The organism is Streptosporangium sp. CA-135522, assembly GCF_050949235.1.
Lineage (GTDB): Bacteria > Actinomycetota > Actinomycetes > Streptosporangiales > Streptosporangiaceae > Streptosporangium.
In genome coordinates this window covers 1,518,305-1,575,414 of the sequence record NZ_CP192026.1, presented here as the reverse complement: position 1 = coordinate 1,575,414, position 57,110 = coordinate 1,518,305, and the positions used below count along the sequence as shown (strand labels likewise).

Genomic DNA, 57,110 nt, shown 5'->3' with positions numbered 1-57,110 from the left:
GGCGGGACCAGCGACAGCGGCGATCCCCGCAGTGGCGCCCCCGCCATCCGGGGCAGCGAGAGCCGGAACTGCGACCCCTCCCCCTGCGCCCCCCAGGCCTGGAGCCAGCCGCCGTGCAGCATCGCGTCCTCGCGGGAGATCGCCAGGCCCAGGCCGGTGCCGCCGATCGTGCGCGCGCGAGAGGGGTCGGCCCGCCAGAACCGGTCGAAGACCATGTTCTCCTCGCCCGGTTTGAGGCCCACCCCGTGATCCCGTACCGCCACCGCCACCGCGTCCCGGTCCGCGCCGACCGAGACGATGATGTCGCGGCCCTCGCCGTGCTCGATCGCGTTGAACAGCAGGTTGCGCAGGATTCGCTCGACCCGCCGGCTGTCCATCTCGGCCATGCAGGGCTCGCCCGGCAGGCGCAGGTCGAACCGGGTGGAGTGGCGCTCGGCCAGCGCCTCGGAGTCGGCGACCGCCCGCAGCACCACGTCCCTGACGTCCACCGGCTCGACGTCCAGCTCGGCCGCGCCCGCGTCGTAGCGGCTGATCTCCAGCAGGTCGGCGAGCATCGACTCGAACCGGTTGAGCTGGTTCTGCATCAGCTCGGCCGAGCGGGCGGCCATCGGGTCGAAGTCCTCGCGGGCGTCGTAGAGCAGGTCGGCGGCCATCCGCACGGTGGTCAGCGGGGTGCGCAGCTCGTGTGAGACGTCGGAGACGAACTGCCGCTGGACGTGCGAGAGCTCCTCAAGCTGGTGGATCTTCAACGCCAGGTTGGCGGCCATCTCGTTGAAGGAGGTGGCCAGGCGGGCCAGGTCGTCCTCGCCGCGAACCTTCAACCGCTCGTCCAGGCGGCCTGCGGCCAGCCGCTCGGCGGCCTGCCGCGCCAGCCGTACCGGCGTGACCACCTGCCGGGTGACCAGTGAGGCGACGGCGGCCAGCAGCAGCACCAGGGCGACCCCGACGGCGACGAGCATCCGCAGGACCGAGTTGAGGGTCTGCTCCTCCTTGTCCAGCGGGATCATGTGGTAGATCTCGTATCCGCTCATGGACCCGGAGGTGTCGAGGCGGGTGCCGATCACCATGCCCCGAACCGGCTCGCGTCTGCCCTCGTAGTAGAGGTCCCCGTAGTGGATGCTGTCCTCGCCGGCCTCCTTCTTGGCCACCTCGTCCCGCAACCCCGCAGGAACGCTGCTCTCGTCGATGTTCGTGGTGGCGAGGAACTCCCCGGGCCGGCTGTCGTTACGGATGATCACCGAGTAGCGGGCCGCGGGCTCGGCGCGCTCCGCGAGAGCGTTCATCGCCCGGCTGAGCGGGCTGTCCCCGCCGCGCTGGAGCCCGTCGCCCGAATCGACGGACGGCTTGGCGGAGTCGCCGGGCGGCTGGTTGAGGTAGCCCAGCACCGCGATCCGGTCGGCCAGCGCCTCGCTCTTGGCCGCGCGCTCGCGGGCCTCCAGCGTGGTCGCGATGATCTGCTGCATGAGGAAGACGCCGAGCACGGCCACCACCGCGATGGAGATGACCATCGTGCTGGTGACCACGCGCAGCTGAAGGGAGCGCCGCCAGGCACGGCGCACGCTTCCGGCGGCACGGCGGGCCCGGCGGCGGACACCCCGCATCACCTGGCGCAGGGTGCGGCGGTGCCTTTTCTGGGAGGAAGGCATGTCGGGCTCCCGGGAGGATCCGCGCAGGCTAGGCCGGGCCGGCCTTGTAGCCCACGCCGCGGACCGTCACCACGATCTCGGGGTGCTCGGGGTCTTTCTCGATCTTGGCGCGGAGCCGCTGGACGTGCACGTTGACCAGGCGGGTGTCGGCCGCGTGCCGGTATCCCCAGACCTGCTCCAGCAGGACCTCGCGGGTGAAGACCTGGCGCGGCTTGCGGGCCAGCGCGACCAGCAGGTCGAACTCCAGCGGGGTGAGGTTGATGGTCTCCTCGTCGCGCTTGACCGAGTGCCCCGCGACGTCGATGGTGATGTCGCCGATCTGCAGGATCTCCGGCGTGGGCTCGTCGGTGCGGCGCAGCCGCGCACGCACGCGGGCCACCAGCTCCTTGGGCTTGAACGGCTTGACGATGTAGTCGTCGGCCCCGGACTCCAGGCCGAGCACCACGTCGATGGTGTCGCTCTTGGCGGTCAGCATGACGATCGGCACACCGGACTCGGCGCGGATGCGGCGGCACACGTCGATGCCGTCGGCGCCGGGCAGCATCAGGTCGAGCAAGACCAGATCCGGCCGGGTGTCGCGGAACGCGTCGAGTGCCTTGTCCCCGTCGGAGACGAAGGAAGGCTCGAAACCCTCCCCGCGCAGCACGATGCCGAGCATCTCGGCGAGAGCGGCGTCGTCGTCGACGACCAGCACGCGTCCTTTCATGGCCCCTCATTCGTTTTACGCAGTTTGGGAGTCTTTGGGATAAACGGCACAGTCGTCGAAGATTACCCTTGTCCGGTCACTGGATGACACCGGCCGACGACCAGCCATCCAAATGCCGAATTTTAGGCGCACACAACGTAAAGTGCGCACTAGTCCCCCCCTGTACCACGGCCACCTCCGGTCTTGGCGACTGCGAACGCCAAGCGGAGGTGGTCACGTTCCCAGTCTGCGGTAAACGACGGTGTCTCGGCCATCCCTCCGGCATCTCCGCCGATCTCATGACGGTGAAACCCCGGTGTGATCTCCCGAGCACCACAATCGGTGTGGCCACATGTCAGGATTGGGATATGTCAGACGGTCACGGCTCCACTCCCGACACGCCACCCGGCTGGGCGCCCGATCAACCTCCGCCGTACGGCGACGTCCCGGGATCGCCGTGGACCGCGCCCGGATCCGCTCCCGGCGCGCCGCCATCGCCGCAGTCCCCGCCGCAGCCCCCGCAGCCGCCCAACGGCTCGGCCGGGCCGTACGGACACGGCCCCTACGGCCCGCCGGCACCGCCCTACCCGCCCGGCCCTTACGGCCCGCCCAGCCCCTACGGCCCGCCCGGCCCTTACGGCTTCGCCCCGCCCCCGGCGATGCGGCCGGGGATCATCCCGCTGCGCCCGCTCGGGCTCGGCGACATCCTCGACGGCGCGATCAAGCTGATCCGCTCCAACCCCAAGACCATCCTGGGCATGTCGGCGATCGCCGCCGCCCTCGGGGCGATCCCGGTGGCGGTCGGGCAGGCGATCCTGCTCGGCAGGGCGGGAACGGCCCTGGACGACCCCGAGCTGCTGCGGTCGCGGGAGATCGACGTCCTGGCCCAGTACGGCGGGACCCTGGTCTCCTACGCGGTCCAGTTCATCGTGGTCACCGTGCTCACCGGCGTGCTGACCCGCATCCTGGGGCGCGCGGTCTTCGGCGGCAAGATGACGGTCGGCGAGGCCTGGAGGCTGACCCGCAACCGGGTGCCCACGCTGTTCGGGCTGGTGCTCGCCGGCATGGTGTTCATGCTGGTTCCCCTCGCGCTGGTCGTCGCGATCATCGTCGGGCTGGGCGCGGCGGGCGCCGGCCTCGGGACGATCGTGCTCCTGAGCGTGCTGGCGGTGGTGGCCTTCGTCGCCTACTCCCTGTTCGTCACCACCCGCCTGGCGCTCGCCGCGTCCGTGGCGGTGCTGGAGCGGCGCGGCGTGGTCGCCTCCCTGCGCAGGTCGTGGAGCCTGGTGAGCGGCGGTTTCTGGCGGACGCTCGGCATCCTGCTGCTGACCCAGATCATCGCGGGCCTGGTCGCCACGGTGCTCTCCCTCCCCTTCACCTTCGCGGGGACCTTCGCCGGCATGTTCGGCGAAGGCTCCACCGGTTCGCAGATCGCCGCGGCGATCCTGATCGCCGTCGGCGGCACCATCGGCGCGATGATCACCTATCCGTTCCAGGCCGGGGTCAACGGCCTGCTCTACGCCGACCGGCGGATGCGCGCCGAGGCGTTCGACCTGGTGCTGCAGACCGCGGCGATCGAGCAGCAGCGGCAGGGCTGGGTGCACGCCTCGGCCGACGACCTGTGGGACCCGTCCGTCACACCCGGCGGCCCCGGCCGGTACGGCCAGGCCGGCCAGGGAGCCCCGTGGCCCAACTCCTGATGCACCCCACGTTCCTGGTGTCTCCGGTCCCGATCGACATCGACCGCGACCAGGCCCGGCGCAAGGCGATCCAGGAGCTGCTCAAATCCGAGTACGCCAAGGAGTCCCCGATCGACCGCGCCATGCGGACCGTCCAGCAGTTCCTCGGCGACCTGCTGGACCAGGAGTCCCTGGGCGTCGTCGGCAGCGTGATGGCCCGGGTCGTGCTGGCCCTGCTCGTCGTCGCGGCCGTCGTCGCGGTGATCATGATCGCGCGCAGGACCGCCGGGGGCGCCGCCGTGCGCCGGGAGGGGATCTTCGGCGACCGTCGCCGCACCGCCGCCGAACACCGCGACGCCGCCGAACGGCTCGCCGCCGAAGGGCGGTGGGCCGAGGCCGTCCGCGAGCGGCTCAGGGCCGTCGCCCGCGACCTGGAGGACCGCGTCATCGTCGACTCCACGCCCGGCCGTACCGCGGGCGAGCTCGCCGCCGAGGCCGGGCGCGCGCTGCCCGCCTTCGCCGCCGAACTGGCGGCCGCGGCGCGGGTGTTCGACGACGTGACCTACGGCGAGGTGCCGGGCACCCCCGAGGCGTACGGGGTCCTGCGCGACCTCGACGAACGCCTGCGCACCGCCCGTCCGGCGGTCGGCGCCGCGAGGGCGGTGTCCTCGTGAGTCTCGCCGCCGCCCCGGGAACGGGATCGACGTCCACCTCGCCGACCGCCGCGAGCCTGTGGCGAGGGGGCCGGGGCGTCCTCCTCGTCGCGCTCGTCGTCGTCGTCGGCGCCGTCGTCGGCGTGTTGCTCGGCGGCCTCGGCGAGGGCCGGCCGCTCGACCCCGCCGACGCCTCGCTGTCCGGCGGCAAGGGCCTGGCCCAGCTGCTGCGGGCCAACGGCGTGCAGGTCACGCGGGTCACCTCGGTCGCGGAGGCGGAGGCCGCCGACTCCGGCGACAGCATGCTGCTGCTCAGCGACACCTCCTCTCTCAGCGAGGGGGAGGCCGAGCGGCTCGGCTCGATGTCCGCCGACCGGCTCGTCATCGGCGTGCAGCCGCACCAGGAACTGCTCACTCCGGGCGTGAGCTCCGCCGAGAAGGCGCGGACGCGCTCCCGCGAGCCCCGGTGCGCGCTGCCGGCCGCGACCCGGGCGGGCAGCGCCCACATGGGCGGCGTGACCTTCACCACCCCCGCGCAGGCGACCGGCTGCTACCCTGCGGGCGGCACGCCCACCCTGGTCAGCTACATCGACAGGGACCGGACGATCACGGTCGTCGGCGACGGCCAGTTCATGACCAACCTGCGGCTCGCCGAGGACGGCAACGCCGCGCTGGCGATGAACCTGGCCGGGGCCAGGCCCACGCTGATCTGGCTGGTCTCCACCGGGACGGCCGAGCAGGCCGCCGGTGACAAGAGCTTCTACGACCTGATCCCCGGCGGGGTCGGGTGGGCGGTGGCGCAACTGGCCGTCGTGGTCGTGCTGCTGGCGCTGTGGCGGGGCCGCCGGCTCGGCCCGGTGGTGGCCGAACGGCTGCCCGTCGTGGTCAGGGCGGCCGAGACCGTGGAGGGCCGGGCCAGGCTCTACCGGGCCAGGCGGGCCCGTGACCGGGCCGCCATCGCCCTGCGCGCGGGTTTCGTCGACCGGGTCACCCCCCGGCTCGGGCTTCCCTCGGCGGCCGGGCCGGAGGCCACGGTCGAGGCGATCGCCGAACGGACCGGACAGGCGGGCCTGCACGTGGGGGCCGCCCTGTACGGCCCGCCCCCGGCCGACGAGGCAGGGTTGGTGGCCCTGGCCGAATTTCTGGACATGTTGGAGAGGCAGGTCAAACAGTCGTGAGCGAGCGTAGCGAGCAGGCCGTCGGAAACGGCGGCGCCGTGCTCCCGAAGCCGGCGGGAGGGTCCTCGTGACCATGCCACCGGACAACAGCGGCCCGGCGGAGACGCGCTCCGCCGCCGGGGCGGCATCCGGCGCGGACGCCGCCCGGGAGGCGCTGGGGAGCCTGCGCGCCGAGGTGTCCAAGGCCGTCGTCGGCCAGGACGCCGTGGTCACCGGGCTGGTGATCGCCCTGCTCTGCCGAGGGCACGTGCTGCTCGAAGGCGTGCCGGGCGTCGCCAAGACCCTGCTGGTCAGGACGCTGGCGGCGGCGCTCTCGCTGGATTTCAAGCGGGTGCAGTTCACCCCGGACCTGATGCCGGGCGACGTCACCGGCTCCCTGATCTACGACGCGAAGACGTCGGAGTTCGAGTTCCGCCAGGGCCCGGTCTTCACCAACCTGCTACTCGCCGACGAGATCAACCGCACGCCGCCCAAGACACAGGCCGCGTTGCTGGAGGCGATGGAGGAGCGGCAGGTCAGCGTGGACGGCAAGCCGCGCGGGCTGCCCGAGCCGTTCATCGTGGCCGCCACCCAGAACCCGGTCGAGTACGAGGGCACCTACCAGCTCCCCGAGGCGCAGCTCGACCGTTTCCTGCTCAAGCTGACGGTGCCGCTGCCGCCCCGCGACCAGGAGATCACGGTGCTGGAACGGCACGCGCTGGGTTTCGATCCGCGCGACCTGTCCCACGTCAAGGCCGTGGCCACCATCGCAGACCTGGACGCCGGGCGCGCGGCGGTCGGCCAGGTGCATGCCGGTCCCGAGGTGCTCGGCTACATCGTCGACATCGCCAGGGCCACCCGCCAGTCGCCGTCGCTGCAGCTGGGCGTCTCGCCGCGCGGCGCGACCGCGCTGCTGGCCGGAGCCCGGGCGTGGGCCTGGCTGTCGGGCCGCTCCTACGTGACCCCGGACGACGTCAAGGCGCTGGCCAGGCCCACGATGCGACACCGGATCCAGCTCCGTCCCGAGGCCGAGCTGGAGGGCGCGACCGCCGACGGCCTGATCGACGCCATCCTCGCCTCCGTCCCCGTTCCCCGCTGAGACGACGCTGAGACGATGGCACTGACAGGACGGGCCGCCCTGCTGGCCCTGCTGGGCACGCTGGTCGTGCTGTTCGCGCCCCGGCCGGGGGCGGCCATGGCCGGGGTGGCACTGCTGCTGCTGGCGCTGGTCGCGGTGGACCTGCTGCTGGCCGCCGGCGTGCGGCCGCTACGGTTCACCCGCTCGGGCGACCGGCTGGTACGGCTCGGCGAGTCCGCCACGGTCGAGCTGATCGTGGAGAACCCCGGGTCCCGCCGGGCCCGGGGCGTGCTCCGGGACGCCTGGCCGCCCTCGGCCGGGGCGACGCCCCGGCACCTGCCGCTGGATGTGCCCCCGGGCGAGCGCCGCCGTCTCGTCACGACGCTCACCCCCACCCGCAGGGGCGACCGCGAGGCGGTCACGGTCACGGTGCGCACGCTGGGCCCGCTGGGCATCGCCGCCCGCCAGGGTTCTCACCGGGTGCCGTGGTCGGTCCGGGTGCTGCCGCCGTTCCTCAGCCGCAAGCACCTTCCCGCCAAGCTGTCCAGGCTCAGGGAGCTGGAGGGCCGGCATCCGTCGATGATCAGAGGGCAGGGCACCGAGTTCGACTCGCTCCGCGAGTACGTGGTCGGCGACGACGTCCGCTCCATCGACTGGCGGGCCACCGCCCGCCGCAACGACGTCGTGGTCCGCACCTGGCGGCCCGAGCGCGACCGGCGGGTTCTGATCGTCCTGGACACCGGCCGCACCTCGGCCGGCCGGGTGGGCACGGCACCCGTCCCGCTGGCCGGCCGGATGCCCGGAACCGGCGGCCCGCACGGCGGGGCGGCGGTCGTGCCGGGCTGGCCCCGGCTGGACTGGTCGATGGACGCGGCGCTGCTGCTGGCCGCACTGGCCGCCCGCGCCGGTGACCGGGTGGACTTCCTGGCCCACGACCGGGCGGTGCGTGCCTGGGTGTCCGGCGCCGGCCGTACCGAACTGCTGTCGACGCTGGTCAACACCATGGCCCCGCTGGAGGCCGAGCTCGTCGAGGCCGACTCGGCCGGCATGGTCGCGGCGGTTCTGGCCCGGGCCAAGCGGCGCTGTCTGGTCGTGGTGCTGACCGACCTGAACTCGGCGTCCCTGGAGGAGGGGCTGCTGCCGATGCTCCCCCAGCTCTCCTCCCGGCACCTGGTGCTCCTGGCCGCCGTCTCCGATCCGCAGGTGGCCGCGATGGCGTCCGGGCGCGGCACTGCGGAGCTGGTCTACGACGCCGCGGCGGCGGAGCACCAGACCGCCGACCGGCGCAGGATCACCGCTCTGCTGCGCCGCCACGGCGTGGAGGTCGTGGACGCCGCCCCGGAGCAGATCGCGCCCGCCCTGGCCGACGCCTACCTCGCCCTGAAGGCCGCGGGCCGCCTGTGACCGCCCGCCCATTCGACGAGCCCCGGCTCGGCGGGGCTGTGGCGTCCGCGGCCTAGCCGGCGCTCGGCGCGAGATCGGGGGCCCGTTCCAGGTCTCCGGTCTCCCGGGCGGCCAGCGCCCGGCGGCCGAAGAAGATCACATAGGCGAGGAAGGCCGCCTCGGCGACCACTCCGATGCCGATGCGCGCCCAGGTCGGCAGGCCCGAAGGGGTGACCAGGCCCTCGATCAGCCCGGAGACGAACAGCACCACGACCAGGCCCAGCGCCACGCTCATGACGGCCCTGCCCTGCTCTGCGAGGGCCTCGCCGCGCCTGCGCGGACCGGGGTCGACGACCGTCCAGCCCAGGCGCATGCCGACGGCCGCGGCAAGGAACACCGCGGTCAGCTCCAGCAGGCCGTGCGGGGTGATCAGACCGAAGAAGATATCCAGCTTGCCACGCGAGGCCATCAGTCCGGCGGAGACGGCGACGTTGGCCGCGTTCTCCCACAGGATGTAGGGGATCGGCAGGCCCAGCAGGACGGCCATGATGATGACCTGCATCGAGACCCAGGCGTTGTTGACCCAGACCTGCCCCGCGAACGAGGCCGCGGGGTGCTCGGAATAGTAGTCGGCGAAGTCGTGGTCGACGAGCTTGGTGATCTCCTCGGGCGTGCCGATCGCGGCCTGGACGGCGGGATCGCCCGCCACCCACACGGCGACGACCGTGGAGACCAGGACGAACGCGGCGGTCGTGCCGAGCCACCACCAGCGGGCCCGGTAGGCGACCACCGGGAAGGAGACGGTGAAGAAGCGGGCGAACTCCCGCCAAGCGGGGGTGTGCGCCCCGGTCACCGCCGAGCGGGCGCGGGCGACCAGCGCCGACAGCCGGCCCACCAGGATCTGGTCGGCCGGCCCCGACCGCACGATGGACAGGTGCGTGGCGACCCGCTGGTAGAGGTCCACCAGCTCGTCGATCTCGGCGCCGTTCAACGACCTCCGGCGCCGGATGAGGTCTTCCAGACGATCCCAGGCCGGCCGGTGCGCGCTGACGAAAGCGTCGATGTCCACGTGGAAAGCGTATCCACATCCCCGATTCCGCCGGATGGCCAGGCGGTCCGGCCCGGACCGCCCCGGCCGTCCCCGCCGCCGTCCCCGTCACCAGGCCCGCCGCCGTCCTCGCCACCGGGCCCGCGGCCGGGTCCGCGGCGTGCGGGGCGGCGGGTCAGAAGGCGACCCCGCACCGCAGGAGCACGTTGGCGTACGGCCGCGCCTCACCGGTCCGCACGACCAGCCGGCAGGCGCCCGACAGACGCTTGAGCTCCTCGTGCGGGACGTAGGTCAGAGCGGGCAGGCGGCCGCTCAGCAGGGCGTCGCACCCGGCGTTGGCCGTTCGGACCTCCCGTGCCGCGGTGGCTCCCTCGACGACGAGCTCGGCGAGGATCCCGTCGAGCACGTCGGCGAACGACGGGATGCCCGGCAGGAAGGCGAGATCGACGACCTCGACCCCCCGGGGCAGGGGCATCCCGCTGTCGCAGACGAGCAACTCGTCAGTGTGACCGAGGCGGGCCAGGGCACCGGACAGGGCGGCGTTGAGGATTCCCGAGCGCTTCAAAGGGCCTCCAGATCCTCCGGATACGGATAAGAACTCTGCGCGCCGGGCCTGCGGACGGAGGCGGCGCCCACCCGGACCGCGAAGGCGGTGGCGCGGACCAGATCGTCGCCCTGGGCCAGGCGCCAGGCCAGCGCCCCGGTGAACGCGTCACCGGCGCCCGTGGTGTCGACGGCGTCCACCCGGGGACTCGGCACCGCGGTGACCGCGCCCGGCTCGGCGACGACCGCGCCGTCGGGCCCCAGGGTGAGGACCACGGAGCGGGGACCGAGCGCGAGCATGGCCCGTGCCTGCCGGTCGGGACGGCCCCGCCCGCCGAGCAGGAGCGCGGCCTCGTGCTCGTTGACGACGAGCGGGTCGCAGACCGCCAGCAGCTCGTCGGGGACCACCGCCGGGGGCGACAGGTTGAAGACCACCCGGGCCGCGGTACGGGCGGCGGCCACGACCGTCGCCAGAGGACTCTCCAACTGGAGGGAGACGACCCGCGCCGAGGCCAGCAGGTCGGCCGCCGCGGCGACGTCCTCCTCGCTCAGCCGGGCGTTGACGCCCGGCGACACGATGATGCTGTTGTCCCCGTCCGACCCCACGGTGATCAGGGCGACGCCGCTCGGGCCGGGGGTCTCGACGAGATGGCTCAGGTCCACCCCGTCGCCGTACAACGCCTTGCGCAGGAACTCCCCGTTGCCGTCGGAACCGATCCTGCCGAGCAGGGCCACGCGGGCGCCCAGCCGGGCCGCGGCGACGGCCTGGTTGGCGCCCTTCCCACCGGGATGGGTGACCAGGTCCGAGCCGATCACGGTCTCGCCGGGCAGGGGACGCCGGTCGACGCGAACCACCAGGTCGGCGTTGACCGAGCCCACGACGACCATCTCGTACGGCCGTGCGGGATCGTCCCGCCACCGCTCAGGGGCGTCTTCGGGAGGGACGGGCTCGACGTCGTCGCCGTGGACGCCCATCACGAGCCCGCGAACTCCGCGACGTTCTCCTTGGTCACGATCTTGACCGGCACGGCGACCGTGGCCTCGATCTGCTCGCCCCTGGCCGCCTTGACCGCGCCCTGCACGGCCTGCTGGCCGAGGAGCTGCGGCTGCTGGGCGACGCTGGCGTTCATCGTGCCGGCCTGGATGGCCTTGATCCCGTCAGGGGTGCCGTCGAAGCCGACGACCTTGATCTCCTTGCCTGCCTTGGCGCCCAGCGCCTTGACGGCGCCGAGGGCCATCTCGTCGTTCTCGGCGAACACCCCGCCGATGCCGGGGTTGGACTGGAGCAGGTTGGTCATGACGTCCAGGCCCTTGGTCCGGTCGAAGTCCGCGGGCTGCTGGGCGACCACCTGGATGTTCGGGTAGGCCTTGATGCCTTCGGTGAATCCCTTGCCCCGGTCGCGGGAGGCGGAGGTGCCGGGCACGCCCTGCAGGATGGCGACCTTGCCCTTCTCGCCCATCTGCTTGGCCAGCTCCTCGGCCGCCAGCTTGCCGCCGGCGACGTTGTCGGAGGCGACGGTCTGGGCCACGGTGCCCCCGTTGACCACCCGGTCGACGGCGATCACCGGGATCTTGGAGCGCTCGGCCGCCTTCACCGCGGGACCCGCGGCGTCGGAGTCGACCGGGTTGATGATGATCCCCTTCATGCTCTGGCTGGCGAAGTTCTGGATCTGATTGACCTGCTGGGAGGCGTCGTTCTGGGCGTCGGTGACGGTCAGCGTGACCCCTTCCTTCTTCGCCTCGTCCTCGGCGCCCTTGCGGAGCTGGACGAAGTAGGGGTTGTTCAGGGTGGAGACCGACATTCCGATCTTGATGTCGCCTCCGGCCGCCCCGGCTCCTCCTCCGGCGCCTCCGGAGGAGGAGCTGGAGCCGCAGGCCGTCAGGCCGAGGGCGAGCGCGGCGCCGGCCGCGACGACGGTGATGGTGCGCTTCATGATGTTCCCCCGATGGGTTCAGTTGGTTCCACGGCGACGCAGGGTGTCGAGCAGGACCGCGAGCGCGATCACCACACCGATCACGACCTGCTGCCAGAAGGCGGAGACGGACAGGAGGTTGAGGCCGTTGCGCAGCACCGCGAGGATGAGCGCGCCGACGAAGGTGCCGAAGGCCCGGCCCTTCCCGCCGGACAGGCTCGCCCCGCCGATGACGACGGCAGCGATGGCGTCCAGCTCGTAGCCGGCGGCCGCCTGGGGCTGTGCCGAGGCCAGCCGGCTGGCAAGGACGATGCCCGCGACCGCGGCGAAGAGCCCGGACAGGGCGTAGGTGAGGAGCTTTTGCCGGTTGACGTTGATGCCGGACAGCCGGGCGGCCTCCTCGTTGCCGCCGATGGCGTACATCGCGCGCCCGGGGTAGGTCCGGTTCAGGATCACGGCGGTGATCACACCCATGATCAGCATGACGACGACCGGGACCGGCAGGTAGTCGCCGATGGTGTCGCCCAGGTGCGAGACGGCCTCCGGCATCGCGATCGGGCTGCCCTGCGAGATCACCAGGGCCAGGCCGCGGGCGACGCCGAGCATGGCCAGCGTGGCGATGAACGGCGGCAGCTTGCCGTAGGCGATCAGCGCGGCGTTGACCAGCCCGCATCCGAGGCCGACGGCGAGGGCGATCACGGTGGCCAGCGGCCACGGCAGGCCCGAGCCGGTCGCCGTCCAGGCCAGCGTGATCGCCGACAGTGCGGCGACGGAGCCGACCGACAGGTCGATGCCGCCGGTGATGATGACGAAGGTGGCGCCGAAGGCGAGGATCGCGGTGACCGCCGCCTGCACGCCCACGTTGAGCAGGTTGGTGACCGTCAGGAAGTCGCCCGACAGCAGCGAGAGCGCGATCGCGAGCACGACCAGCGCGACCAGCGCGCCGTTCTCGCCGAGCCAGGCGGTGGCCGGCGGCTTGCGGCCCGGTGGCTTGCGCTGCAGCACGTTAGTGGACACGAGCATCCTCCACCTCGGTGACGGCCAGGGCCATCACCGAATCCTGTGTAGCCTCACCGGCGGCGAGCTCCCCGACGAGCCGGCCACGGGCCATCACCAGGACGCGATCGCTCATGCCCAGGATCTCGGGGAGATCGCTGGAGATCATGAGCACCGCGTGCCCGGAGGCGGTGAGTGAGTTGATCAATTGATAGATCTCGACCTTGGCCCCCACGTCCACACCCCGCGTGGGCTCGTCGAGGATGAGCACGCTCGCCTTGGCGAGCAGCCACTTCCCGATGACGATCTTCTGTTGGTTGCCGCCCGACAGCGTGCGGACCTCCTGGCCGAGGCCGCTCATCCGCACGCCGAGCTGACGGGCCACCTCGGCGGCGGCCTTGCGCTGTCCCGACCTGTCGACGAATCCGCCGCGGCTGGCGCGCCGCAGCGTGACCAGGCCGAGGTTCTCCCCCACGTCGGCGCCGAGCACCAGTCCCTGGCCCTTTCGGTCCTCGGGGACCAGGCCGAGGCCCGCCTCCATGGCGGCGTGCACGTCGCCGCGGGCCAGTGGGCGGCCGTTCACCAGAACCTCACCGGCGTCGTAGGAGTCCGCGCCGAAGATCGCCCGTGCGACCTCGGTACGGCCCGCGCCGACGAGCCCCGCCAGGCCCACGACCTCTCCCGCCCGCACCTCGAAGGAGACGTCGGCGAACTCGCCCTCCCTGCGGAGCCCCCGCACCTGCAGGAGAGGACTGCCCGGCGCCGCCGGCTCCCGGGGGTACTGCTGGTCGATCGGACGGCCGACCATCAGCCTGACCAGCTCGTCCTCCGAGGTCGTCGCCGGTACCTCGGCCACCGAACGTCCGTCCCGCAGCACGGTGACCCGGTCGCCGATCTGCGGGATCTCCTCCAGGTGGTGCGTGATGAACACGATCGCCACCCCCTGATCACGCAGTTGCCTGACGATGGCGAACAACCGCTCGACCTCGGTCGTGGTGAGCACGGCGGTCGGCTCGTCCATGATGAGCACGCGGGCGTTCAGGCCCAGCGCCTTGGCGATCTCGACCATCTGCATGCGCGCGATGCCCAGCCGCGCCACCAGAGTGCGCGGGTCGACGTCGATGCCGACCCGCCGCAGCAGCCCCCGGGCCTGCTCGTGCATCCGCCCGGTGTCGACGAAGCCGAACCTGCGGGGCGGGCGGCCGAGGGCGAGGTTCTCGCCGACGGTGAGCTGGGGGACCAGGTTGAACTCCTGGTAGATGGTGGCGATGCCGAGCCGCTGCGCGTCGCCCGCGGTGCGGATCTCGACCGGGGCGCCGTCGACCAGGATCCGTCCCGCGTCGGGGTGGTAGGCCCCGGAGAGCATCTTGATCAGAGTGCTCTTGCCGGCGCCGTTCTCCCCGAGCAGGACGTGGACCTCGCCGGCGCGGAGATTGAAGTCGACCCCGTCCAGCGCGACCACGCCGGGGAACCCCTTGCGCAGGCCCTCGACCCGGAGGATCTCGTCGTTCACGAGGCGTTCCTTTCTTCCCCACATGATTGGCGGACCACCAGCACGGCGGGGAGGGTCACCGACTCGGCGGCCCGTCCGGCGAGCCGGTCGAGGATGACCCGCACGCCCCGCTTGCCGAGTTCGGCGGCGGGCTGGCTGATCGCGGTTATCGGCGGGGTGACGTGCGGGAACCACGACACGTCGTCGAACGACGCCAACGCCACGTCATGGGGGACGCGCAGGCCGCGTGCCCGTATCTCGTCCAGCGCACCCAGGGTCATCAGGTTGTCACCCGCGAAGATCACCTCCGGCGGCTCCGGCAGATCGAGGAGCCTGGCGGTGAGCGCGCGACCACTGCCCGAGCGGAAGTCGCCGGCCTCGACGTACTCCGGGCGGACCTCCAGGCCGTGCTCGGTCATCGCCGTGAAGAAGGCGTCCGTCCGCTCCCGGCCGGTGGACAGCCGGGCGGGACCCGAGATGAAGGCGATCCGCCGGTGCCCGAGCTGCCGAAGATGGGCGATCAGCGCCCTGATCGCGTCGGTCCCGTCGGCGCGGACCGATGGAACGTGCACCCCGGGGAGCGTGCGGTCCAGGAAGACCAGCGGACCGCCGGACCGCGCGACCTCCTCCACCAGCGGCGTGACCTCGGCGGTGGGGCAGATCAGCAGCCCGTCCACGCGCTGCTCCAGCAGGGTGCGCACATAGTGGTCCTGCTCTTCGGCCCGCTCGTCGGCGTTGCCGATGATCACCGTGTAGCCGGCCGCCCGGGCCGCGTCCTCGACGGCCCGCGCCAACTCGGCGAAGAACGGGTTGAGGATGTCGCCGATGATCAGACCAAGGGTCTTGGTCGCCTCGGTGCGCAACGAGCGCGCCACCGCGTTGGGAACGTAGTTGAGCTCCCTCATCGCGGCGAAGACCCGGGTCCGGGTCTCCTCCGTCACCGACGGGTTGTCGTTCAGAACCCGGGAGACCGTGGCGACGGAGACGCCCGCGTGCGCGGCCACATCCTTGATACGTGCCATCAGCCCTCCATGTAATCGATTACATGAGGGTATGTAATCGATTACATGGCTGTAAACCATGAATTTAGTGAGCTAGGTCACACTTCTCAGGCCTCATCGGGTCGTCCGTACCTCGGCGCCCTCTCGCGCCCGCGGCGGCCGGCGGACGCACGGGCAGGAGAGGGCCGGCCCGGCCCGGGTATGGTTCTGGTTGTGTCCGATGTCGTAACCGGCGAGGCCGTCGTCGTCGAAGTCCGGGTCGCCCAGCTGCCGAGCAGGGCCGCGGCCCTGCTGATCGACATGGCGGTCCAGATGGTGACGCTGCTCGGCACGTCCTTCGTGGTCGGCGCCCTGCTCTTCACCACCGACGAGGCACTGGCGACGATGATCTACATCGCGCTCACCGTGCTCGTGCTCGTCGGCTATCCGGTGATCTTCGAGACGCTCTCGCGTGGCCGCAGCCTGGGCAAGCTCGCCCTCGGGCTCCGGGTGGTCAGCGACGACGGCAGCCCCGAGCGGTTCCGTCAGGCCTTGTTCCGCGGGCTGGCGGGAGTGGTGGAGTTCTGGACGCTCAGCGGCGCGCCCGCCCTGATCAGTTCGCTGATCTCGGAGAAGGGCAAGCGGCTCGGCGACATCTTCGCGGGCACCATCGTGATCTCCGAGCGCGGCCCCCGGCAGTACGGCCCGCCGCTGGCGATGCCGCCGCAGCTGGCCGCGTGGGCGCAGACGCTGGAGCTGTCCCGGCTGCCCGAGAGCGTCGCCGCCACCGCGAGGCAGTACCTCACGCGCTGGCATGACCTGTCCCCCGCCGTGCAGCATGAGATGGGAGTCCGCATCGCCACTGAGATGTCTGCCTTCGTCTCCCCGCCCCCGCCCTCGGGAGTGCCGCCGTTCGCCTATCTGACCGCCGTCCTGGCCGAGCGCCGACGTCGCGATCACGCACGGCTGGCGCAGCGGGCCGGCGCCCAGGGGAACTCCGCCCCGCCCGCGCCGCATTCACCCCGGCATCCGCTGCGGCCCTACGAACAGACCCCCTCCTCCGCGTGGCCCCAGGGGCAGTCGCCCGTCCCGCCGGCGCCCTACTCGCAGCCCTATCCGCAGCCGCCGGTTCCGGGCCCTGCGACCGCACCACAGGTCACGCAGCAGGCCACACCGGCACCGCCCGCCTCCCAGCCTCCCGGCATGGCCCCCGCACCGACCGCCGGAGGGTTCGTCCCACCCGCCTGACCCCGCCCGAACCCCGGCGCGCGAGGCCGGAACGCGGCGGCGGCCGTGCGGAGCGACCTGCCCGTCATCGCATCCGGGCAGGTCTCGCCCGGGGTCAGTGGTCGTGCACCCGGCGATAGGAGGCCTGGGTCTGCGCGTTCAGGCGGTCCAGGCGCACGCGGCGGGCCGGGTCCGTTCGAGGATCGTCGATCTCGATGACGTCGAGGCCGCGATGGAAGTCGCTGCCGTAGATGTAGCCGTTGTAGTAGTACGCCGACCAGATGCCGCCCGGACGGCCGTCCGGCTCCGGGCCGCGTTCGAAGAAGCCGATCTCCCGCGGGCGGGCGGAGTCGGTGAAGTCCACCACCGACACACCACCCTGGTACCAGGCCTGGACCATGATGTCCCTGCCCTCGACCGGGATCAGCGAGCCGTTGTGCGCGACGCAGTTCTCGGTCGCGGCCTGGTAACGCGAGATCTTGAAGTAGCTCCTGAAGACGAGTCTGCCGTCCACGATGTCGTAGTAGGCGTCGGCCCCCCGCTTCGGGCCGATCGCCTCGGTGCAGGTGGCCGCGCCGCCGCCGCCGAGCTCGTCGACGAAGACGACCTTGGTGCCCGCGTCGTCGAACGTCGCCGAGTGCCAGAACGCGAAGTTCGGGTCGGTGACGCGAGCCGTGACCACCGGGTTCTCCCGGTCGGAGATGTCCATCAGCAGGCCGTCGCCCATGCAGGCTCCGGCGGCGATGTCCCGCTCCGGAAAGACGGTGATGTCGTGGCAGCCGCTGGTGGGCAGCAGCAGACCCGGCTGGGTCTCGTTCCCCCCGCCGGGGAAGAGGACCGGGGTGGCGATGACCGCCGCGTCCACCGGGTCGTCCAGCGGCACCTTGACGATCGAGATCTTGTCGTGCGGCGGCCGGCAGCCGGGGAAGCTCGCCGACGGACCGTAGGAGGAGACGTACAGGTAGACGCTGCCGCGGCTCTTGCCCGGAACGAGGGTCAGGGTGTGCGCGCCGCAGTCGGTCCGAACCGCCTTGATGTACTTGGGACTCTTCTTGTCGCTGATGTCGAAGATCCTGATGCCCTCCCACGACTCCTTGGCCGACGCCCTCTGCGGAGCGCTGCCGCAGGCGTCGTTCCTGCGGGGGAAGTCGACCGCGGCGAACAGCAGGTCACCGTAGACCGACACGTCCATCTGCCCGCCCGGGCAGATGACGCTGCTGACGATCCTGGCCCGCCCGGGGTCGTGGATGTCGTAGATCGAGAAGCCACCGTAGTTGCCGACGTAGGCGTAGTCGCCCTGGAAGGCCATGTCGGTGTTGGTGGTCTCGCGCAGCCCGGCGGGCGGGGGAACGCCGGCGACGTGCGCCACGTTCGGACTGGTGACGATCTGCCCGGGCGGTGGGATGCCGGTGGCCCGACCGGACGTCGCGGGCATCAGCATCGCGGCGGCGACGGCTACCACGGCCGGTATCCGGCCGATCCTGCGCGGAACGGGCACCCGGTGACCTCCCTCGCGGAAATACGAGGCTGCGGGGAATACGAGGCGCCGGCAGGCGAGGAGATCGCCCGGCACGGCGGCCGGCTGGGCCAGGCGCCGGATCGGATGGCCGAACACCTGGTTCGATGACTCTACCCCGCAGGTCGGAAGGGCTAAACAGGTCCGCCGCGCGGGCGGCGGGGAAGGAGCCCCGCCGCCCAGCGATGATCAGTCGTCGTCGTGGTCGCCGTGGCCGCGCTCGGGGTAGGTGGCCTGGGTCTGCGTGTTAAGGATGTCGACCTTGACCCCCTTCGCCCTGTTCGTACGCGGGTCGTTGATCTTCAGAACGTCGAGGCCCTGGTTGAAGTCGCTGCCGTAGATGTAGCCGTTGTAGTAGTAGGCGGACCAGAATCCGCCGCTCAGCGCCGGGGCGGTGCTGTCGGGGCCGCGCTCGAAGAAGGCGATCTCCTCCGGCTTGGTGGAGTCGGTGAAGTCCACCACCGAGATGCCGCCCTGGTACCAGGCCTGGACCATGATGTCCCTGCCCTTGACCGGGATCAGCGAGCCGTTGTGCGCGACGCAGTTCTCGGAGTCGGCCTGGTAACGCGAGATCTTGAAGTAGCCCTTGAAGACGAGTTCGCCGTCCACGATGTCGTAGTAGGCGTCGGCTCCGCGATTCGGGCCGATCGCCTCGTTACAGGTGGCCGCGCCGCCACCGCCGAGCTCGTCGGTGAAGACGACCTTGGTACCCGCGTTGTTGAACGTCGCCGAGTGCCAGAACGCGAAGTTCTCATCGTCCCGGACCGTCGCGGTCACCTTCGGCTGCACCGGGTCGGAGATGTCCATCAGGATGCCGTCGCCCATGCAGGCTCCGGCCGCGATGTTCTTCTCCGGGAAGACGGTGATGTCGTGGCAGCCGGTGGTCGCCGACGTGCGGTAGGGGTACTGCTTGTCCGGCTCACCGGGGTTGCCGCCGTCCGGGAACAGGTTCGGGGTGGCGACGACGGAGGCCTCCGCCGGGTTGGCCAGCGGCACCTTCACGATCGAGATCAGGTCGTGCGGCGGCCGGCAGTCGGGGAAGCTCGCCGACGGGCTGTAGGAGGAGATGTAGAGGTAGACGTTGCGCCGGTCCCGGCCCTTGCCGGGCAGGAGGGTCAGGGTGTGCGAACCGCAGTTGGTCTCGACCGCCTTGACGTACTTCGGGTTCTTCTTGTCGCTGATGTCGAAGATCCTGATGCCCTCCCACGACTCCTTGACCGAAGCGCTCTGCGAGGTGCTGCTGCAGGAGTCGTTGTTGCGGGAGGAGTCGACGGCGCCGAAGAGCAGGTTCCCGTAGACGGCCATGTCCATCTGCCCGCCGGGGCAGACCACCGAGCTGACCAGAGAGGTCTTCTTCGGCTTACGGATGTCGTAGATCGAGAAACCGCTGTAGTTGCCGACGTAGGCGTAGTCGCCCTGGAAGGCCATGTCGGTGTGGATGTCGGCCAGCGCGGCGGGCTTGGGGACATTGGTCACGTGCTCGATGTTCGGGCTCATGACGATCTCACCGGGCGCCGGGATGTCGGCCGCCTGAGCGGGCACCATGGACAGCGCCATCGTCGACGCCACCGCGGCGACTACCAGGAAGCGACCGGCCAGGCCCTTCCTGAGAGGGGTGAACACTCGCGAACCTCCTTGCCACATGCGCCATAAAGGGCGCATAAATGACTAGATCGTTTACCGTCGGTGGACGGTCGGGCAAGGTGTCACTGTGTCAGTAAGTTTTTCCGACTTGTTGGCTTTACCGGCTCACCCGGAGAGGGTTAGGGTTTTTCGTCACAGCAGCTTCGCAAAGGAGGCCGGGTGCGCGTCGCGCTCGTCGCCGCGGTCGTCGCCGCCCTCTCGCTCAGCCTGTCGCTCAGCGCGTGCAGCGCCGACCCGGCACCGCCCTCCGCCCTGTCGACCGCCCCGGTCATCGCGCCCGGCAGGCCGGGTGAACCCGCCCGGACGATCAGCCCGAGCGAGGCCGCCACGGCCGTGCCCACGCCCACCGCCAACGCGGCCGACGTGAAATACGTGCGGGACATGATCGTCCATCACCGGCAGGCCGTCGACATGGCGATCCTGGCTCCGTCACGAGCCGACTCGGCCGCGCTCAAAGGTCTGGCCTCGCGCATCAAAGACGCTCAGGGGCCGGAGATCCAGTACATGACGACCTGGCTGCGACAGCAGGGCCTGCAGGCGCCCGACCACCACGCCGGCCATGCGGGCATGCCGGGCATGGCCACGCCCGAGCAGATGGAGGCGCTCAAGGCCGCCTCGGGCAAGGATTTCGACCGGCTCTTCCTCACCCTGATGATCGCCCACCACCGAGGGGCGATCACGATGTCCGAGCAGGTCCTGATCGGCGGCTCGCACATCAAGGTCGAGGAGCTGGCCAACGACGTCGCCGCCACCCAGGGCGCCGAGATCCGCAGGATGCTGGAGATGCAGGCGAAGCTGTAGGCCGCAGCCCGGAAACGCGGCCAGACCCCGGAAACGGCCGGAGGCCGAGCCGCCGGAGCCGGGACGACCGGGTGGGAAGACCGGACCGGGCGGAAACACCGGGCGGGACGACCGGGAAGGTCAGGAGCCGAACCGCCAGGACTGGAGATACTTCTCCTGGTCGGCGGTCAGGACGTCCACCTCGACCCCGGCGGCGGCCAGCTTGAGCCGCGCCACCTCGGCGTCGACCTCCTGCGGCACGTCGTAGACGCCCGGCGCCAGCCCCGCGCGCTCCCGGGCCAGCCAGGCGACCGCGAGCGCCTGCGCGGAGAAGGACATGTCCATGACGGCCGCCGGATGCCCCTCCGCTGCGGTCAGGTTCACCAGACGGCCCTCGGCGAGCAGCAGGAGCCTGCGGCCGTCGGCGAGGACGTACTCGTCGGTGTTGGGACGTACCCCGGGATGCACCGTCTGGGCCAGCTCGTCCAGGGCGCGGACGTCGATCTCGACGTCGAAGTGACCGGCGTTGGCCAGGATCGCGCCGTCCTTCATCACCTCCAGGTGCTCGCCCCTGATCACGTCGCGGTTGCCGGTGACCGTGACGAACACGTCTCCGCTCCGGGCGGCGCTCGCCATCGGCTGCACGCCGTATCCCTGCAGGACGGCGTCGAGAGCCTTGACCGGGTCGATCTCGGTGACCACCACCCGGGCGCCCAGGCCTCTGGCCCGCTCGGCGACGCCCCGGCCGCAGTAGCCGAACCCGGCGACCACCACGGTCTTGCCCGCGAGCAGGGTGTTGGTGGCGCGCATGATGCCGTCGATGGTGGACTGGCCGGTGCCGTACCGGTTGTCGAACATCCGCTTGGTGCGGGTGTCGTTGACCGCCACGACCGGGAACCTCAGCGCGTTCTCGGCCGCCATCTGCCGGAGCCGGATGATGCCGGTCGTGGTCTCCTCGCACCCTCCGCAGACCGTCTCCAGCAGCTCGGTCCGCTCGGTGTGCAGGATGTTGACCAGGTCGCAGCCATCGTCGAGGACGATGTCCGGGCGGATGTCGAGCGCCTGGTGGATGTGCCGGTAGTAGGTCTCCCGGTTCACCCCCGCTCGCGCGTGCACGCCGATGCCGTACTCGCCCAGCGCGGCGGCGACGTCGTCCTGGGTGGACAGCGGGTTCGAGGCGGCCAGCGCGATCTCGGCCCCGCCCGCCTTCAGCGCACCCATGAGCACCGCGGTCTCGGCGGTCACGTGCAGGCACGCGGCGATCCGCAGCCCGTCGAGAGGCCGCTCGGCCGCGAACCGCTCCCCGAGCGCGGTGAGCACCGGCATCGACCGCGCCGCCCACCCGATCCGCCGCTCGCCCGCGGCCACCAGCGCGCTGTCCACGTCTCTCCCCGGATTGCCCGAAGGCCCCCGCAGCTCTGCGGGGGCCCGGTTGGAACGGTCGATCAGTAGCGGTAGTGGTCGGCCTTGTAGGGGCCCTCGATGTCCACGCCGATGTATTCCGCCTGCGCCTTGGTGAGCTTGGTGAGCTTCACGCCGAGGGCGTCGAGGTGGAGGCGGGCGACCTTCTCGTCCAGGTGCTTGGGCAGCACGTAGACGCCGACCGGGTACTGCTCGGTCTTGGTGAACAGCTCGATCTGGGCGATCACCTGGTTGGTGAAGGAGTTGGACATGACGAACGAGGGGTGACCGGTGGCGCAGCCCAGGTTCATCAGGCGGCCCTCGGCGAGCACCAGGATCTGGTGGCCGTCGGGGAAGGTCCAGGTGTGCACCTGCGGCTTGATCTCGGTCTTGACGATGCCCGGGATCTTGGCCAGACCGGCCATGTCGATCTCGTTGTCGAAGTGGCCGATGTTGGACACGATGGCGTTGTGCTTCATCTTCGCCATGTGGCCGGCGGTGATGATGTCGAAGTTGCCGGTCGTGGTGACGAAGATGTCGGCGATGCCGACGACCTCGTCCAACGTGGTGACCTGGAAGCCGTCCATCGCGGCCTGGAGCGCGCAGATCGGGTCGATCTCGGTGACGATGACCCGGGCGCCCTGACCCCGGAGCGCGTCGGCGCAACCCTTGCCGACGTCGCCGTAGCCGGCCACGACCGCGACCTTGCCGCCGATCAGCACGTCGGTGGCGCGGTTGAGGCCGTCGATGACCGAGTGGCGGCAGCCGTACTTGTTGTCGAACTTCGACTTGGTCACCGAGTCGTTGACGTTGATCGCCGGGAAGAGCAGCGAGCCCGCCTTGAACATCTCGTAGAGGCGGTGGACGCCGGTGGTCGTCTCCTCGGTGACGCCCTTGATGCGCGAGGCGATCTCGGTCCACTTCTTGTCGGGACCGACCGTGCGACGGAGCAGATCAAGGATGATCTTCCACTCCTCCGCGTCGTCCTCGGCGGCGCTGGGGACGGCACCGGCCTTCTCGTACTCGACGCCCTTGTGGACGAGCAGGGTGGCGTCGCCGCCGTCGTCGAGGATCATGTTGGGGCCGTCACCGCCGGGCCATACCAGCGCCTGCTCGGTGCACCACCAGTACTCCTCCAGGGTCTCGCCCTTCCAGGCGAAGACCGGGACACCTTGCGGGTCCTCGACGGTGCCGTTGGGGCCGACGACGACGGCGGCGGCCGCGTGGTCCTGGGTGGAGAAGATGTTGCAGCTCACCCAGCGGACCTCGGCGCCGAGGGCGACCAGCGTCTCGATCAGCACGGCGGTCTGGATGGTCATGTGCAGCGAGCCCATGATCTTCGCACCGGCCAGCGGCTGGGCGTCGGCGTACTCCTTGCGGACCGCCATCAGGCCGGGCATCTCGTGCTCGGCGAGCTGGATCTCCTTGCGCCCGAAGGCCGCAAGCGAAAGGTCGGCGACCTTGAAGTCCATGTGTTACCCCTCTGATAGATGATCGCGCTCGACTCATGCCCTCGCTGGTCTCGCGATCCGGCTTCACTCTCGGGCCCGGCTCGTCGCTCCACCGGAGAAGTCGACGATGCGAGTTTAGGCGGCGATACGGCCCGCCGCACCTTTCAAGGAGCTAACCTGACACAAGAATGTAAGAATCTCTGGAGAGGGGCGAGAATGCGGATCACCGAGGCCGCCAGGCGGCTGGGAATGTCCCCCCGCATGCTCCGCTACCGCGAGGCGCTCGGCCTGCTCCCCCCGGTGCGCAGCCAAGGGGCGCACCGGCGCTTCGGCCCCGAGGAGCTGTCGGCCGTCGCCCAGGGCGTGGAGCTGGAGAAGCGCTTCGACATCTCCCCCGCCGAGCTGGCCTTCGCGCTGCGGGTGCTGAGCGAGCCCTCGGTGGCGCAGGCCGTACGGGACCTGGGACTGCGGATCGGCCGCGTCCAGGCCCCGCGCCGGGCGCTGGACTTCGAGAAGGAGAAGGCTCTGCGCCTGCTCCAGGGCCGCTCCTAACGCCGCCAAGGTCGCTCTTGGGAGTGACGACGCCGCCCTCACGGATCGGAAGAATCCAGGGTCATGGATGTCACCACCAAGTTGGGCCGGGCCGAGCAGCGGGTCGCGGTCTTCGACCTCCGGCGGGTCGCTGAATCACCGTTCATGGACGTCGCCGTGGGCGGTCTGCTCTTCTTGCTCGCCTTTCCTCAGATCGAGCGCCATCGCTGGTTTCCCCTCCTGGGCTTCGTGCTGCTCGCCACGGCCCCGCACGGGCTGCGCCGCCGCCACCCCTGGGCGGCCGTCTCGCTCACCTTCCTCGGCGCGCTCGGGCTCCTCCTCTACGGCCGGGTCCTTCCCTACGAAGCCCCCGCCGCCGTTTACCTGTCCGGGGCCCTGTCCCTCTACACGATCCTGCGACAGCTGAACCGGCTCACCGCCTGGCTGCTGAGCGGGGCCATCGCACTCGTCTTCCTGCTGTTCGCGGCCTGGCCGAACCGGGACCACCTGGCAGACGTCATCCACGGCCAAAACCGCGCGGACTTCTGGATCACCCTGGCGCTCGCCATCGCCGCCGTGACCTTCCTCACGGACGTACGGCGCAGCCGCACCGAGGTCCGGAAGGCACGCGCCGACACCCTGGAGACCCTCCGGGAGCAGGCCGCGATGGCCGAGCGGGCCCGGATCGCCCGGGAGATGCATGACATCGTGGCCCACTCGGTGTCGATGATCGCCATCCAGGCCGAGACGGCGCCCTACACGCTCGGCGACCTCGACGACCGGGTCAAGCAGGAGTTCGCGGGGATCGCCGCCTCCGCGCGCGGCACGCTCACCGAGATGCGCCGCCTGCTCGGCGTGCTCCGCGCCGACGTCGTCACCACCCCGGAGACCGCGCCGCAACCGGGGCTGGCGCGGCTTCCCGAACTGGTCGAGCGGCACGACGGTGAGGCGGACCTGGACGTGGTCGGCGAGCCGGTGCCGGTGCCGCAGGCCGTGGACGTCTCGGCCTACCGGATCGTTCAGGAGGCGCTGACCAACGCCCGCGTTCACGCGCCGGGCGCCCGCGTCTCGATCGAGCTCACCTATCGCCCCGCCATGCTGGTGCTGCGGATCGCCGACAACGGCCCCGGCCCCTCCGGAGCCCCCTCCGACGGGCACGGCCTGGTCGGCATGCGCGAGCGCGCCCTGGCCCTGGGCGGCTGGTTCGAGGCCGGCCCCGGCCCCGCCGGCGGCTTCCTCATCCAGGCGGGCCTCCCCCTGGAATGACCTCCCCCGACGACCGGATCCGGGTGATGGTCGCCGACGACCAGCCGATCGTGCTGCGGGGGTTCGCCGCGGTGCTCGGGGCGCAGCCCGACCTCACCGTCGTGGGCACCGCCCCCGACGGCGCGCGGGCCGTACGGCTGGCCCGGGAGACCCGTCCGGACGTCGCCCTGCTGGACATCCGGATGCCGGAGATGGACGGCATCGAGGCGGCCCGCCGGATCCTGGAGACGGAGACCACCAGGGTCATCATGATCACCACGTTCGATCTGGACGACTACGTGTACGACGCGCTCTCCGCGGGGGCGAGCGGGTTCCTGCTCAAGGACGTCCGGGCGAACGACCTTGCCGACGCGGTGCGGACGGTGGCACGCGGCGACGCACTGCTCGCCCCGAAGGTGACCGGGCGGCTGATCGCCGAGTTCGCCCGGCAGCGACGGCCCGCCCCCGCGGGCAGCCCGCTGACGCCACGCGAAACGGAGGTGCTGCGGCTGGTGGCCAGGGGGCTGTCCAACGCCGAGATCGCGGCCGATCTCGTGGTCACCGAGCACACCGTAAAGACCCACGTGGCCCGGCTGCTGGCCAAGCTCGGCCTGCGCGACCGCACCCAGGCCGTCATCCACGCCTACGAGTCGGGCCTGGTCGTCCCGCGCATCTGACACGAACCGCCTCTACGCACGTGACACGAACCGCCCGCGCACGCGGAAGGACCCCGGCGCCGCACGGCACCGGGGTCCTTCGAGGATCCGTGGGTCAGACCGAACCGTTGACCCTGGACCTGTCGAGGTCCGGCTCAAGGTAGATGACGCGGGCCTCCGGCACGGCGGCGCGGATGCGCTGCTCGGCCTCGTCGATCCCGCGCGCCACCTCGGCGGCCGTGTCGTCGTGATCCACCGCGATCTTGGCGGCGACCAGGATCTCCTCCGGCCCCAGGTGAAGGGTGCGCATGTGGATGACCCGGGCGACCTTGGGCGTGCTCTCCAGCGCGGCGCAGATCTGCCGCTCGACCTCCGGGCCCGCGCCCTCGCCGATCAGCAGCGACTTGGTCTCGACCGCGAGGATGACGGCGATGACGGCGAGCAGGACACCGATCGCCATCGTGCCGACGCCGTCCCAGACGCCGTCGCCGGTGATCACGGCCATCGCCACACCCAGCAGCGCGAGGACCAGACCGACCAGCGCGCCCAGGTCCTCCAGCAGGATGACCGGCAGCTCCGGCGACTTGGACCTGCGGATGAACCGCATCCAGGACTGGCCGCCGCGGAGCGGATTGGACTCCTTGATCGCGGTGCGGAAGGAGAACCCCTCGGCGATGATCGCGAAGATCAGCACGCCGAAGGCCACGATCGGCGTCTCCACCGGGTGCGGGTCACTGATCTTGTGCCAGCCCTCGTACAACGAGAACAACGCGCCGATCGTGAACAGCACCACCGCCACGACGAAGGCGTAGAAATAGCGTTCGCGACCATAGCCGAACGGGTGCTCAGGCGTCCGCGTCCGCTCCGCCCGTTTCCCTCCGACCAGCAACAACACCTGGTTACCCGAGTCGGCAAGGGAGTGGATCGACTCGGCCAGCATCGACGAGGAGGTCGTGATCAGGAAGGCCACGAACTTGGCCACCGCAATCGCGAGATTCGCTCCCAACGCCGCAATGATCGCTTTAGTACCGCCGCCCGCGCTCACGGCAGCCTCCACTCATTAATTCCGAAAAGACGAGACGAAATCCTATTGGGAAATTCTCGCCTTCAGCTCTGTGATGGCCGACACAGGGGTCGGGTCGATCCCGTACCCCAGAGCGAGGTACGTACTCGCGTAGTCGCCCAGTTCGATCAATGTCGCGAGCCGCTCCAGCGGATGCAACCCCTCGGCGGCGATCTGGGTCACCGGCACGCCCCTGTCCTCGGCGAGCCGTACCGACGCCTCGCGCCGCCGCGTGACCTGCGGATGCTCCTCCACGTCGCGCAGTACGAACAGCCGCAGCGACCGCCCGCTCTCGTCGGCGAAGATGTCGCGCGTGGCCAGCGGGCCGTCGAACGCCACCACCTGGTTGTGGTTGGTCTCGGGGATCTCCCCCCAGACGGCCGGGTATTTGGCGTTCTCGTTGAGCTGGCAGGCCCACCGGTAGGCGGCGACCGCGGCCAGCGATGAGGAACCCCAGACCATCGGGACCGTCTCGGCCAGCTCCAGGGCCAGCGTCTTGCCCGGGTTGATGAACGACTCGCTCGCCGGGCGGCACCGGTGGGCGATCTCCTCCAGGCGCTCGGCGACGTTCTCGAACACCTCGTCGTCCATCTGGATCAGACCGAGCTCGGTGGCGATGACGAGCAGCGGGATCGACAGCGCCCACACGGCGGCGCGCGGCTGCCCCCCGGTGGTGACGGGCACGAACGGCGCGCCCGCCTGCCGGGCGATCGCCTGCAGCGGCGAGTCGGGCGCGCCCAGGGCGAGCAGGCGGCATCCGCGGCGGACGGCCTCCATCGCCACCGCGAGCGTCTCCTCGGTCCTGCCCGAACACGACACCGCGATGACCATGTCGGTCGCACCGACCCAGCCGGGCAGCCGGTAGGACCGCACGGTCATGATCGGCAGCGGCGCACCATGGCCGCACACGGCGTTGAGGATGTCGCCGGCAATGCCGGAACCGCCCATGCCCGCGACCACGATGGCCCGGGGGCGGCCCTCCCCGGCCAGCGACGACAGGTCCGTCTCGCGCGCGGCCCGATGGGAGGTGCGGACCTGCGCCGCCGAGGCGGCCACCGCGGGCAGCATCCCCGACGGGTCGCCCTCGGCGAGCTGTCTGTGATCGTCGAGCCGATCGGGCTCCCAGTTCACGACTTCCGTGCCTCGTCGACCAGCAACACCGGGATGTCGTCCCGGACCGGATAGACAAGGCCGCAGGAGGCGGAGGTGCACGACAGCTCGTCCACCTCGGGCTCGGCGCGCAACGGGGACTTGCAGTTGGGACAGGCCAGGATCTCCAGCAGCCAGTCGTCGATCTTCACTCGTTCAGCTCCTCACGGCAGCGAGAACTTCGTCCCTGATCGCTGCCATCTGAATCTCGTCGGCCGCCTCGGCGTTCAGCCTGAGCAGCGGCTCGGTGTTGGACGGACGAAGATTGAACCACCATCCGGAGCCGGACACGGTCAGGCCGTCCAGCTCGTCGAAGGTGACACCGTCACGGCCGGCGAAGGCCTCGCGCACCCGCGCCGTGGCTCCCGCCTGGTCGGCGACGGTGCTGTTGATCTCTCCGGAGGCCGCGTAGCGGGTGTGGTCCGCGAGGATCTCCGACAGCGGCCGGTCCTGGCCGCCCAGCGCGGCCAGCACGTGCAGCGCGGCCAGCATGCCGGAGTCGGCGAACCAGAAGTCCTTGAAGTAGTAGTGCGCGGAGTGCTCGCCGCCGAAGACCGCGCCGGTCCTGGCCATCTCGGCCTTGATGAAGGAGTGGCCCACCCGGGTGCGGACCGGCTCGCCACCGTGCTCGGCGACGATCTCCGGGACGCTCAGCGAAGTGATCAGGTTGTGGATGACCGTGGCACCGGGGTGCTTGGCCAGCTCGCGCACCGCGACCAGCGCGGTGATCGCGGACGGGGAGACCGACTCGCCGCGCTCGTCGATGACCCAGCAGCGGTCGGCGTCGCCGTCGAAGGCCAGGCCGATGTCGGCGCCGACGTCGAGCACGGCCTTCTGCAGGTCGCGCAGGTTCTCCGGCTCGATGGGGTTGGCCTCGTGGTTGGGGAAGTCGCCGTCGAGCTCGAAGTAGAGCTCGGTCGTCTCCAACGGGAGGCCCTCGAACACCACCGGGACGGTGTGGCCGCCCATGCCGTTGCCCGCGTCCACCACGACCCTCAGCGGCCGGATGCCGGACAGGTCGACCAGCGTGCGCAGGTGGTCGGCGTAGTCCCGCAGCAGGTCCCGCCGGGAGACCTCACCGCCGCCGTCACCGCCGATCCCGGACCTCAGCAGCTCGGCCGCCCGGTCGCGGATCTCGGTCAGACCGCTCTCGCCACCGATCGGCACGGCACCGGCCCGGCACATCTTCATGCCGTTGTACCGGGCCGGATTGTGGCTGGCGGTGAACATCACGCCGGGCAGGCCGAGGCTGCCGCTGGCGTAGTAGAGCAGGTCGGTGGAGCCCAGGCCGGCGTGCACGACGTCGGTTCCGCGCGAGGTGGCCCCGCGGGCGAAGGCGACGGCCAGTGGCTCGGAGGAGGCGCGCATGTCGTGCGCCACCACGACGGTCCGGGCGCCCGTCACCTCCGCGAAGGCCGCGCCGACCGCCTCCGCGGTCTCCTCGTCGAACTCGTCCGGCACGACGCCTCGAACGTCGTACGCCTTGAAGATCTTGGCGAGGTCGCCCACTCCAGCTCCGCCCTTTATGTCGTGTCTGCTGGCCCCAGCCTAGTCGGGTCAGCGGTCGCGCTGGGGCTGAGCGGAGCGAAGCACCCGCAGGTGGCCACGTCGCCCGACCTCGACCCCCTGCCCGACGGGCTCGGTGCCACCGGTCGGAGCGGGCCTGGCGGCCTCGCGGACGGCGTTGGCGAGGGCTTCGAGATCGTCGGTGCTCGGCGGCGCGCCGTCGGTGGGAAGACGGACGACCTCCCAGCCACGGGGGGCGGTCAACCGCTCTGCATGCTCGGCGCACAGGTCATAACAGTGCGGCTCGGCGTACGTCGCCAAGGGCCCGAGAACGGCGGTCGAATCGGCGTAGACGTACGTGAGCGTGAATACGGCAGGCTGACTGCACGCGGTGCGGGAACAGCGGCGGACGGGGCTCACGGTGGGACCGTATCCGGTAAGCGTCCGAGGCGCCACTATCTGAGCGCTCTTAACGAGCGTGTCGCCACAATTCGGACACGTGTCCCACCTTCCACCCGCCTGTACGGCTTAGGCCCCCTGTCACGACCTCTTCCCACCTCTCCTGCGGGCGCGTCTAAGCTTGGCCCGTGAGCTCGGCACCTGGCAGACCCCGCCCTCCCCGTAGACGCGACCGGCACGGTCGCGGCATGCGCGGCCCGCTGGCGCCCTCCCACGTTCCGATCGCCAAGTCACGCAGCGAGCGGTTCGACGATTTCGTGCTGGACGCGGTGGATCGGCTAAAACCTCGCTGGAGCAAGCAGCTGGCGGCGGTGGAGTTCGCGGTCGAGGAGGTGCCGCCGGTCAGCGAGCTGGGCGACGGTCCCGGATCCCTCAACGGCGATCCGATCCCCTTCGGCCGCTCCGAGCCCGCCGTCGGAAAGCGCCCGGCCGTCGTGATCATCTATCGGCGTCCCCTGGAGGCCCGAGCCCGCGACCGTGACCAGCTCGGCGCGATGGTGCACGACGCCGTGGTGGAGCAGGTCGCCGAGCTGCTGGGGCTCTCCCCCGAGTCGGTCGATCCGGGCTACGACGGCGACTGAGCCCCGCCGATCCGTCCGGCGCGCGACCGTCCTCAGGGCAGCACGGCCGCCACGGACTCGGTGATCGGCGGGACCAGCGCCCACATGCGCCCGGCCGCCAGCGGCTGGGTGGTCAGCAGCAGGCCGCTCTTGACGCGCTCGTCCATCACCCGCCCGCCGTACACCGGGCCCGACCCCGGCAGCGGCAGCACGACCACCGCGAAGGCGCCGTCCACCTCGGGCAGCTTGACCTCCTTGGTACGCGAGCCGGCGACGGCCACCTCGAACGGCTCCGGCGCCCCGCCCTTGCGCGGCAGCACCTGCACGCGCACCTTCCCCGCGGCGTCCGGCGCGGTCAGCAGCAGCCGGGAGTTCTTCTTCTTGCCGGTGCGGTTGTCGGCGACCACGCTGCCGAGATCGATCGGGGCGGCCCCCGCGGTGAAGGCCACGTCGCCCTTGGCGCCGGTCCCGGTGGCGGCCAGCCCGGCCACGATCGGCGTGTCCGAGGTGAGCAGGAGCGCGGAGGGCTGCCCGCCGATGCCGGTGGACAGGTCGAGGGTGGCGACCGACCCGGCGGGCACCTCGACCAGCTCTCGGCCCTTGAGCGCGTAGGTCCCGTCGGGGGTGAGCGCCTTGACCTCGACCAGGGTGTCGGACTCGCCGACGGAGGCGACGAACAGCTCGCGCTTGCCGCCGCCGCCGGGGATGCCCGGCACCACGACGCGGGTGGCCGGCGCGGCGGAGACCGGCAACCAGTCGACGCCCCGGCCGCCGCGCATGATCGCCCGCGCCGCGGCGGCGACCCGGCCGGAGCTGGTGCGCACCTCCAGCGCCATCACCAGTGGCGAGGGGGCCAGATCCTTGACCTTGACCGTACGGCTCTCGCCCGGCTTGAGCGTGAGCACGCCGCCGGAGTCGCTGACCACCGGGCCCTCCCCGGAGTAGACCATGACCTCCGCGATGGCCGGGGCGGCGTCGGCGTTGGTGAGGTGGAGCGTGACGTCGGCCGCCGCCGGGCCGGGTCCGACCAGCCAGGTGCTCGCCACCGGCTCCACACATCGCACTCCCGCCAGCCCCCGCTGGTCGCCCGAGGTCTCCCTGCGGGTCTGCTCCGCCTCCAGGCCGGCGGCCATGCTCCCGCCGGAGGTCACCAGCAACGGACCCGACTTCGCGGGAACCTTCTCGTGCCAGAGCACGCCGGGAGTGTCCAGACTGGCCAGGGTCTTCTCCCCGGTGAGGAGCGTCGTGGCCCCCTGCCCCCCGCCGCCCGGCGGGGTGATGACGCCGACGTCGGTCTCGGCGGGGTCGGGGCAGACGGCCGTCACGGAGACGACGGGCACTTTCTGGGGGCCGGGCGCGGGCTTGGCGGCGGCCTTCGGCTGGGTCGCGAAAGCCACCCCGTACAGGGCGAGCAGCGCCACCAGGACCAGGCCGAGCAGGCTGAACCGGTTCTCGATCAGGGATTTCACCGGGAGGCCAGCTCTCTGGAGGACTCGGAGGGTTCCGGGGTGGCGTAGCCGTCGGCGGCCCGCGAGCCGGGCGCGGCCAGGACCGAGACGACCAGCAGGATCGCGGCCTGAACCCAGAGCCAGCGGCCGTGCCAGGGGTCACCCGCCGGAGCCGGGACCGTGGCGATCGGCTGGGTCAGCCGCCACATGCCGAGCTCCCGGGACAGGCTCATCCTGGCCAGGGCGGACTGGGAGTCGAGTGCCTGGCTGATCTCCGGGCTCACCGGCGGGGCCACCACGACGAACTGCACGCCGTAGGCGGCCAGCACGCGGGCGTCGTCGCCGCCGCGGCCGGAGACCAGCCCGGCCGCCGCGACGCCGACGCGTTCACGGGCCCCCTGTTGCATGGGGATGTCGGACTCGCCGATCAGCGGGCCACGGCCGCGCAGGACCGTGAAGGTCAGGCCGTCCTCCCTGGTGCGCAGGAGCAGGGTCCGCTCGCCGTGGCCGGAGTTGACCACGGCCAGGGCGGGCATCACGTCGGGCACGTTCCCGTCGATCGGGCCGTCCACGCCCTTGACGATCCACATGCCCGCCGCGAACAGCGGCGTGGAGAAGGCGACCGCCACGACGACGAGGGCGGTGACCCTGCGCAGTCCGCCCGCCGCCCGGAACTCGACGATCCGGTCGGCGGTGAGAGCGGCCACCACGAGCATGCCGGTGGCGGCGAAGGCCAGCGGCACGCCCGGCCAGGCCGGGGCCACGGCGTCACCGTTCAGGGAGGTGACCGGGGTGCGGCTGACGAGGATCGCCACCAGCACGCCGAAGAGCGCCACGCCCCAGCCGATCGCGATGACCATCCGGTTGCGGCGCATCAGCAGCGCGGCCAGGCAGGCGGAGATCAGACCGCCGGTCACCCAGAGCGGCGGCATGCCGGGGCCGCCGGGGCTGAACGTCAGCAGCGACTGGGCGGGCAGGGCCGCGTCGACCAGGGCGAGCTGGTGCAGCCCGGCCTCCAGCAGGAGGCGTCCCGGGCTGGCCAGCACCTGGACCAGCCAGGGCAACAGCAGCGCCACCGGAACGCCGAAGGCGATGACCACCGAGACCGCGACGCCCCTGCGGGGGAAGGCCAGCGCGGCCAACGCGCCGAGGACCAGTGTGAGCGGGTAGACCAGCGGGGCGAAAGCCGTACCGACCGCGAGCAGGAGGCCCAGGCCCCACGCGGCGCGGCGGGCGCCGCGGCCCTCGTCGGTGAGCAGGGTGGTGGCCAGCGCCGCGTAGACCGGCAGCAGCACGAAGACCACGGCCGTGCCGAGGCGTCCGGCGGCGACCACGCCGGTGGCGACCGGAAGGAGCGCGTAGGAGGAGGCCAGCCAGACGCGGGTCCACCGGCTCGGGATCATCGACCGGGTCGCCGCGTAGGCGGACAGTCCCGCCAGCGGCACACAGCCCAGCAGCAGCACCGAGACCGCCAGCCAGGTCTTGCCGAACAGCGCCGTGGACAACACGGCCAGCACCGCGACGTACGGCGGAGCCCACGCATCGCTCCCCAGGCCCGCCTGGTGGTATCCCTCCAGGTAGAGGTCCCACAGATCCGAAGCCCCGCCGATCACCGGGACGAGCGCGCCGCCGCCCAGCCGGACGCCGCCGATCAGGCCGCGCTCGGCGACCAGCGTGACCGCGGCGAGCGCGAGGAAGAGCAGCACACCCGGATTGCCGAAGATCCGCTGCATCGTCCCGGCGTCGGTGAGCAGCTCCTCGCCGTCCTCCTCCTGCGAGGCGGCCACGGCGTGGTGCCGCCCGGCCGACTCCACGAAGCCGGTTCCGGCCAGGTAGCTCTGCATGCGATCCGACAGGCGCCGGTAACCCGCGCCGGGCGGGGTGAACAGCCGTTTGACCGCCGCGTGGTTCTGTTTTCTGCCCTTGGCACGGGCACGCCGGGCCTTGATCAGCCGCACGGGGTGGCCGAGCACCGAGCCGAGCGCGACGATCTCGTCCAGCGCGTTGGCGGGTTGTTTGGCCACCAGGAACAGCAGGGTACGCAAGAGCGAGCCGAACATGTTGCGGACCAGCGCCCACATCAGCGGCCGGAACGGGAGGTTCGCCATGATCACGAAGATGGCGTTGCGGCGCTCCAGGCGGCGGGGGTGATCACCGCTGACGGTGATGCGGCGGCGGCGCCGGGTGGCCGCCTCGGCGTGCCAGGCGAGCGCCTGGGTGACGTTCTGCACCCGGTGCCCGGCGGACCTGACCCGCCAGCACAGGTCGAGGTCGTCGCGGAACAGCGGCAGGCCGGGGTCGAGTCCGCCGACCTCGTCCCAGACGTCCCGGCGGATCAGCATCCCCGCGCTGGAAACCGACAGCACGTTCCTGACGCCGTCGTACTGTCCCTGGTCGAACTCGCGGGCCTCCAGCCCGGTGTCGCGCCGTCCCGTGCGGTCGACGGTGACGCCGACCTCCAGCAGGAGCCGCCGGTCGAGCCAGTCGCGGAGCTTGGGACCGAGCACCGCGGCCTTGGGGTCCTGGTCGGCGGCCCAGAGCAGATTCTGCAGCGCGTCGGGGTGCGGAGCGCAGTCGTCGTGCAGCAGCCAGATCCACTCGCGCCCACCGGCGGGCCCCAGCCGGTCGAGCACTTCGGCGACGGCCTGACCGAAGCTCGTCGAGCGCGGGAGGGTGAGCACGGCGTTGGGTCCCAGGACGCCGGTCAGCAGCGCGGCGCTGCCGTCCCTGCTGCCGTTGTCCACTCCGACGGCACGGTCTACCGGCCGGGTCTGTCCCAGCAGCGCGTCAAGGGTCTCCGCCAGCCAGCGGGAGCCGTCGTGGGAGACGACGATCGCGGTGACGGTGTGGTGGAGACGGGGGGAGTCGGTGATGGACATACGTCCCGTGGTTCAGGAGGGGTGGTGATCGGCGCGATAACGATACGACACCCTATGTCCGGCTATGGCGAGTGGATGAAAAAAACGGGTCACGTGACCCGTGGTCACGTGACCCATGGAGATATTGTCAAGCGCCCGTGACGAGCGCCACGGACTGCCTCTCAGACTGCCTCACGCTTGATCCGGCGACGTTCCCGCTCGGAAAGCCCACCCCAGATACCGAACCGCTCGTCATGCTCGAGCGCGTACTCAAGGCACTCGGCACGCACCTCGCAGGAGCGGCAAACCTTCTTGGCCTCCCGTGTGGAGCCGCCCTTCTCCGGGAAGAACGCCTCCGGGTCGGTCTGCGCACACAACGCGCGTTCCTGCCAGCCAAGCTGCTCTTCAGCGATGCTGTCCTGTGCGATGACCAGGTCGGCCACTGCACACCTCCCTGCCGCCCGCAAATGGAGCCCCCCTATGAACGCCTCCCTCTTACCCACCCAGAGGAAGGCGTAACAACACGTGTGTAATTACACGCGCGTGGCCTGTGTGGCGTCAAGCGGCATGCCGGTATCCGGGGAAAGACCTGCTCTCCCCGGTTCTGAGTCGTGTGCCTGCCACGACGGCAATTGCGCCAAGCGATCGTGACGATCGCCTGGCCGTTCAGTGCTCTCGGCGGTCGGAACCGTACCAGGACATGTTCTGCTCCTGACCCGGACCCACCCTCTCTCTATCGGTGGTTTCCTCTCCCATGACCTGAGCCGAGCGCTCCGGCTTGTAAATCGCGGTGGGGTCGATGGCCGGCTGCGAGTCCCAGGAGTTGCGGCCGGCGGCGGGGTCGTTGAGGGGATCGCCCTGGTAGGAGCCGGGGTCGAACCGGAGGGTCGCCTCGGCCGGCGCGTCCCACTGATGGCCGCCGTGCTGCTGGTGGCCACCGTGCTGCTGGTACGGCTGCGCGGCGGGCGGCGCCTGCGGGGTCTGCGGGTGGCCGAACGGGTCGTCGTAGGCCGCGCCCGCCGGGGAGGTCCCGTACTCCGGGACCCGCAGCTGCGGCTCGGTCCCCTGCTGGGACTGCTGCTGGTAGCTCTCCGCCTGCTGGTAGGCCTGGGCCATCTGCTGGGAGCGGGGATCGGCCGGGTCGGGAGCCGGGTAGTGCAGGTTCGGCTCGGTCGGCCGGACGAACTCCGCGCCGGAGTAGCCCGTCAGCGGCTGGCCGTAGTTCTCCGGCGGCTGAGGGAAGGACGACTGCGCCTGGTGGTCGAAGGAGACGCGCGGCTGGTTGTCGTACGGCGCGGGCGCCTCGGGCTGCGCCTGGTACTCGGGCTGCGCCTGGTAGGTCTCGGGCTGCGCCTGGTAGAAGGAGGCCTGGGGCTGCTCGGGCTGCGGGGCGTAACCCGGCAGCGGCGACTCGGGCTGCGGGGTGTAACCCGACGGCTGAGCGTCCACCGGCTGGCCGTAGCCCGGCAGCGGCGACTCGGCGTAGACCGGAGCCTGTGGCCGCTGCTCCACGGGCGAGGCGTAGATCGGGGAATCGTAGGCCGTGACCGGCGGCTCGTACGGCTTGGCCGGCGCCGGGGGCTGGACGTCGGCGGCCACGTACGGGCTCGGGGTGTAGGTCTCGGCCGGAGCGGCGGGAGCGGCCGGGGCCTGCGGGGCGGGCTGCGCCGGGGCGTAGGCCGCGGCCTGGCCGCCGTACGACTGACCCCCGGCCTGGGCGTGCGGCTGGTTACCGGCCTGGCCGCCGTGCGGCTGGTTCTCGACCGGCGGCGCGTAGGCGGACGGGGAGTAGCCGTCGCCGGCCTGCGGGGCGTAGCCGTGTGCCTGCTGCTGGGCGTAGCCGTCAGAGGCCGCGGCGGGACTGGGCGCGGGCGGGAGCGCGGGCTGGCTGTAGGGAAGCTGCGGGACGGGCGCCGGCTGCGCCTGCTGGACGTGAGCGCCCGGAGGGTAGGCGGGTCCGGCCTGCGGCGCCTGCTCCTGCGGCTGGAACCCGTGCTGGACCTGGCCGCCCTGCGGATACTCCTGAGGGGCCTGCTCGTGTGACGGGAACCCGTGCTGGGCCTGGCCGCCGTTCGGATACCCCTGCGGCGCCTGCTCCTGCGGCTGGAACCCCTGCTGCGAAGACTGAGCGCCCTGCGGATATCCCTGAGGGGCCTGCTCCTGTGACGGGAACCCGTGCTGGACCTGGCCGCCCTGCGGATACCCCTGTCCGGCCGGCGCGGGCTGCCCCTGGGGGGAGAGGTGGTGCTGCTCCTGGAAGTGCTGCTCCTGGGGGCGGCCGAAGTCGCTGTCGGCGCGGAGAACGGCCGTCCGGGAAGCCGCGGGGGCCGCCTTCGGCAGCAGGAAGAGCAGCGCGACCACGGCCAGCGCGAGACCGGGGATGCCGGTGAGGAGAAACTCGATCTTCCGCCCGAACTCCACGTCGCCGCTGAACAGGCCGCCGAACAGTCCGACCACGCCGAACAGCGCGGCGAGCCCGAGCGTGGCGACGGCCACGTAGACCATCACCTTCAGCCGGTCGAGCGCCGGGCCGAGATGGCCGGCCAGCAGCACGGCGCCGACGAGCAGCGCCACGCTCACCGGCGAGGTGAAGTCGTCCACGAACCCGGCCGCGCGAAGGCCGAAGGACGACGATCCTCCGAACAGCAGCCGCTCGATGCCGACGAGAACGCTCGTGGACGCGATGGCGATCATGAGCCACGCGGCCGGTTCTCGGAGCCGGCCGGCTTCGAAGTTGATCACAGTTACCCCCAAGGGTCCCTAGGTAAACCCGAAGCCAGTTTTGCACATGGCTGACTTTGGTGTTGGTAGACCCACGAACCCCACGAATCCCATATGTGTTTCATTGCACCCTATTGGCGTATATTTCAGGAACCCCCCTAGGCAACTCTGCCAGCGAAGACATCCCTCGTAACGATCACGACAAGGCGCTCTCCCCGGGGTCTCGTGCCCCTTCGGAGCGATGCCTTCGAGGCAGTGGAAGACTGGACGGCATGCGCATTGTGTCCCTCGCCGGTGGAATCGGCGGCGCCCGTTTCCTGCGCGGCCTGCTCGCCGCCGCCCCCGACTCAGAGATCACCGTCATCGGCAACACCGGTGACGACATCACCCTCTACGGCTTACAGGTCTGCCCCGACCTGGACACCGTGATGTACACCTTGGGCGGCGGGATCAACGAGGAGCAAGGCTGGGGCCGGCAGGACGAGACGCACGCCGTCAAGGAGGAGCTGGCCGCCTACGGCGTCGAGCCGCAGTGGTTCGGTCTGGGCGACCGCGACTTCGCCACCCACATCGTGCGCACCCAGATGCTCAAGGCCGGCTACCCCCTGTCGGCGGTCACCGAGGCGCTGTGCGCGCGCTGGCAGCCGGGCGTGCGGCTGATCCCGATGAGCGACGACCGGACCGAGACCCACGTGGTCATCTCCGACGAGCAGGGGCGCCGGGCCGTCCACTTCCAGGAGTGGTGGGTGCGGTTGCGCGCCTCCGTCCCGGCCGAGCAGATCATCCTGGTCGGCGCGGACCAGGCTCGTCCCGCCCCCGGCGTCCTGGAGGCCATCGCCGAGGCCGACGTGGTGATCCTGCCGCCGTCCAACCCGGTGGTCAGCATCGGCACGATCCTGCAGATCAAGGGCGTTCGCGAGGCCCTGGAGCCCAAGACGGTCGTCGGCGTCTCCCCCATCGTCGGCGGCGCCCCGGTCCGCGGCATGGCCGACGCCTGTCTCACCGCGATCGGCGTGGACACCACCGCCCAGGCGGTCCTGGAGCTGTACGGCTCGCCGCTGGTGAACGGCTGGCTGGTCGCCGAGGAGGACGCCGGAGTCCGGCTCGACGGCGTCCGCGTCGAGGCGCGCCCCCTGATCATGCATGACGTCGAGTCGGCGGCCGCCATCGCCCAGGCGTCCCTCGACCTGGCCGCGGAGCTCGCCGCCCACCGTGGCGCCTCCGGCGCGCCGCAGGGCGGAGACGTGCGGTGAGCAGGATCCGACGCGCCCGGGACGACCGGGCCGAAGCGAGGTTGGAGATCTTCCCGATCCTCGGCATCCCCGAGGTGCAGGAGGGTGACGACGTCGGCGAGCTGATCGCCGCCGCCGCGCCCGGCCTGCGCGACGGCGACATCCTCGTGGTCACCTCGAAGATCTCCAGCAAGGCCGAGGGCCGGGTCCGCCGGGACATCGGCCGCGGCGAGGCCATCGCCGCCGAGACCACACGGGTCGTCGCCCGCCGGGGTGAGACGGTGATCGCGCAGACCGCGCACGGGTTCGTCATGGCCGCCGCCGGGGTGGACGCCTCCAACACCGAGCCCGGCAGCGTCGTGCTGCTGCCCGTCGACCCCGACGCCTCCGCCGTGGCCGTCCGGACGAGCATCCGGCGGCGGCTCGGCGTGTCGGTCGGCGTGGTCGTCTCCGACACCTTCGGCCGCCCCTGGCGCAACGGCCAGACCGACCTCGCCATCGGGGTGGCCGGAGTGACCCCCGCGCTCGACTACCGGGGCATGTCCGACGACCACGGCAACGCCCTGGAGGTCACCCTGACCGCGATCGCCGACGAGTTCGCCGCGGCCGGGGACCTGGTCAAGGGCAAGCTCGCGCAGACCCCGGTGGCGGTGATCCGGGGCCTGGCGGAATACACCACCGAGGAGGACGGCCCCGGGGTCCGTGAGCTGGTCCGCCAGTCCGAGGACGACATGTTCCGCTACGGCTCGCGCGACGTGGTCTTCGCCCGCCGTACCATCCGCGAGTTCTCCGACACGCCGGTGGACGGGGCCAAGGTCCGCCGGGCGGTGGACGCCGCGATCGCCGCGCCCGCCCCGCACCACACGACTCCCTGGCGCTTCGTCCTGCTGGAGTCGGCCGGGATCCGGGAGAAGCTGCTCGACGCCATGCGTGAGGCGTGGATCGCCGACCTGCGCGGTGACGGCTTCTCCGAGGAGTCGATCGCCAAGCGGGTCCGGCGCGGAGACGTACTGCGCGCGGCGCCGTACCTCGCGGTGCCCTGCCTGGTCATGGACGGCTCGCACACCTATCGCGACGCGCGGCGCAACGCGGCCGAGCGGGAGATGTTCGTGGTCGCCACGGGCGCCGGGGTACAGAACTTCCTGGTCCAGCTCGCGATGGAGGGCCTGGGCTCGGCCTGGGTGTCCTCCACCATGTTCTGCCGCGACGTGGTCCGCGAGGTGCTCGACCTGCCCTCGAACTGGGACCCCATGGGCACCGTGGCGATCGGCCATCCGGCCGCTCCGCCGCGCGACCGCGCGCCGAGGCGGGCCGCCGACTTCATCGCCGTCCGCTAGCGTCACGCCGGCCCCTGGTGCGGAGGACGAATACGGTGGGCACGTGTCCCTGATCGGTCCCACCGGCGCCGGCCCCTGATCCGGAGGGCGGATGCCCGGCGTCCCTACGCGTGGTCTTCCGCGGGAGACGCCGCGAACAGGACATGCTCGACATGCTGCGTGTCCGCGTACTCGCGCACCGAGATGATCTCTCCCCCTCGTACGGTGAAGACGCCGAGGCAGCGGTTGTCGTATGCCCCGCCGCTCCTGGTCGTGGCCTGCGACCTCCACTCGGCCACGACCTGCTCTCCCTCGCCGATGACGTTGGTCAGCTCGATGAGCACCGGCGTGCCCGGCCGCAGCAGGGCGCCGGTGCCGCCGAGGAAGTCGTCGACGATGGCGTCGCGGCCCCGCCACGTCCGCGACAGCGGCACGTCCCCGGGGTAATCCCAGGTCGCGTCCTCGGCGAAGCTGGCGCGGATCGTGGCCAGGTCTCCGTCCCGTACGGCCTCGACGTAGCGGACGACAACGGCCTTGGGGTCGATGACGGTCATATCAGTCTCCTTGGTGAAGTGATGTCAGGAAATGGTGAGGACGGCGTTGCCGCGGATGCGGCGCTCGCGCAATTCGGTGAGAACGTGGGCGGTTTCGGCCCAGTCGGCGACGAGGCCGAGCTCGGGATGCAGGCGTCCGGTGGCGACCAGGCGGACCAGCGTGGCGAGGTCCTCGCCGTAGGGGGTGTCGGAGTCGGCGTAGTGGAAGTGTCGCAGCGTCGCCGACTCCGGCCCCTTGAAGAAATCGAAGAAGTCCAGGGTGACGGGCCTGCGGCCGGCCTGCCCGAACCAGATCAGCGCGCCTCGACGGGCCAGCCGGGCCAGCGCGAGCGGCAGGTTCTCGCCTCCGGTCGACTCCAGGACGAGATCGTAGGTCCCGTCGGCGTCGGCGAGGTCGTGGATGACGGCGGCCGCGCCCAGCTCCGTCAGCCTGCCGCCGCGCTCGGCCGAAGAGGTGACGGCGGTGATCTCGGCCCAGCCCGCCGCGGGCGGGTGGCCGACGACCCGCCGGCACGCGGCCGGACCCGATCCGTCCGCCGCGGCCTGCACGACCAGGCCGGCGATGTCCTTGCCGGGTCGCCAGCCGGACCGCGGCGCCTCCAGCTGAAACGTCTCGCCGCGATTGACCGAGAACGCCTCGACCTTCACCAGCGCCTCGTCCGCCCGCGGCTCGGGGTGGTCGTCCTCGCCGATGGCCACCGTGGCTTCGGTCCCGCCGGTCGGCAGCAGCGCTTTCATGGGTCTCCTCGATCCGTCAGGCGGCCGGTCATCCCGATTCGGCCGGCCGGGTAACAGAACACCCGAGCCTCCGTTCGAGGGTCCAACAGCTGTCCGGCCGGTTTGACAACTGACGGTTGTCGGCAAAGGTGAGAGCCGTGGATCTGGACCTCGCTCAGACGCGCGCCTTCGTCGTGACCGCAGAGGAGCTGCACTTCGGGCGGGCCGCCGAGCGGCTGTTCCTCACCCAGCAGGCGTTGTCCAAGAGGATCGCCCGTCTGGAGGACACACTCGGTGTCCGCCTGTTCCTCCGGGGGAGACACTCGGTCGACCTCACCGAGGCCGGGCATCGCTTCCTGGAGCCCGCCAGAAAGGCCCTCACGGCCGCCGACCTCGCCGTGACGGCGGCCCGTCACGAGGAACGGCCGTTGCGGATCGACGTGTGGGGTCACCTCTACTCCCCGTTGCGCACGGTGCGCAACGTCATCGATCTCCTGCCGAAGCTCGGGGTCGAACTCGGCTTCAGCCGCGACCTGCCCGCCGCGATCAACTCGCTGTCACGGGCGGAGATCGACGTCGGCTTCGGCCGTGTACACCCGACCGGGGACCCGCGGGAGGACGCGCTCACCCACCGGCTGTCCCGGCTCGAACCACTCGACGCCGTCCTCAGCACGGATCATCCGCTCGCCGGCGCGGCCGAGCTGCGTCCGGCGGACCTGCGCGACAGCGTCCTGTGGGGGCCCGCGCTCGACCGGCTCGACTTTCTCAAGCGTTTCGCGGAACACTTCGCGATCCCGACGGAGTCCGGAGGGGTCAACCTGGGGCTCGACCACTTCCTCGACCATGTCCGAACCGACCCGCGGCGCTTCTCCCTCCTGCCCGCCGACAGCTCCTTACCCGATGGCGCGGGTGTACGGGCGATCCCGTTGACCGGCCCGACCCCGCTCTACGCCTGGTCGCTGATGTGGCGCACCCAGGATCAGCACCCGCTTCTCGGCGTCCTTCTGCGAGAGTTCGCCGAGACCGCCTCCCGGCGCCGATGGCTCGACTACAGTCCCGAGCGGGACTGGCTGTCCGACGCCGACCATGCCGAGTTCCTCTCCCGCAGGAGCCGGTGAGGTCTCCCGTGGCGATCGGCCACCCGGTCCGGCGGGCCGGACCCGGCTAGCGGATCGCGATCACGATCACCGCCAGCAGGGCGGCTGTCCACAGGCCGACCACGATCATGCCGCGGACCGCCGCCCACGCCGCCGACTTCGCCCCCGGGACCTTCGCCGCCGCCTCGGCGACCGCCTGGATCGCCTTGCCCCATCCCGCCCAGGTGTCCACCGTCCGCTGGAACCGTCGCCCGACGACGAACAGGACGATCGCGATCATGATGACGAGCAGGACCGGGCCGTTCGAGTTGTCCAAGGATGCACTCCTCGCCAGGAAAAGCAGGATCTCGTGACCGGGGCGTGTGAACGGCTACGAGAGCCGGGCGATGGCGAACACGATCGTCGCGATCACGATGAGCATCATGATTCGACCGTCTGGGCTGTCCATCGGCGCACTCCTACCTAATGGGAAGCAGGATTTCGTCACTAAGAGTAGGCCAATGACTACAGAATGGCTAGGAAACGTCTTCTTTGATCTCCCCGAGGTAAGCCGCCCACGCCGGTGGGCGCCGCCCGGCCGGGCCGTCGCCGGCCCGGCACGCGACCCTGTACGCGGCTCAGCCCGTACGCGGCCCTGTACGCGGCCCTGCCCACACGCGGCTCAGCCCGTACGCGGCTCGGCCCGTACACGACCCCTGTATGCGGCTCAGGCCGTACGCGGCGTCCCTGAGGCGGTCACGGCGCCTTGGCGCAGGTCGGATGGCACAGGCGGCGGGCCAGGGCGGACAGGAAGACCTCGATGATCTCCTTGGGCTCCTGGGCGACGTGCAGGGAGCCGTTGGTGACGCTCGCCACCTGGCCGAGGACGGCGCGGTCGAGGTCGTCGCCGAAGGCGAGCACGACGATCTGGACGGGACGCTCCGGCTTCCACTCCTTGCGCAGCGCGTCCACCAGTTCGCCGCTCGATCGGCCCTTGCCGTCGTCCTTGCCCGCGGTGATGACCAGCAGGGTGTTGTTCATCCGCTCGTCGTAGGAGTCGGTCACCTCGCGGAAGCCGGCCAGGATCGAGTCGTAGAGGGAGCTGGGCAGCTTCGGGTCGGCGCGCAGGGTCCGGGTCAACTCCTCCAGACGGCTGCGCCGGATGACCTGGCCGCGGTCGGGCTCCAGGATCGGGCCGAGCCTTACGTGCTCGCGGTGGTCCCCGCCCTTGGCCGCGGCGAACTCCCACATGCCCATGCGGGTGGAGTTGGGGAAGAGCTGCAGGCCCAGCCTGGCCGCTTCGAGCGCCACGGTGAGCTTGGTCCTGCCCTTCTCCCCCTTGATCGGCTGGGCCATGTGCCTGCCCGTGTCGGCCAGGACCAGGATGTTGGTCGGCGGCGCCAGCCTGCTCCACGCCTCCAGCGCCTCGTCGATCATCGCCGGCAGGATGGTCGGGCGGGTGCGGGGCGCCTCGGTGGGGATCTCCGGTCCGGGCGAGTACGGTCCCCGGGTGCCGTCGGCCGAGCGGAAGCCCGCCCGCCGTACGGCGTCCTGGATCTCCGGGGAGCGCAGCCAGGCGGCGAAGGCCCGCGACCCGGCCGCCTTGACCCGGTCGGCGGAGGTGACCACGTAGGGGTAGTCCAGGTTGATGGTGCCCTCGCGGGGATGCAGCGCGACCACGGGGTCGTCGGACGGCAGGCGGTTGTGCGTCCACACCGACTGCTCGGGGACGATCACCACCGGGCGCCGCCAGAAGGAGCGGTCGTCGACCGCGGCGAGCATGCTCCGGTAGTCGGGCGCCGACCCCGCCTGGGCCCAGCGGACGAACGCGGTGAGCGAGCGGTCGGCGTCCGCGCCGGTGCCGACGACGTCCCTGGCCGCCGCCACCGTGGCGATCCCGGCCCCGGCGAGCGAGGGGTCCGGCACCCGCACCACGTCGGGCTCGTCGTCGGTGGGCTGGATCCGGCCCCGGGTGGTCGGCGGGAAGACCATTCGCCAGTTCATGTCGGTCTTGCCGACCGCGAAGCGCTGGGCGAGGGACCTGCGGGTGGCGAAGACCAGGGGGGAGGTCGCCATCACGGTCTCGGTGCCCGCCAGGTCGCCGGCCCCCTGCTTGCGCGCGAGTCGGATCCAGGCCGAGGAGTCGGTGATCCAGCCGTCGGGGCGCTCGCCGAGCACCCCGGCGGTGTCGCCGATCAGGGTGCGCAGCACGGTGGCGGGCGGCTGTTCTGTGACCTGTACCAGAACGCACCGGCCCTCGGCGCCCGTCCCGCTCCGGTTGAACCGCTCCGCGGCGTCCATGACGGTCGGCGCGATGTCCACCGCGGCGGCGACGCCGACCAGCACCGGGTCCCGGCTCGAACAGCGGCCCTCTCCCGGACCGAGCACCAGCACGAGGCTTCCCACCAGGGCGACCGCGATCGCGACCGCCGCCAGCGACAGACTCAGACGCACCTGCCGCCGGCGCGTCTCGGCGCCGGCGGCCACGCGGTGTCGACCGGAAGAGGGCACGCGGGGACCTCTCGCTTCAGGGAAATGACGATTGTCCCAATGAACCCCGCACGTCGCGCAAGTCAATAGAGAACTTGTTATAGACGGCCCAGCGGTACGAAGTTACGCACACTTTGACAAACTCCATCGCTCGCCGCCGCCGCGGCCAGCCGGTCCTCGCTCGGCACGCCGTAGGAGGTGGTCCGCTGCCGCAGCGGCCGGCCGGTCGGGGCGACCATGGCCGCGATGTCGCTGATCGTCTTGAAGGAGCCGTTCTCCGAACCCGCCATCCGGCTGATCGTCTCCTCCATCAGGGTGCCGCCGAGGTCGTTGACCCCGCCCTGGAGCACCTGACGGCACAGGCCGTCCTGGAGCTTCACCCAGGAGCACTGGATGTTGGAGATCGCGCCGTGCAGCAGGATCCGGGCCAGCGCGTGCACGGCCCGGTTCTCCCGCGCGGTCGGGCCGGGCCGGGCGATCCCGGCCAGGTAGATGGGCGAGCTGTGGTGGACGAACGGCAGCAGCACGAACTCGGAGAACCCGCCGGTCTCCTCCTGGATGCGGCGGATCAGCCGGATGTGCTGGACCCAGTGGGCGTGGGTGTCGACGTGGCCGTACATCATCGTGGACGTCGTCGGGATGCCGACCCGGTGCGCGGTGGAGACGACCTCGACCCACTCCTTGGTGGGCAGCTTGCCCTTGGTCAGCACCCAGCGCACGTCATCGTCGAGGATCTCGGCCGCGGTGCCGGGAAGCGAGTCGACGCCCGCCTCCCTGGCCGCGATCAGCCAGTCCTCGATGGACAGGTTCGTACGGCTGGCGCCGTTGATGACCTCCATCGGAGAGAAGGCGTGGACGTGCATCTCCGGCACCCGCGCCTTGACCGCTCTGGCGATGTCGAAGTAGGCGCTGCCGGGCATGTCCGGATGGATCCCGCCCTGCATGCACACCTCGGTCGCCCCGGCCTGCCATCCCTCCCAGGCCCGGTCGGCGACCTGCTCCAGGCTCAGGGTGTAGGCGTCGGCGTCGGTGCGGCGCTGCGCGAAGGCGCAGAAGCGGCAGCCGGTGTAGCAGACGTTCGTGAAGTTGATGTTGCGGTTCACCACGTAGGTCACGTCGTCGCCGACCGCCTCCCTGCGGAGGTCGTCGGCGATCCGGCACAGCTCCTCCAGCGCCGCGTCGTCCGCTCCCACGCCGTCGGGGTCACCGGCGACGTCGAGGAGGGCGAGCGCCTGCGCGTCGGTCAGCCCGGCCGGGTCGTCGGCCGCCTGCCGCAGGGCCTCCCGGACCTCTCCGAGCCGTACGGCGGGCGCGGAGATCGCGGCGGGCGCCGCGGGGAGGCGCTCTTTGAGCGCGTCCCAGTCGCCGTAGACGTGGTCGAAGTCGTCACGGCGGTCGCCGGTGCGGCCCTCGGTGTCGACGGTCGTGTGCAGGTCGGTGCGTCCCGTGGAGACGAAGCCGCCGTCCGGCTCCTGCCAGGGACGGCCGGTGAGGACCGCGTCCTCGCGGGCGAGCCCGGTCTCCGGGTCGGCCAGGGCCGCCACGTGCGCGTTGAGCCGGGGGTCGAGCCAGGGCTCCCCGGCCAGCACGAACTCGGGGTAGATCGTCAGCCGCTCCCGCAGTGTGAACCCGGCGGCGGCCGTGCGGGCGGCCAGGTCGTCGATCTGGGGCCAGGGACGTTCGGGATTGACGTGGTCGGGCGTCAGCGGGGAGACGCCGCCCCAGTCGTCGATGCCCGCTCTGATCATCAGCTCGTACTCGGAGTCGACCAGGTTCGGCGGCGCCTGCACCCTCATCTTGGGTCCCAGCACCAGCCGGGTCACCGCGATCGTGGCGGCCAGCTCCTGCAGGTCGGCGTCCGGCATGCCGCGCATGGCGGTGTCCGGCTTGGCGCGGAAGTTCTGGACGATGATCTCCTGGAGCCCGCCGTACTCGCGCGCCACCTTGCGCAGCGCGAACAGCGACTCGGCCCGGTCCTCGATCGTCTCGCCGATGCCGATGAGGATGCCGCTGGTGAACGGCACGTTCGTCCGTCCCGCGTCCTCCAGCACGCGCAGCCGTACCGCGGGGTCCTTGTCCGGCGAGCCGTAGTGCGGCTGCCCCTTCTCCTCGAACAGCCGCCGCGAGGTCGTCTCCAGCATCATGCCCATCGACGGCGCGACCGGCTTGAGCCGCTGCAGGTCCTGCCAGGTCATGACCCCGGGGTTCAGGTGCGGCAGCAGCCCGGTCTCCTCCAGCACCCGGACGGACATCGCGCGGACGTAGGACAGGGTGTCGTCGTAGCCGTGCGCGTGCAGCCACTCGCGGGCCTGGGGCCAGCGGTCCTCCGGCCGGTCGCCCAGGGTGAACAGCGCTTCCTTGCATCCCATGGCCGCGCCCTGCCTGGCGATCTCCAGCACCTCGTCGGGGCCGAGGTACATGCTCTCCAGTTTGTGCGGGGCGGTGGCGAACGTGCAGTACCCACATCGGTCGCGACAGAGCCGGGTCAGCGGGATGAAGACCTTGCGGCTGTAGGTGACGACCCCTGGTCGTCCGACGGCCTCCAGGCCCGCGTCCCTGACCCGTCCCGCGTGTTCGAGCAAGGTGTCGAGATGGGCGTCTCTGGCGTGCAGCAGAACGGTGGCCTCGGTCAGGTCGAGAGCTTTTCCGTCGCGAGCGCGGGCCAGGGCCCTGCGCATCGCGGTATCGGTGGGGTTCACGCTCATGAGCGCACATTACGGCGCGCACCCAAGGTAACCGGAGGCGGGTACCTATTTACCGACACCCACTCTTCAGCATTGCTAATGAGTCAGGCCAAGCAAGTCTCGATAGACATAAATGCTTGCGGTTACATACAATAAAAGCGTCAACCGGACATCACCCACCGTCCAGGAGCCGAAAATGATCTGGTTTCTTCTCGTCCTCGCCGCGCTGGCCGTCCTCGCCCCGCTGGTCGGAGCGGACACGCGCGACAGCCGCGACTGGCGGGCCGTCGAGCCCTTCCCCGAGCCCCTTCTGATCAGAACGAGCGGTAGTCTCGTGCGGGCATCCGCGGTCCCCGAGCGGGCGGTCGCGCACCGCTCAGTCCCAGCAGCCGGCTGACCCGGTGCCGGTGTCCCCGGTAGGGCGCCAGCAGCCGCAACATCCCCGCGTCGTCGGCTCGCCGCCCGGTCAGCGACCAGCCGACCAGCGAGGGCAGGTGATAGTCGCCCACCGAGATCGCATCCGCGTCACCGTGCGACCGCTGCCGCACCTCGGCGGAGGTCCACACCCCGACCCCGGGCAGCGCCCGCAACAGCCGGTCCGCCTCGGCGCTGCCCCCTGCGGCCTCCAGCTTCGAAGCGTGCCGCGCGGCGTTCACGATGGTCCGCGCCCGTACGGCCTCCGCCCCCGCCCGGTGCCAGTCCCACGACGGGATCGACCGCCACGTCTCAGGCTCGAGAAAGACCCGCATTCCCTCGGGCGCCGGGCCCGGCGCGGGCTCGCCGTACCGGGTGAGCAGCCACCGCCACGCCCGCCAGGCCTCGCTGGAGACGACCTTCTGTTCGAGCACCGCGGGCACCAGGGCCTCCAGCACCCGGAAGGTCCGCCCGATTCGCAGCCCCTCGTGACGCCTGGCCGCATCGCGGACCACGGCGTGCTCGGGAACGAACCCCGAGACGTCGTCGTCGACGCCGAGCATCGCGGGAAGCGTCTCCAGCAGCCATCCGGCCCCCGGCCCCCAGGCGGCGGCGTCGACCTGCCCGCGCCGGGCGATCACCCGTAGCGTTCCGGGACCGTCCGGTGTCCGCGAGGTCCGCCAGATCATCCCGTCGGGTGTCCTGCGCCACGTGGGATCGCCGCCCCCGTGCCGATGCGGGCCGAGGGTCAGCTCAAGGTCGAGCGGCCGCTCCGGACGCCACTGCCGCTCCCTCATCGCACCCCACCCGCGCCCTCGCGGGACATCCGTCGCGCCTTCACCGCATCTGCCCGGAGCGCAGGAGGATCAGACGTCGCTGGAGAAGCGGACGGCGCACTCGGGAAGCACGACGCCGGGCCAGATGCGGCTGCCCGCCACGAGCTCGTTGCCGGGACCCACGATCGCGCCGTCGCCGATGACGGCCTCGTGCAGGATCGCTCCAGAGGCGACGCGGGCGCCGATACCGATGACCGAATCGGTCACGACCGCCCCCGAGTGGATCACGCAGTCGTCGCCGAGCACGCTGCCGGAGACCTGGGCGCCCGACTCCACGATCGCGCGGGCGCCGACCGCCGAACCGCCGTCGACCTTGGCCTCGGCCGAGATCTTGGCGCCGGCCAGCGCGAGGAAGTCACCGGTGGGACCGGGCAGGGCCGGCGAGGCGAGCCGGCCGAGGACCAGGTCGCGCGAGCCCTTGATGAAGGCCGCGGGCGTGCCCACGTCGAGCCAGTAGGAGGCGTCGGCGTAGCCCAGCACCAGTGCGCCGGACTCGATCAGGCCGGGGAAGGTCTCACGTTCGACCGAGACGACCTCGCCGGCCGGGATCGAGTCGATCACCGAGCGGGTGAAGACGTAGCAGCCGGCGTTGATCCGGTTGGTGACCGGATTCGGGGTCTTCTCCAGGAAGGCGGTCACCCGCCCCTCGTCGTCGGTCGGCACGCAGCCGAAGCGCGTGGGGTCGTCCACCTCGGTCAGGTGCAGGGTGAGCGCGGCCTGCCGCTCGATGTGCCGGGCGACCTGGTCGCCGATGTCGTGGCCGGACAGGATGTCGCCGTTGAGCACCAGCACCGGCGCGTCGGGGCCGCAGGTCAGCGCCTCGGCGGCGTTACGGATGGCGCCGCCGGTGCCGAGCGGGGTCTCCTCGGTCATGTATTCGAGCGAGAGCCCGAACGCCGAGCCGTCCCCGAACGCCTCGGAGAACATCTCCGCCCGGTAGGAGGTGGCGAACACGATGCGCCGCACGCCGAACGAACGGGCCCTCGCCAGCTGGTGGGCGAGGAAGGGAACCCCAGCGGTGGGCAGCAACGGCTTGGGGGTGCCGAGCGTCAGCGGACGCAGGCGTGTCCCCTGTCCTCCGACAAGGAGAATCGCCTCAAGTTCCGGCAAAGGGGTCTCCGTCATTCCGCGAGGTTAGCTCACTATTCGACAGCACGTTGATACGAGACCATGTGGGCCTCGGCAGAAGCGTCCCAGGTGAACTCCCTGGATCGGGCCAGCCCCGCCGCGGACAGGGCCGCGCGGCGCTCCTGCGAGGACAGCAGCTCCCGCAGCGCGTCGGCGATGCTGGCGTCGTCGGGCTCGGTGTAAGCGACGGCGTCGCCGCCCACCTCGGGCAGCGAGGTGCGGTGCGTGGTGAGCACCGGCGCCCCGCAGGCCATGGCCTCCAGCACGGGAAGCCCGAAGCCCTCGCCGCGCGAGGGGAAGGCCGCCACGAGCGCGCCGCCGAGGAACCCGGCCAGATCGGTGAAGGCCAGATAACCGGGACGCAGCACCTTCACGGTGGAGGGCGCCTCCCCGACCGCGGCGTCCACGTCGGCGTCGCGCAGGCCGCCGGCCAGCACCAGTGCGGGAGGGTCGGGGAGATCCCGCACGGCCCGCACGAAGCCGCGGACGAGATTGGGGACGTTCTTGCGCGGCTCCAGCGGGCCGAGGAAGGCCACGTAGGGGGTGCCGTGCAGGCCGAGCCGGTCGGCGGCGTGCCTGACCTCCTGCTCGGAGGGCCGGTGGAACAGCGCCGGGTCCGCACCGTGATAGGCGACGTCGATGCGGGTGGGGTCGGCGGCGAGCACCCGGATCAGCTCGTCCCTGGTCGCCTTGGAGGGCACGATCACCCTGGAGGCGTGCCGGACGGCCGTGCGGGTGGCCGAGCGGAAGAAGGAGGCCTTGACCGCGCCGGGCTGCGAGGGCTCGGTGAACCAGGTGACGTCGTGCACGGTCACCACGGTCGGCAGGCCGGAGCGCAGCGGCATGGAGTAATAAGGGGCGTGGATCACCTGGACGCCGGCCTGCTGGGCGAGGACCGGCAGCCCGGTCTGCTCCCAGGCGAGCCGGGCGGCCCGATTGGTGATCCCGGGCGGTCCGGACAGGATCCGGGCGGAGGGCGCGAGCATGGCGTAGCGTTCGGCGTCGGCCCGCTGACAGACGACCGCGAGGTCGGTGCCGGCCCTGTCCAGCGCGGCGACGAGTCCGTCGACATATCTGATCAACGCGCCGCGATCGGCCGGAACCGCGGCCGCGTCGACGAGCACTCGGGGCGTCAAGAAGGATCGCTCCCCTCAAGATCCACTCGGGACTGCCGTCCCCCTCTTCCGTTCACTCTATTGCCAGAGACTTCGAAATCGCGGGGTAAATCACACGGCTTTTCCGGGGTCGGGATCACGCTGGGGATCGACGGCGCGTCGCGCGGACAGGCCCGCGGCGCCGGCGCAGACGAGGTCGCCGATGATGATCACGATTCTGGAGCAGAGCGCCACGGCGATCGCCGATCCGCGGTCCAGTACGGGCGCCAGCACCGCCACCATGGCGGCCTCGCGCACCCCGGCTCCGGCCGGGACGACGAAGGTCATGATCCCCAGGCACCACGACAGCGCGAAGACCCCGATGGAGAACAGGACCATCGAGGCGCCCGAGGGCCCGAACTCGTGGATGATCGCCGCCAGGTGCAGGCCGTAGGCGGTCCAGCCGAGCAGCGCCCAGCCCAGCGCGGTGAGGACGCCCCCGCGGGTGAGCGGGCGCTCCAGCGGCTCGCGCCTCAGCTTCCGCAGGCCGAACCCGAGGACCGCGTTGATCACCTTCGGCTCGAACGCCACCGCGAGCACCGGGATCAGCAGGAACGCCCAGGCGTACCGCGCGGCCGACCCCGGCAGGGCGGCCAGCAGGGTCACCCCGGAGATCACCAGTCCGCTGCCGAGCTGCACCGGCAGCGTCAGGAAGAAGGCCGCCGCGCTGCGCGAGCGGGGCACCCCCAGCTCGCGGCCCATCTCCATCTGGGCGAGCACCGGCCACAGCGAACCCGGGATGTACTTGCCGAGCTGGCCGACGAAGAAGACACGCGCGGCCGGGCGGAACGGCAGCGGGGAGCCGAGGTCGGCCAGCAGCGCCCGCCACGTCATCATCCCGCCGCCCAGCGCGGCGACCACGGCGACCAGCGACAGCGCGAGCGCCCGCCAGGACAGCCGGGCGAACCCGGCGAGGATCTCCTCCCACTGGCGCGCCACCACCCACGCGCCGAACCCCAGTGCCACGAGCAGGAAGGCGACGCGGACCAGCCGTTTCACAGGGGCCGGACCGGCTCGGGCGGCTGGGGCAGGGACGCCCCGGCCGGGCGGCGGGCGCTCTTGGTGGCCAACCACAGGTAGGTCGGCACCACCGGCAGCAGCCCCCGCAGGACGGATCGGGGCAGCCGGGCCAGCACGCCCCCGGCCAGACGGCCCGCCACGCCGGGGAACAGCTCGGAGCCGGCGAACGCGGCCGGGGTGGCGAGCACCGGGAAGGTGTAGTCCCACACCCGCAGGCCCCGCACCATCCTGCGCAGGCCGCGACGGGTCCGGTAGCGCTCGTAGTAGCTGTCGGCCCGGCCGGACAGCCGGACGTAGCGGTCGGCCAGCGCGGGCGGCAGGTAGGACAGGAACGGCAGCTTGTAGTGCGGCTCCATCACCCCGAGCCGGTTGCCCAGCCCCAGATAGAGCACGCCGTCGTCGGCGAGCACCCGGCGCATCTCCGCCATGATCGCGTCGGGGTCCACCACGTGCTCGTAGATGTGGTTGAAGACCAGCACGTCGATGGAGCCGTCGGGGAAGGGCAGCGCGGTGCCGTCGGCGCACACGAACTCGACCCGTTCACCGAACCGCTCGGCCGCCTTGCGCAGGCCGGGCACGTCGATGTCCACGCCGAAGGTCCGGCTCGCGCCCGCGGCGGCGAGCTCGTCGGCGATGAACCCCGCCGAGCAGCCGATGTCGGCGACCGTCAGGCCGTCGAGGACGTCCTTGTCCCGGCCGAGGAAGTGAGCGAGCACCGCGACGATCTTCGCGGCCTTTCGGCGGCGCTTCTCCTCGTCCAGCATCGCCGCCTGGAACTCGGAGTACGCCAGTTGCGCCACCCGTTCGGTGCCCATCGGTCGCTCACCACTCCTCATCCGCCGCGCGGGCCGTCCGCCGCGCGGACCGCCCGTCCCTCGCGATCCGCCGTGCCGCGGGCGCGCGTGGGAACGCAGCGCGCACCGCGCCGGGACCGCGCGCACCGCGCCGGGACCGTTCGACGCCCGTCGGCCGCCCGCCGCCCAAGAGTACCGGCGAGCCGGAACCCTACCGCCGGGTAACGTCCACGTCGTACCCTTGGCGAATGCTCAGCCGACTGCGGTCAAGCCGCCTGCTCCGGGTGCTGCTCGCCCTGGTCGCACTGGGTTTCCTCGGGTACGGCCTGGTCCGCAACGCCGACGGCACCCTGGAGGCGATCTCCCGGCTGTCCTGGTGGTCGCTCATCGGCTCCTACCTGTCGGTCATGGCCGGGATCGGGCTCATGGTGCTGGCCTGGCGGGCGGTGCTGGCCGGCCTGGGATCGCCGCTCCCGCTCGGGATCACCTCGAAGATCTTCTTCATCGGCCAGCTCGGCAAATACGTGCCGGGCAGCGTCTGGGCCTACGCCGCGATGATGGAGTTGGGCCGCGACCAGGGCGTCCCACCCCGTCGTACGTTCAGCTCCACCTCGCTCTCCCTTCTCATCTCGCTCGGCTGCGCCCTCCTCGTGGCGGCGGCGACCCTGCGCGAGACCATGAGCCAGGCGTGGTACCTGCTGGTGCCGATCCCCGTCATCGCCGTCTGCCTGCATCCCAGGGTGCTGACCTTCGGGCTCAACCTGGCCCTGCGCGTCGCCCGCAAGGAGCCGCTGGAGCGTGTGCTCACCGGCCGGGCCGTACTCACCGCCGTCCTCCTCACGCTCGCCGGCTGGCTGGTGTACGGCATGCACCTGCTACTGCCGATCACCGACCTGGGGGCCTCCGGCGCCGCGCTCTACCCGGTGGCGACCGGCGCCTACACACTCGCCTGGGCCACGGGCATCCTCACCGTGGTCGTCCCCGCCGGGATCGGCGTCCGGGAGGGCGCGATGGTGCTCGCGCTGGCGCCGGTGCTGGACTCCCCCAAGGCGCTGGTCGCCGCGGTGGTGTCCCGGCTGGCCTTCACCCTGGCCGACCTGACCTGGGCCGGGATCGGCTTTCTGTGGGGCCGGGCCCCCGGCGCGTCGCGCGGCCGCGCGACGGCGCCGGCCGGGACGGAACCTGCCCAGGAGAACCCCGTCTGAGAGGCGGCCCAGGGGAATCCGGCCTGACAACCGGCCCAGGAGGATCCCCGTCTGACGGCCGGCCCAGGAGGATCCCGGGCTGACGACCGGTCCGTAAACCCGTCCGGACGGCTCAGCCCGAGACCAGCGCCCGGATGTAGGAGGCCCAGTAGGGTTCGGGATCCACGGCCTTGACCCCCGCGCGCAGCCGTTCGGGCTCGCCCGGCCGGTAGAAGGCGGTCAGCGCCGCGCGGAGCGCCTGCGCCGAACCGGGCTCGACGACCAGCCCGTCCACCCCGTCGGTGACGTGGTCGCCCAGCGTCCCCACCCGGGTGACGATCACCGGCACCCCGTGCTCATGGCCGAACCACACCTGCTGGCTGGCCGTCCCGCTGCGGTAGGGCAGCACGAGCGCGTCGACGTCGGCGAACAGCCCCGGCACGTCGGCATCGGCCACATAGCCCGGCCGGAGCTCCACCCTGCCGGTCAGCCCCAGCTCGGCGATCAGCGCCTTCGTCTCCTCCAGGCCGCCCCAGAACTCCCCCGCCACCCGCAGCGAGACACCCTCGGGCAGCGCACGGATCAGCAGGTCCAACCCCTTGTACGGCCGGACCAGGCCGAAGAACAACAGCCGGTTCGTCACCTCCGTACCCCGGCCCCGGTCCTGGGCCCGGACCGGCAGATGCGGTGCCATCTCGGCGACCGTCACCGGGGCGGGCCCGAGCTCGCGGGCCAGCGCGGCCTGCTGCTCGGAGTGGACGAGCACCCCGTCCACCCGGCGCAGCAACGCCTTCATCAGGGGCGTGTCGTAGGGCTTGCGCTCGTGGGGCAGCACGTTGTGGCAGAGCGCGACGACCCGGGTCCGGCGGCGCAGGCCGTACAGGATGCCCAGGTAGGAGGGGACCTGCACCGGGCTGAGCACCGCGAGGATGACCAGGTCGGCACTCGCCAGCCGCCGGCCGCAGCCGATCCAGCCGTCCGGGCGCCGCCAGTCGAGATCGCGACGGACGTCGGGGAACGGGGCGCCGTCGGGGGTGTCCACGGTCTGCTGCCCCGGATAGAGGAAGGAGGGATACTGCGCCCTCCACGACTCGATCACCACGTCGTGCCCGGCGGCTCTCAGGCGGTGCGCCAGCTCCGTGGTGTGCGCGACCCCGCCGCCCTTGTAGGGGTGGGCCGGTCCGACGATCGCGATCCGCATCTACTCGCTCCGGGAGCGCACGATGAGGTCGGCGAGCAGCGCCAGCGACCCGATGAGCATGCCGGACAGGAAGATCACGATGGTGTTGCTGGTCAGGTAGAACCCGTAGCGCACCATGTCCACGACGCCCTTGACCAGGCCGATGCCGATCAGCCACAGCGCGGGCGGCATCAGGACCTTGAGCGGGTTGAAGTACATGACCATCCGCAGCACCTGCAGGATGTAGCGGTAGGCGTCGGAGACGAAGCTGAACTTCGACTTGCCCGCCCGCTTGCTGTATTCGATCGGCAGGTAGTAGACGTCGTGCTGGTTGGACAGGAACGACAGCGTGATCGTGGTGACGCAGGAGAACCCGGGCGGCAGCAGCCGCAGGTACGGCCTGGCGACCGACTTGCGGAACGCCCGCAGCCCGCTGTTGAGGTCGGGGATCTTCTGTCCCGCCAGCCGCTCGGCCACCTTGCGGATGAACCACTTGGCCGGCACCCGCAGGAACTTGTGCGATCCCTCCTCGGTGGTGCGCGCCCCCACGACCTGGTCGACCGTCTGGTCCTTCTCCAGGATCGCGACGAGCTCGGGGATGCGCTCGTTCGGATAGGTCATGTCCGCGTCGGTCCACACGACGATCTCGCCGCGCGCCTCCTGGCTGCCGATCCTGCGCACGGTGCCCGACCCGCCGTTGCGGTGGAAGGCCCGGATCCGCATGTTGGGGAAGCGGGGCGCGGCCTCCTGCAGCCTGGCCAGCGTCTGGTCGGTGGAGAAGTCGTCCACGGCCACGAGCTCGTAGGTGTAACCGCTGCGGTCCATGGCCTCGCAGATGCGCTCGACCTCGTCGATGACATGGTCCTGCTCGTTGTAACAGGGCAGAACGATCGTGACGTACGGCGTTGCGTCCACAGCTGGTCCACTCTCGGAGGTCTCGGGCGTGCTCACGTCGGGCGAGGATACTCTGCCCGGCCGGGAGCCGAACGCACATCACCCTGGTAAAGACCAGAACGGCCTTGGTCTTCCGGACCGTCGAAGGCCGATCGGCGCTGGATTCCCCCCGAACATTGTCCGATCCGCCCCGGCAAGGGTCTTCGCGGCCTCGGCCGGTTCCTCGGCCGTCATGACACCGTGCTCCCGCTCCCAGTCCGCGACCGCCGCCAGACCGTCCGCGATTCTCTGGAGGTGATCCTCTCGCATCATGACAACACCCCTACGGCAGTTTCGAATCAGCCGGTAGAAGGGTGAATGCCCCTCGCGCGACGTCCGAGAGAAAACGATTCGCCGCCGTGATACCGAATCGCTTGGTCAGCAGGTAGCCGGTTTCGGCGACCGCCATGTGAGTAATCAGCATCGGCCGCTTGAACTGCGTGATTACCTGGACACAGGCCGAATGTTCGGCGGCCGTCGAGTCGAGCGCGGCCAGAAACGCACCGGTGTCCGCAACGATCATTCGCCGAATCCGTCGAGGTTCTCGTCAGCACGGGACGCCCAAGTGGGATCTCCACTCGCCACATATCCCACAGCGGGCCTGACCATCTTCGGCTGTCGGAGCGGAACGACCACGGCAATGGGCTCGCCTCGCTCGGTGATGGTCAGCGTCTCACCCGCTTTGACGCGCGCAAGAACCTGGCTGTCCCATGCGTGAGATCACGCACACCCACGGTGTGATCGTTGAACAACGGCTCGCTCATGTGGCAACTTCGCTCCTTAAGTGGTCACCCCGAAGGAGGAACGGCCATCCAGACGTCCATGGTGAGCGACCAGGTGGCGTCCGGGGGGCTGACGAGCGACCTCTCGTCCTGGCGGGTGCGAAACCTCATCACCTGGGTCGGCTCGCCGTACGGGGAGAGCTGGTCC

General features: G+C 71.2%; 52 protein-coding genes (2 of these 52 running past the window's edge). 15 read left to right on the top strand and 37 right to left on the bottom strand.

Going from position 1 to position 57,110, the window contains the following annotated elements; genetic code table 11:
* Both mtrB and mtrA read right to left on the bottom strand, forming a co-directional pair.
* Positions 1-1,646, bottom strand: the 5' portion of a protein-coding gene (gene mtrB / locus ACQPYK_RS07715; RefSeq protein WP_433252380.1) for an MtrAB system histidine kinase MtrB. 88 nt of this gene lie to the left of the window's left edge; only the first 1,646 of its 1,734 coding nucleotides appear in the window; its start codon is at positions 1,644-1,646; its stop codon lies off the left edge, out of view.
* A 28-nt stretch (positions 1,647-1,674) separates the two neighbouring features.
* Positions 1,675-2,352: an MtrAB system response regulator MtrA gene (gene mtrA / locus ACQPYK_RS07710; protein ID WP_012888151.1), complete on the bottom strand. Its 678-nt coding sequence runs from the start codon at positions 2,350-2,352 to the stop codon at positions 1,675-1,677.
* 347 nt (positions 2,353-2,699) lie between these two features.
* On the opposite strand from mtrA, the gene ACQPYK_RS07705 reads away from it, so the two are divergent.
* The 5 genes from ACQPYK_RS07705 (at position 2,700) to ACQPYK_RS07685 (ending at position 8,302) form a co-directional block, all read left to right on the top strand.
* Positions 2,700-4,031, top strand: a complete 1,332-nt coding sequence (locus tag ACQPYK_RS07705; protein WP_433252375.1) for a hypothetical protein — start codon at positions 2,700-2,702, stop codon at positions 4,029-4,031.
* Complete coding sequence (locus ACQPYK_RS07700) at positions 4,016-4,684, top strand: DUF4129 domain-containing protein (protein ID WP_433252372.1); 669 nt, start codon at positions 4,016-4,018, stop codon at positions 4,682-4,684. The genes ACQPYK_RS07705 and ACQPYK_RS07700 overlap by 16 nt, the downstream gene beginning before the upstream one ends.
* Positions 4,681-5,841: a DUF4350 domain-containing protein gene (locus tag ACQPYK_RS07695; RefSeq protein WP_433252369.1), complete on the top strand. Its 1,161-nt coding sequence runs from the start codon at positions 4,681-4,683 to the stop codon at positions 5,839-5,841. The genes ACQPYK_RS07700 and ACQPYK_RS07695 overlap by 4 nt, the downstream gene beginning before the upstream one ends.
* A 73-nt stretch (positions 5,842-5,914) precedes the next feature.
* Entirely contained in the window at positions 5,915-6,919 is a 1,005-nt protein-coding gene (locus tag ACQPYK_RS07690; RefSeq protein ID WP_433258728.1) for an AAA family ATPase, read from the top strand.
* A gap of 15 nt (positions 6,920-6,934) precedes the next feature.
* Complete coding sequence (locus tag ACQPYK_RS07685; RefSeq protein ID WP_433252366.1) at positions 6,935-8,302, top strand: DUF58 domain-containing protein; 1,368 nt, start codon at positions 6,935-6,937, stop codon at positions 8,300-8,302.
* A 52-nt stretch (positions 8,303-8,354) separates the two neighbouring features.
* Here ACQPYK_RS07685 and ACQPYK_RS07680 read toward each other — a convergent pair whose 3' ends face one another.
* From ACQPYK_RS07680 to ACQPYK_RS07650, 7 genes are all read right to left on the bottom strand, one after another.
* Positions 8,355-9,350: a stage II sporulation protein M gene (locus ACQPYK_RS07680; protein WP_433252363.1), complete on the bottom strand. Its 996-nt coding sequence runs from the start codon at positions 9,348-9,350 to the stop codon at positions 8,355-8,357.
* 154 nt (positions 9,351-9,504) lie between these two features.
* Complete coding sequence (gene rbsD / locus ACQPYK_RS07675; RefSeq protein ID WP_433252360.1) at positions 9,505-9,894, bottom strand: D-ribose pyranase; 390 nt, start codon at positions 9,892-9,894, stop codon at positions 9,505-9,507.
* Positions 9,891-10,847: a ribokinase gene (locus tag ACQPYK_RS07670; protein WP_433258726.1), complete on the bottom strand. Its 957-nt coding sequence runs from the start codon at positions 10,845-10,847 to the stop codon at positions 9,891-9,893. The genes rbsD and ACQPYK_RS07670 overlap by 4 nt, the downstream gene beginning before the upstream one ends.
* On the bottom strand, positions 10,847-11,806 hold the full coding sequence (locus ACQPYK_RS07665; RefSeq protein ID WP_433252357.1) for a D-ribose ABC transporter substrate-binding protein: 960 nt from the start codon (positions 11,804-11,806) through the stop codon (positions 10,847-10,849). Before ACQPYK_RS07665 ends, ACQPYK_RS07670 begins: the two co-directional genes overlap by 1 nt.
* Before the next feature lie 18 nt (positions 11,807-11,824).
* Positions 11,825-12,808 (bottom strand): ABC transporter permease, encoded by a 984-nt coding sequence (locus ACQPYK_RS07660; protein ID WP_433252354.1) that lies wholly within the window; start codon positions 12,806-12,808, stop codon positions 11,825-11,827.
* Positions 12,792-14,318: a sugar ABC transporter ATP-binding protein gene (locus ACQPYK_RS07655; protein WP_433252351.1), complete on the bottom strand. Its 1,527-nt coding sequence runs from the start codon at positions 14,316-14,318 to the stop codon at positions 12,792-12,794. The genes ACQPYK_RS07660 and ACQPYK_RS07655 overlap by 17 nt, the downstream gene beginning before the upstream one ends.
* A complete protein-coding gene (locus tag ACQPYK_RS07650) occupies positions 14,291-15,295 on the bottom strand; it encodes a LacI family DNA-binding transcriptional regulator (RefSeq protein WP_433252348.1) in 1,005 nt (334 codons plus the stop codon). Before ACQPYK_RS07650 ends, ACQPYK_RS07655 begins: the two co-directional genes overlap by 28 nt.
* A 192-nt stretch (positions 15,296-15,487) precedes the next feature.
* On the opposite strand from ACQPYK_RS07650, the gene ACQPYK_RS07645 reads away from it, so the two are divergent.
* Positions 15,488-16,501 carry an RDD family protein gene (locus ACQPYK_RS07645; protein WP_433252345.1) on the top strand — a complete coding sequence of 338 codons (1,014 nt, stop codon included), beginning with the start codon at positions 15,488-15,490 and terminating at the stop codon, positions 16,499-16,501.
* A 94-nt stretch (positions 16,502-16,595) separates the two neighbouring features.
* On the opposite strand, the gene ACQPYK_RS07640 is transcribed toward ACQPYK_RS07645, so the two are convergent.
* Together ACQPYK_RS07640 and ACQPYK_RS07635 are read right to left on the bottom strand one after the other, a co-directional pair.
* On the bottom strand, positions 16,596-17,978 hold the full coding sequence (locus ACQPYK_RS07640; RefSeq protein ID WP_433252342.1) for an LVIVD repeat-containing protein: 1,383 nt from the start codon (positions 17,976-17,978) through the stop codon (positions 16,596-16,598).
* Positions 17,979-18,185: 207 nt separating this feature from the next.
* Positions 18,186-19,619, bottom strand: a complete 1,434-nt coding sequence (locus tag ACQPYK_RS07635; RefSeq protein WP_433252339.1) for an LVIVD repeat-containing protein — start codon at positions 19,617-19,619, stop codon at positions 18,186-18,188.
* A 180-nt stretch (positions 19,620-19,799) separates the two neighbouring features.
* On the opposite strand from ACQPYK_RS07635, the gene ACQPYK_RS07630 reads away from it, so the two are divergent.
* Complete coding sequence (locus tag ACQPYK_RS07630) at positions 19,800-20,441, top strand: DUF305 domain-containing protein (protein ID WP_433252336.1); 642 nt, start codon at positions 19,800-19,802, stop codon at positions 20,439-20,441.
* 120 nt (positions 20,442-20,561) lie between these two features.
* On the opposite strand, the gene ACQPYK_RS07625 is transcribed toward ACQPYK_RS07630, so the two are convergent.
* Positions 20,562-21,803, bottom strand: coding sequence for an adenosylhomocysteinase (locus tag ACQPYK_RS07625; protein ID WP_433252333.1), 1,242 nt, complete (start codon positions 21,801-21,803; stop codon positions 20,562-20,564).
* Between the two features lie 62 nt (positions 21,804-21,865).
* Positions 21,866-23,293, bottom strand: coding sequence for an adenosylhomocysteinase (gene ahcY, locus ACQPYK_RS07620; protein ID WP_433252330.1), 1,428 nt, complete (start codon positions 23,291-23,293; stop codon positions 21,866-21,868).
* A gap of 195 nt (positions 23,294-23,488) precedes the next feature.
* Between ahcY and ACQPYK_RS07615 the strand changes: the two genes are divergently transcribed.
* The 3 genes from ACQPYK_RS07615 to ACQPYK_RS07605 all read left to right on the top strand — a co-directional run bounded on the left by ACQPYK_RS07615 (position 23,489) and on the right by ACQPYK_RS07605 (position 25,725).
* On the top strand, positions 23,489-23,824 hold the full coding sequence (locus ACQPYK_RS07615) for a MerR family transcriptional regulator (protein WP_433252327.1): 336 nt from the start codon (positions 23,489-23,491) through the stop codon (positions 23,822-23,824).
* A gap of 63 nt (positions 23,825-23,887) precedes the next feature.
* Positions 23,888-25,069, top strand: coding sequence for a sensor histidine kinase (locus tag ACQPYK_RS07610; protein WP_433252324.1), 1,182 nt, complete (start codon positions 23,888-23,890; stop codon positions 25,067-25,069).
* Complete coding sequence (locus tag ACQPYK_RS07605) at positions 25,066-25,725, top strand: response regulator (RefSeq protein ID WP_433252321.1); 660 nt, start codon at positions 25,066-25,068, stop codon at positions 25,723-25,725. Before ACQPYK_RS07610 ends, ACQPYK_RS07605 begins: the two co-directional genes overlap by 4 nt.
* Positions 25,726-25,819: 94 nt before the next feature.
* Here the strand turns inward: ACQPYK_RS07605 and ACQPYK_RS07600 are convergent, their stop codons facing one another.
* From ACQPYK_RS07600 to ACQPYK_RS07580, 5 genes are read right to left on the bottom strand one after another with little or no spacing between them, the layout of a single operon-like run.
* Complete coding sequence (locus ACQPYK_RS07600) at positions 25,820-26,749, bottom strand: cation diffusion facilitator family transporter (RefSeq protein ID WP_433252318.1); 930 nt, start codon at positions 26,747-26,749, stop codon at positions 25,820-25,822.
* A 42-nt stretch (positions 26,750-26,791) separates the two neighbouring features.
* Complete coding sequence (locus tag ACQPYK_RS07595) at positions 26,792-27,898, bottom strand: bifunctional phosphoglucose/phosphomannose isomerase (RefSeq protein ID WP_433252315.1); 1,107 nt, start codon at positions 27,896-27,898, stop codon at positions 26,792-26,794.
* A complete protein-coding gene (locus tag ACQPYK_RS07590; RefSeq protein WP_012888128.1) occupies positions 27,895-28,068 on the bottom strand; it encodes a Trm112 family protein in 174 nt (57 codons plus the stop codon). The genes ACQPYK_RS07595 and ACQPYK_RS07590 overlap by 4 nt, the downstream gene beginning before the upstream one ends.
* Positions 28,069-28,072: 4 nt before the next feature.
* On the bottom strand, positions 28,073-29,425 hold the full coding sequence (locus ACQPYK_RS07585) for a phosphomannomutase/phosphoglucomutase (RefSeq protein WP_433252311.1): 1,353 nt from the start codon (positions 29,423-29,425) through the stop codon (positions 28,073-28,075).
* 48 nt (positions 29,426-29,473) lie between these two features.
* Positions 29,474-29,842, bottom strand: a complete 369-nt coding sequence (locus ACQPYK_RS07580; protein WP_043651503.1) for a DUF3499 domain-containing protein — start codon at positions 29,840-29,842, stop codon at positions 29,474-29,476.
* Between the two features lie 227 nt (positions 29,843-30,069).
* On the opposite strand from ACQPYK_RS07580, the gene ACQPYK_RS07575 reads away from it, so the two are divergent.
* Entirely contained in the window at positions 30,070-30,462 is a 393-nt protein-coding gene (locus tag ACQPYK_RS07575; protein WP_433252308.1) for a metallopeptidase family protein, read from the top strand.
* 32 nt (positions 30,463-30,494) lie between these two features.
* On the opposite strand, the gene ACQPYK_RS07570 is transcribed toward ACQPYK_RS07575, so the two are convergent.
* From ACQPYK_RS07570 to ACQPYK_RS07555, 4 genes are all read right to left on the bottom strand, one after another.
* Complete coding sequence (locus ACQPYK_RS07570) at positions 30,495-31,910, bottom strand: DUF5719 family protein (RefSeq protein ID WP_433252305.1); 1,416 nt, start codon at positions 31,908-31,910, stop codon at positions 30,495-30,497.
* A complete protein-coding gene (locus ACQPYK_RS07565; RefSeq protein ID WP_433252302.1) occupies positions 31,907-34,768 on the bottom strand; it encodes a glycosyltransferase in 2,862 nt (953 codons plus the stop codon). The genes ACQPYK_RS07570 and ACQPYK_RS07565 overlap by 4 nt, the downstream gene beginning before the upstream one ends.
* A gap of 161 nt (positions 34,769-34,929) precedes the next feature.
* A complete protein-coding gene (locus ACQPYK_RS07560; protein WP_012888122.1) occupies positions 34,930-35,190 on the bottom strand; it encodes a WhiB family transcriptional regulator in 261 nt (86 codons plus the stop codon).
* A gap of 223 nt (positions 35,191-35,413) precedes the next feature.
* Positions 35,414-37,489, bottom strand: coding sequence for a hypothetical protein (locus tag ACQPYK_RS07555; RefSeq protein WP_433252298.1), 2,076 nt, complete (start codon positions 37,487-37,489; stop codon positions 35,414-35,416).
* A gap of 251 nt (positions 37,490-37,740) precedes the next feature.
* Here ACQPYK_RS07555 and cofD point away from each other — a divergent pair, with 251 nt between their 5' ends.
* Positions 37,741-38,721, top strand: coding sequence for a 2-phospho-L-lactate transferase (gene cofD, locus ACQPYK_RS07550; RefSeq protein ID WP_433252296.1), 981 nt, complete (start codon positions 37,741-37,743; stop codon positions 38,719-38,721).
* Between the two features lie 5 nt (positions 38,722-38,726).
* On the top strand, positions 38,727-40,037 hold the full coding sequence (locus ACQPYK_RS07545; protein ID WP_433258725.1) for a coenzyme F420-0:L-glutamate ligase: 1,311 nt from the start codon (positions 38,727-38,729) through the stop codon (positions 40,035-40,037).
* 104 nt (positions 40,038-40,141) lie between these two features.
* Here ACQPYK_RS07545 and ACQPYK_RS07540 read toward each other — a convergent pair whose 3' ends face one another.
* Together ACQPYK_RS07540 and ACQPYK_RS07535 are read right to left on the bottom strand one after the other, a co-directional pair.
* Entirely contained in the window at positions 40,142-40,570 is a 429-nt protein-coding gene (locus ACQPYK_RS07540) for a nuclear transport factor 2 family protein (RefSeq protein WP_433252293.1), read from the bottom strand.
* A 24-nt stretch (positions 40,571-40,594) separates the two neighbouring features.
* The gene (locus ACQPYK_RS07535; RefSeq protein WP_433252290.1) at positions 40,595-41,308 is read right to left on the bottom strand and encodes a zinc-binding dehydrogenase; all 714 of its coding nucleotides are present in this window, start codon (positions 41,306-41,308) and stop codon (positions 40,595-40,597) included.
* Positions 41,309-41,445: 137 nt separating this feature from the next.
* On the opposite strand from ACQPYK_RS07535, the gene ACQPYK_RS07530 reads away from it, so the two are divergent.
* Positions 41,446-42,405, top strand: a complete 960-nt coding sequence (locus ACQPYK_RS07530) for a LysR family transcriptional regulator (RefSeq protein WP_433252287.1) — start codon at positions 41,446-41,448, stop codon at positions 42,403-42,405.
* A 46-nt stretch (positions 42,406-42,451) separates the two neighbouring features.
* Here the strand turns inward: ACQPYK_RS07530 and ACQPYK_RS07525 are convergent, their stop codons facing one another.
* The 8 genes from ACQPYK_RS07525 to ACQPYK_RS07490 all read right to left on the bottom strand — a co-directional run bounded on the left by ACQPYK_RS07525 (position 42,452) and on the right by ACQPYK_RS07490 (position 52,904).
* A complete protein-coding gene (locus tag ACQPYK_RS07525; RefSeq protein ID WP_433252284.1) occupies positions 42,452-42,700 on the bottom strand; it encodes a hypothetical protein in 249 nt (82 codons plus the stop codon).
* Between the two features lie 419 nt (positions 42,701-43,119).
* Positions 43,120-44,874, bottom strand: coding sequence for a substrate-binding and VWA domain-containing protein (locus tag ACQPYK_RS07520; RefSeq protein ID WP_433252281.1), 1,755 nt, complete (start codon positions 44,872-44,874; stop codon positions 43,120-43,122).
* A 77-nt stretch (positions 44,875-44,951) separates the two neighbouring features.
* Positions 44,952-47,531, bottom strand: coding sequence for a bifunctional FO biosynthesis protein CofGH (locus ACQPYK_RS07515; protein ID WP_433258723.1), 2,580 nt, complete (start codon positions 47,529-47,531; stop codon positions 44,952-44,954).
* 320 nt (positions 47,532-47,851) lie between these two features.
* Positions 47,852-48,748, bottom strand: a complete 897-nt coding sequence (locus ACQPYK_RS07510; protein WP_433252278.1) for a DNA-3-methyladenine glycosylase family protein — start codon at positions 48,746-48,748, stop codon at positions 47,852-47,854.
* A 69-nt stretch (positions 48,749-48,817) separates the two neighbouring features.
* Positions 48,818-49,912: a sugar phosphate nucleotidyltransferase gene (locus ACQPYK_RS07505; RefSeq protein WP_433252275.1), complete on the bottom strand. Its 1,095-nt coding sequence runs from the start codon at positions 49,910-49,912 to the stop codon at positions 48,818-48,820.
* Positions 49,913-49,929: 17 nt separating this feature from the next.
* The gene (locus ACQPYK_RS07500) at positions 49,930-51,051 is read right to left on the bottom strand and encodes a glycosyltransferase family 4 protein (protein ID WP_433252272.1); all 1,122 of its coding nucleotides are present in this window, start codon (positions 51,049-51,051) and stop codon (positions 49,930-49,932) included.
* 90 nt (positions 51,052-51,141) lie between these two features.
* Entirely contained in the window at positions 51,142-52,068 is a 927-nt protein-coding gene (locus ACQPYK_RS07495) for a lysylphosphatidylglycerol synthase domain-containing protein (protein ID WP_433252269.1), read from the bottom strand.
* Positions 52,065-52,904: a class I SAM-dependent methyltransferase gene (locus ACQPYK_RS07490; RefSeq protein ID WP_433252266.1), complete on the bottom strand. Its 840-nt coding sequence runs from the start codon at positions 52,902-52,904 to the stop codon at positions 52,065-52,067. Before ACQPYK_RS07490 ends, ACQPYK_RS07495 begins: the two co-directional genes overlap by 4 nt.
* Positions 52,905-53,131: 227 nt before the next feature.
* Here ACQPYK_RS07490 and ACQPYK_RS07485 point away from each other — a divergent pair, with 227 nt between their 5' ends.
* Positions 53,132-54,088 (top strand): lysylphosphatidylglycerol synthase domain-containing protein, encoded by a 957-nt coding sequence (locus tag ACQPYK_RS07485; protein ID WP_433252263.1) that lies wholly within the window; start codon positions 53,132-53,134, stop codon positions 54,086-54,088.
* Positions 54,089-54,200: 112 nt separating this feature from the next.
* On the opposite strand, the gene ACQPYK_RS07480 is transcribed toward ACQPYK_RS07485, so the two are convergent.
* From ACQPYK_RS07480 to ACQPYK_RS07460, 5 genes are all read right to left on the bottom strand, one after another.
* Positions 54,201-55,268, bottom strand: a complete 1,068-nt coding sequence (locus tag ACQPYK_RS07480) for a glycosyltransferase family 4 protein (protein ID WP_433252260.1) — start codon at positions 55,266-55,268, stop codon at positions 54,201-54,203.
* Positions 55,269-56,198 carry a glycosyltransferase family 2 protein gene (locus ACQPYK_RS07475; protein ID WP_433252257.1) on the bottom strand — a complete coding sequence of 310 codons (930 nt, stop codon included), beginning with the start codon at positions 56,196-56,198 and terminating at the stop codon, positions 55,269-55,271.
* A gap of 265 nt (positions 56,199-56,463) precedes the next feature.
* A complete protein-coding gene (locus ACQPYK_RS07470; protein WP_433252254.1) occupies positions 56,464-56,703 on the bottom strand; it encodes a hypothetical protein in 240 nt (79 codons plus the stop codon).
* Positions 56,700-56,849, bottom strand: a complete 150-nt coding sequence (locus tag ACQPYK_RS07465; protein ID WP_433258722.1) for a hypothetical protein — start codon at positions 56,847-56,849, stop codon at positions 56,700-56,702. Before ACQPYK_RS07465 ends, ACQPYK_RS07470 begins: the two co-directional genes overlap by 4 nt.
* A 119-nt stretch (positions 56,850-56,968) precedes the next feature.
* A protein-coding gene (locus tag ACQPYK_RS07460) for a hypothetical protein (RefSeq protein ID WP_433252251.1) crosses the window boundary here: on the bottom strand, positions 56,969-57,110 show its end. It continues 2,006 nt past the right edge of the window; the window shows 142 of its 2,148 coding nt (coding positions 2,007-2,148); its start codon lies beyond the right edge, outside the window; it ends in the stop codon at positions 56,969-56,971.

Coding starts and splice junctions, on each gene's coding strand:
- mtrA (WP_012888151.1), bottom strand. CDS start 2,352: ATGAAAGGACGCGTGCTGGTCGTCGACGACGACGCCGCTCTCGCCGAG.
- ACQPYK_RS07705 (WP_433252375.1), top strand. CDS start 2,700: ATGTCAGACGGTCACGGCTCCACTCCCGACACGCCACCCGGCTGGGCG.
- ACQPYK_RS07690 (WP_433258728.1), top strand. CDS start 5,915: ATGCCACCGGACAACAGCGGCCCGGCGGAGACGCGCTCCGCCGCCGGG.
- ACQPYK_RS07685 (WP_433252366.1), top strand. CDS start 6,935: ATGGCACTGACAGGACGGGCCGCCCTGCTGGCCCTGCTGGGCACGCTG.
- ACQPYK_RS07670 (WP_433258726.1), bottom strand. CDS start 10,847: ATGGGCGTCCACGGCGACGACGTCGAGCCCGTCCCTCCCGAAGACGCC.
- ACQPYK_RS07665 (WP_433252357.1), bottom strand. CDS start 11,806: ATGAAGCGCACCATCACCGTCGTCGCGGCCGGCGCCGCGCTCGCCCTC.
- ACQPYK_RS07660 (WP_433252354.1), bottom strand. CDS start 12,808: ATGCTCGTGTCCACTAACGTGCTGCAGCGCAAGCCACCGGGCCGCAAG.
- ACQPYK_RS07655 (WP_433252351.1), bottom strand. CDS start 14,318: ATGTGGGGAAGAAAGGAACGCCTCGTGAACGACGAGATCCTCCGGGTC.
- ACQPYK_RS07650 (WP_433252348.1), bottom strand. CDS start 15,295: ATGGCACGTATCAAGGATGTGGCCGCGCACGCGGGCGTCTCCGTCGCC.
- ahcY (WP_433252330.1), bottom strand. CDS start 23,293: ATGGACTTCAAGGTCGCCGACCTTTCGCTTGCGGCCTTCGGGCGCAAG.
- ACQPYK_RS07615 (WP_433252327.1), top strand. CDS start 23,489: ATGCGGATCACCGAGGCCGCCAGGCGGCTGGGAATGTCCCCCCGCATG.
- ACQPYK_RS07610 (WP_433252324.1), top strand. CDS start 23,888: ATGGATGTCACCACCAAGTTGGGCCGGGCCGAGCAGCGGGTCGCGGTC.
- ACQPYK_RS07605 (WP_433252321.1), top strand. CDS start 25,066: ATGACCTCCCCCGACGACCGGATCCGGGTGATGGTCGCCGACGACCAG.
- ACQPYK_RS07575 (WP_433252308.1), top strand. CDS start 30,070: ATGCGCGGCCCGCTGGCGCCCTCCCACGTTCCGATCGCCAAGTCACGC.
- ACQPYK_RS07565 (WP_433252302.1), bottom strand. CDS start 34,768: ATGTCCATCACCGACTCCCCCCGTCTCCACCACACCGTCACCGCGATC.
- cofD (WP_433252296.1), top strand. CDS start 37,741: ATGCGCATTGTGTCCCTCGCCGGTGGAATCGGCGGCGCCCGTTTCCTG.
- ACQPYK_RS07540 (WP_433252293.1), bottom strand. CDS start 40,570: ATGACCGTCATCGACCCCAAGGCCGTTGTCGTCCGCTACGTCGAGGCC.
- ACQPYK_RS07535 (WP_433252290.1), bottom strand. CDS start 41,308: ATGAAAGCGCTGCTGCCGACCGGCGGGACCGAAGCCACGGTGGCCATC.
- ACQPYK_RS07515 (WP_433258723.1), bottom strand. CDS start 47,531: ATGCGCAGGGCCCTGGCCCGCGCTCGCGACGGAAAAGCTCTCGACCTG.
- ACQPYK_RS07510 (WP_433252278.1), bottom strand. CDS start 48,748: ATGAGGGAGCGGCAGTGGCGTCCGGAGCGGCCGCTCGACCTTGAGCTG.
- ACQPYK_RS07505 (WP_433252275.1), bottom strand. CDS start 49,912: ATGACGGAGACCCCTTTGCCGGAACTTGAGGCGATTCTCCTTGTCGGA.
- ACQPYK_RS07490 (WP_433252266.1), bottom strand. CDS start 52,904: ATGGGCACCGAACGGGTGGCGCAACTGGCGTACTCCGAGTTCCAGGCG.
- ACQPYK_RS07485 (WP_433252263.1), top strand. CDS start 53,132: ATGCTCAGCCGACTGCGGTCAAGCCGCCTGCTCCGGGTGCTGCTCGCC.
- ACQPYK_RS07480 (WP_433252260.1), bottom strand. CDS start 55,268: ATGCGGATCGCGATCGTCGGACCGGCCCACCCCTACAAGGGCGGCGGG.
- ACQPYK_RS07470 (WP_433252254.1), bottom strand. CDS start 56,703: ATGATCGTTGCGGACACCGGTGCGTTTCTGGCCGCGCTCGACTCGACG.